Annotated in this window: 50 protein-coding genes (1 of these 50 running past the window's edge); 14 read left to right on the top strand and 36 right to left on the bottom strand. The window is 71.6% G+C overall.

The annotated features are described in order from the left end of the window. On the bottom strand, positions 1-398 hold the 5' end (the start) of the coding sequence (locus ACF089_RS00740; protein WP_392019939.1) for a sensor histidine kinase. The gene continues 1087 nt to the left of window position 1, outside the view; the window shows 398 of its 1485 coding nt (coding positions 1-398); its start codon is at positions 396-398; its stop codon lies off the left edge, out of view. Further along, complete coding sequence (locus tag ACF089_RS00735) at positions 395-1060, bottom strand: response regulator transcription factor (RefSeq protein ID WP_392019937.1); 666 nt, start codon at positions 1058-1060, stop codon at positions 395-397. The genes ACF089_RS00740 and ACF089_RS00735 overlap by 4 nt, the downstream gene beginning before the upstream one ends. 132 nt (positions 1061-1192) lie before the next feature. Between ACF089_RS00735 and ACF089_RS00730 the strand changes: the two genes are divergently transcribed. Further along, on the top strand, positions 1193-1948 hold the full coding sequence (locus ACF089_RS00730) for a PepSY domain-containing protein (RefSeq protein WP_392019935.1): 756 nt from the start codon (positions 1193-1195) through the stop codon (positions 1946-1948). A 127-nt stretch (positions 1949-2075) separates the two neighbouring features. On the opposite strand, the gene meaB is transcribed toward ACF089_RS00730, so the two are convergent. Together meaB and ACF089_RS00720 are read right to left on the bottom strand one after the other, a co-directional pair. Next, positions 2076-3032, bottom strand: a complete 957-nt coding sequence (gene meaB, locus ACF089_RS00725) for a methylmalonyl Co-A mutase-associated GTPase MeaB (protein ID WP_392019932.1) — start codon at positions 3030-3032, stop codon at positions 2076-2078. Between the two features lie 51 nt (positions 3033-3083). After that, positions 3084-4289 (bottom strand): acetyl-CoA C-acetyltransferase, encoded by a 1206-nt coding sequence (locus ACF089_RS00720; RefSeq protein ID WP_392019929.1) that lies wholly within the window; start codon positions 4287-4289, stop codon positions 3084-3086. A 158-nt stretch (positions 4290-4447) separates the two neighbouring features. Between ACF089_RS00720 and mce the strand changes: the two genes are divergently transcribed. The 7 genes from mce (at position 4448) to ACF089_RS00685 (ending at position 14415) form a co-directional block, all read left to right on the top strand. After that, the gene (gene mce / locus ACF089_RS00715) at positions 4448-4876 is read left to right on the top strand and encodes a methylmalonyl-CoA epimerase (RefSeq protein ID WP_392019928.1); all 429 of its coding nucleotides are present in this window, start codon (positions 4448-4450) and stop codon (positions 4874-4876) included. A gap of 167 nt (positions 4877-5043) precedes the next feature. Then, on the top strand, positions 5044-9210 hold the full coding sequence (scy, locus tag ACF089_RS00710; RefSeq protein ID WP_392019925.1) for a polarized growth protein Scy: 4167 nt from the start codon (positions 5044-5046) through the stop codon (positions 9208-9210). 114 nt (positions 9211-9324) lie between these two features. Next, positions 9325-10263: a cellulose-binding protein gene (locus ACF089_RS00705; protein ID WP_392019923.1), complete on the top strand. Its 939-nt coding sequence runs from the start codon at positions 9325-9327 to the stop codon at positions 10261-10263. Positions 10264-10394: 131 nt separating this feature from the next. Beyond that, complete coding sequence (locus ACF089_RS00700) at positions 10395-11414, top strand: ABC transporter ATP-binding protein (RefSeq protein WP_392019920.1); 1020 nt, start codon at positions 10395-10397, stop codon at positions 11412-11414. 3 nt (positions 11415-11417) lie between these two features. Further along, a complete protein-coding gene (locus ACF089_RS00695) occupies positions 11418-12197 on the top strand; it encodes an ABC transporter permease (RefSeq protein WP_392019917.1) in 780 nt (259 codons plus the stop codon). Positions 12198-12454: 257 nt separating this feature from the next. After that, positions 12455-13585 (top strand): ABC transporter ATP-binding protein, encoded by a 1131-nt coding sequence (locus ACF089_RS00690; RefSeq protein ID WP_392019914.1) that lies wholly within the window; start codon positions 12455-12457, stop codon positions 13583-13585. Next, positions 13582-14415, top strand: a complete 834-nt coding sequence (locus tag ACF089_RS00685; protein WP_392019911.1) for an ABC transporter permease — start codon at positions 13582-13584, stop codon at positions 14413-14415. Before ACF089_RS00690 ends, ACF089_RS00685 begins: the two co-directional genes overlap by 4 nt. Positions 14416-14442: 27 nt before the next feature. Here ACF089_RS00685 and ACF089_RS00680 read toward each other — a convergent pair whose 3' ends face one another. Continuing rightward, entirely contained in the window at positions 14443-14772 is a 330-nt protein-coding gene (locus ACF089_RS00680; protein WP_392019907.1) for an ATP/GTP-binding protein, read from the bottom strand. Between the two features lie 219 nt (positions 14773-14991). Here ACF089_RS00680 and ACF089_RS00675 point away from each other — a divergent pair, with 219 nt between their 5' ends. After that, positions 14992-16020, top strand: a complete 1029-nt coding sequence (locus ACF089_RS00675) for an LLM class flavin-dependent oxidoreductase (RefSeq protein WP_392019905.1) — start codon at positions 14992-14994, stop codon at positions 16018-16020. A 201-nt stretch (positions 16021-16221) separates the two neighbouring features. Here ACF089_RS00675 and ACF089_RS00670 read toward each other — a convergent pair whose 3' ends face one another. Continuing rightward, positions 16222-16614 carry an SCO5389 family protein gene (locus ACF089_RS00670; RefSeq protein ID WP_392019902.1) on the bottom strand — a complete coding sequence of 131 codons (393 nt, stop codon included), beginning with the start codon at positions 16612-16614 and terminating at the stop codon, positions 16222-16224. A 294-nt stretch (positions 16615-16908) separates the two neighbouring features. On the opposite strand from ACF089_RS00670, the gene nucS reads away from it, so the two are divergent. Further along, positions 16909-17571: an endonuclease NucS gene (gene nucS, locus ACF089_RS00665; RefSeq protein ID WP_392019901.1), complete on the top strand. Its 663-nt coding sequence runs from the start codon at positions 16909-16911 to the stop codon at positions 17569-17571. A gap of 76 nt (positions 17572-17647) precedes the next feature. Here nucS and ACF089_RS00660 read toward each other — a convergent pair whose 3' ends face one another. The 3 genes from ACF089_RS00660 to ACF089_RS00650 all read right to left on the bottom strand — a co-directional run bounded on the left by ACF089_RS00660 (position 17648) and on the right by ACF089_RS00650 (position 21902). Beyond that, on the bottom strand, positions 17648-20200 hold the full coding sequence (locus ACF089_RS00660) for an ATP-binding protein (RefSeq protein WP_392019898.1): 2553 nt from the start codon (positions 20198-20200) through the stop codon (positions 17648-17650). 328 nt (positions 20201-20528) lie between these two features. Beyond that, on the bottom strand, positions 20529-20852 hold the full coding sequence (locus ACF089_RS00655) for an STAS domain-containing protein (RefSeq protein WP_392019895.1): 324 nt from the start codon (positions 20850-20852) through the stop codon (positions 20529-20531). Positions 20853-21053: 201 nt separating this feature from the next. Continuing rightward, positions 21054-21902 carry a 3-hydroxyacyl-CoA dehydrogenase family protein gene (locus ACF089_RS00650; RefSeq protein ID WP_392019892.1) on the bottom strand — a complete coding sequence of 283 codons (849 nt, stop codon included), beginning with the start codon at positions 21900-21902 and terminating at the stop codon, positions 21054-21056. Between the two features lie 198 nt (positions 21903-22100). Here ACF089_RS00650 and ACF089_RS00645 point away from each other — a divergent pair, with 198 nt between their 5' ends. Continuing rightward, complete coding sequence (locus tag ACF089_RS00645; protein ID WP_392019889.1) at positions 22101-22673, top strand: cob(I)yrinic acid a,c-diamide adenosyltransferase; 573 nt, start codon at positions 22101-22103, stop codon at positions 22671-22673. A 109-nt stretch (positions 22674-22782) separates the two neighbouring features. Here the strand turns inward: ACF089_RS00645 and ACF089_RS00640 are convergent, their stop codons facing one another. Further along, complete coding sequence (locus tag ACF089_RS00640) at positions 22783-23361, bottom strand: hypothetical protein (protein ID WP_392019887.1); 579 nt, start codon at positions 23359-23361, stop codon at positions 22783-22785. A 149-nt stretch (positions 23362-23510) separates the two neighbouring features. On the opposite strand from ACF089_RS00640, the gene ACF089_RS00635 reads away from it, so the two are divergent. From ACF089_RS00635 to ACF089_RS00625, 3 genes are all read left to right on the top strand, one after another. After that, positions 23511-24719 carry a sensor histidine kinase gene (locus ACF089_RS00635; RefSeq protein ID WP_392019884.1) on the top strand — a complete coding sequence of 403 codons (1209 nt, stop codon included), beginning with the start codon at positions 23511-23513 and terminating at the stop codon, positions 24717-24719. Further along, positions 24716-25507, top strand: coding sequence for a response regulator (locus tag ACF089_RS00630; RefSeq protein ID WP_392019883.1), 792 nt, complete (start codon positions 24716-24718; stop codon positions 25505-25507). Before ACF089_RS00635 ends, ACF089_RS00630 begins: the two co-directional genes overlap by 4 nt. Positions 25508-25677: 170 nt before the next feature. Next, positions 25678-27555 carry a glycosyl hydrolase family 18 protein gene (locus ACF089_RS00625; RefSeq protein WP_392019881.1) on the top strand — a complete coding sequence of 626 codons (1878 nt, stop codon included), beginning with the start codon at positions 25678-25680 and terminating at the stop codon, positions 27553-27555. A gap of 181 nt (positions 27556-27736) precedes the next feature. Here the strand turns inward: ACF089_RS00625 and ACF089_RS00620 are convergent, their stop codons facing one another. The 26 genes from ACF089_RS00620 to ACF089_RS00495 form a co-directional block, all read right to left on the bottom strand. Next, the gene (locus tag ACF089_RS00620; protein ID WP_392021530.1) at positions 27737-28213 is read right to left on the bottom strand and encodes a DUF2550 domain-containing protein; all 477 of its coding nucleotides are present in this window, start codon (positions 28211-28213) and stop codon (positions 27737-27739) included. Positions 28214-28345: 132 nt separating this feature from the next. Then, positions 28346-28729, bottom strand: coding sequence for a F0F1 ATP synthase subunit epsilon (locus ACF089_RS00615; protein WP_392019879.1), 384 nt, complete (start codon positions 28727-28729; stop codon positions 28346-28348). A gap of 224 nt (positions 28730-28953) precedes the next feature. Further along, positions 28954-30396, bottom strand: a complete 1443-nt coding sequence (atpD, locus tag ACF089_RS00610; RefSeq protein WP_392019877.1) for a F0F1 ATP synthase subunit beta — start codon at positions 30394-30396, stop codon at positions 28954-28956. Further along, positions 30396-31313, bottom strand: a complete 918-nt coding sequence (locus ACF089_RS00605) for a F0F1 ATP synthase subunit gamma (RefSeq protein WP_392019874.1) — start codon at positions 31311-31313, stop codon at positions 30396-30398. Before ACF089_RS00605 ends, atpD begins: the two co-directional genes overlap by 1 nt. 20 nt (positions 31314-31333) lie before the next feature. After that, positions 31334-32926 carry a F0F1 ATP synthase subunit alpha gene (atpA, locus tag ACF089_RS00600; RefSeq protein WP_392019872.1) on the bottom strand — a complete coding sequence of 531 codons (1593 nt, stop codon included), beginning with the start codon at positions 32924-32926 and terminating at the stop codon, positions 31334-31336. Between the two features lie 144 nt (positions 32927-33070). After that, complete coding sequence (locus tag ACF089_RS00595; RefSeq protein ID WP_392019870.1) at positions 33071-33886, bottom strand: F0F1 ATP synthase subunit delta; 816 nt, start codon at positions 33884-33886, stop codon at positions 33071-33073. Continuing rightward, on the bottom strand, positions 33883-34425 hold the full coding sequence (locus ACF089_RS00590) for a F0F1 ATP synthase subunit B (protein WP_392019867.1): 543 nt from the start codon (positions 34423-34425) through the stop codon (positions 33883-33885). Before ACF089_RS00590 ends, ACF089_RS00595 begins: the two co-directional genes overlap by 4 nt. 41 nt (positions 34426-34466) lie before the next feature. Next, positions 34467-34709, bottom strand: coding sequence for an ATP synthase F0 subunit C (gene atpE / locus ACF089_RS00585; RefSeq protein ID WP_003952438.1), 243 nt, complete (start codon positions 34707-34709; stop codon positions 34467-34469). Between the two features lie 79 nt (positions 34710-34788). Beyond that, the gene (atpB, locus tag ACF089_RS00580) at positions 34789-35601 is read right to left on the bottom strand and encodes a F0F1 ATP synthase subunit A (protein WP_392019865.1); all 813 of its coding nucleotides are present in this window, start codon (positions 35599-35601) and stop codon (positions 34789-34791) included. A 228-nt stretch (positions 35602-35829) separates the two neighbouring features. Continuing rightward, positions 35830-36267, bottom strand: a complete 438-nt coding sequence (locus tag ACF089_RS00575) for a hypothetical protein (protein ID WP_392019862.1) — start codon at positions 36265-36267, stop codon at positions 35830-35832. A 266-nt stretch (positions 36268-36533) separates the two neighbouring features. Further along, positions 36534-37928, bottom strand: coding sequence for an MraY family glycosyltransferase (locus ACF089_RS00570; protein ID WP_392019859.1), 1395 nt, complete (start codon positions 37926-37928; stop codon positions 36534-36536). A 106-nt stretch (positions 37929-38034) separates the two neighbouring features. After that, positions 38035-39297 (bottom strand): serine hydroxymethyltransferase, encoded by a 1263-nt coding sequence (gene glyA / locus ACF089_RS00565; protein ID WP_392019857.1) that lies wholly within the window; start codon positions 39295-39297, stop codon positions 38035-38037. Positions 39298-39874: 577 nt separating this feature from the next. Further along, positions 39875-40519: a protein-tyrosine-phosphatase gene (locus ACF089_RS00560; RefSeq protein WP_392019855.1), complete on the bottom strand. Its 645-nt coding sequence runs from the start codon at positions 40517-40519 to the stop codon at positions 39875-39877. After that, positions 40516-41163, bottom strand: a complete 648-nt coding sequence (locus tag ACF089_RS00555; RefSeq protein WP_392019853.1) for an L-threonylcarbamoyladenylate synthase — start codon at positions 41161-41163, stop codon at positions 40516-40518. Before ACF089_RS00555 ends, ACF089_RS00560 begins: the two co-directional genes overlap by 4 nt. Before the next feature lie 34 nt (positions 41164-41197). Further along, positions 41198-42043 (bottom strand): peptide chain release factor N(5)-glutamine methyltransferase, encoded by an 846-nt coding sequence (gene prmC / locus ACF089_RS00550; RefSeq protein ID WP_392019850.1) that lies wholly within the window; start codon positions 42041-42043, stop codon positions 41198-41200. A gap of 59 nt (positions 42044-42102) precedes the next feature. After that, positions 42103-43182 carry a peptide chain release factor 1 gene (prfA, locus tag ACF089_RS00545; protein ID WP_392019848.1) on the bottom strand — a complete coding sequence of 360 codons (1080 nt, stop codon included), beginning with the start codon at positions 43180-43182 and terminating at the stop codon, positions 42103-42105. 222 nt (positions 43183-43404) lie between these two features. Continuing rightward, positions 43405-43620: a 50S ribosomal protein L31 gene (gene rpmE / locus ACF089_RS00540; RefSeq protein ID WP_392019846.1), complete on the bottom strand. Its 216-nt coding sequence runs from the start codon at positions 43618-43620 to the stop codon at positions 43405-43407. A gap of 190 nt (positions 43621-43810) precedes the next feature. Then, positions 43811-44944, bottom strand: coding sequence for an LCP family protein (locus tag ACF089_RS00535; protein WP_392019843.1), 1134 nt, complete (start codon positions 44942-44944; stop codon positions 43811-43813). 220 nt (positions 44945-45164) lie between these two features. Then, positions 45165-46961 (bottom strand): trypsin-like serine protease, encoded by a 1797-nt coding sequence (locus ACF089_RS00530; protein ID WP_392019840.1) that lies wholly within the window; start codon positions 46959-46961, stop codon positions 45165-45167. A 372-nt stretch (positions 46962-47333) separates the two neighbouring features. Further along, complete coding sequence (rho, locus tag ACF089_RS00525; RefSeq protein WP_392019837.1) at positions 47334-49400, bottom strand: transcription termination factor Rho; 2067 nt, start codon at positions 49398-49400, stop codon at positions 47334-47336. A 580-nt stretch (positions 49401-49980) separates the two neighbouring features. Continuing rightward, positions 49981-50934, bottom strand: coding sequence for a homoserine kinase (gene thrB / locus ACF089_RS00520; protein WP_392019835.1), 954 nt, complete (start codon positions 50932-50934; stop codon positions 49981-49983). Positions 50935-51443: 509 nt separating this feature from the next. Beyond that, positions 51444-52514, bottom strand: a complete 1071-nt coding sequence (gene thrC / locus ACF089_RS00515) for a threonine synthase (protein ID WP_392019832.1) — start codon at positions 52512-52514, stop codon at positions 51444-51446. A gap of 7 nt (positions 52515-52521) precedes the next feature. Beyond that, positions 52522-53823 (bottom strand): homoserine dehydrogenase, encoded by a 1302-nt coding sequence (locus ACF089_RS00510; protein ID WP_392019830.1) that lies wholly within the window; start codon positions 53821-53823, stop codon positions 52522-52524. 96 nt (positions 53824-53919) lie between these two features. Then, a complete protein-coding gene (gene lysA / locus ACF089_RS00505) occupies positions 53920-55311 on the bottom strand; it encodes a diaminopimelate decarboxylase (protein WP_392019827.1) in 1392 nt (463 codons plus the stop codon). Positions 55312-55321: 10 nt separating this feature from the next. Continuing rightward, entirely contained in the window at positions 55322-56464 is a 1143-nt protein-coding gene (gene nrtL / locus ACF089_RS00500; protein ID WP_392019826.1) for an ArgS-related anticodon-binding protein NrtL, read from the bottom strand. Between the two features lie 55 nt (positions 56465-56519). After that, complete coding sequence (locus ACF089_RS00495) at positions 56520-56954, bottom strand: response regulator (protein WP_392019825.1); 435 nt, start codon at positions 56952-56954, stop codon at positions 56520-56522. Between the last annotated feature and the right edge of the window lie 52 nt (positions 56955-57006).

The raw sequence follows: 57006 nt of genomic DNA, 5'->3' as shown, positions 1-57006 counted from the left end.
TCGGGCTCCTCGTCGGAGCCCTCGTCGCCGTCCCGCTCGCCGTCCCGCTCGTCGTCCTGGTCTCCGTCGCCCGGGTCCTCGCCCTCGCCGCAGCCCGGCTCCGGGACGACCTTGTCGCTGCCGGTGCCGGAGATCTTCTCCAGGCCCTCGCTGACGGCGATCACACAGCCGTTCTCGGCCACGATCTGGAGGGGGCGCTCGTCGCCGTCGGAGAGGTCGGGGGCGCGGTCGAGGGCGAAGCGGGAGGCGGTCTCCCGGGCGGTGACCTCGGCCTGGAGGTCGGCCGCGTCGGTGAGGTGATTGCGCAGCAGCAGCAGGACGGAGAGGCCGGCGGCGATCAGCGCGACGGCGACGACGACGGTCGCGCCGAGGGCGGCCCTGGCCCGTACGGATCTCATCGGGCGGCCACCAGCCGGTAGCCCGCGCCGCGGACGGTCTGGATGCGCGGGGCGCCGAGCTTGCGGCGCAGGGCGCTGATGTAGACCTCGATGATGTTGGGGTCGCCCTCGTAGGCGAAGTCCCAGACGTGTTCGAGGATCTGGGCCTTGCTGACGACGTCGCCCGCGCGTACGGCGAGCTGTTCGAGGACGGCGAACTCCTTGGCGGTGAGGGCGACCTCGTCCTCGCCGCGGAAGACCCGCCGGGCGGCGGTCTCGACGCGCAGATCGCCGACGGTGAGCACGGGCGAGGCCCCGGCGCGGCCGCGGCGGCGCAGCAGCGCCTTGATCCTGGCGACGAGGACGACGTACGAGAAGGGCTTGGTGAGATAGTCGTCGGCGCCGGTGTCGAGTCCCTCGGCCTCGTCGTACTCGCCGTCCTTGGCGGTGAGCATCAGGATGGGGACGTCGTCGCCGGCCGCGCGCAGGGCGGCGCAGACCCGGTAGCCGTTCATGCCCGGGAGCATGATGTCGAGGACGACGAGGTCGTAGGAGCCCTGGGAGGCCATATGGAGCCCTTCGAGCCCGTCGTGGACCACGTCCACGGCATAGCCCTCGGCCGTCAGTCCCCTGGCGAGGGAGACTGCCAGCCGCTTCTCGTCCTCCACGATCAACAAGCGCATGTGCTCAGGGTCGCAAATCGAAGCTGAAGATCCCTTCAGGTGGCTTCAGGTTGTGTTCAGCATCGCCGCGCCAGATTGGTCCTCGTCGAACCGCGCCGAACCGCGAACCGCACCGAACCGGAGGAACTCCTCATGAAGCGCAAGATCGCCGTAGCCATAGCCGCCCTCGCCCTGGTCGGCGGTGGCGCCTTCACCGCCGTGGCCGCTTCGGGCGACGACTCGTCGCCGGCCCCCGCCGCCTCGAAGATCTCGCTGAACGACGCGGTGAGCGCGGCCCTGGCGAAGCAGTCCGGCTCGGTGGCGTCGGTCGGCCGGGACGACGACGGCGAGGGCGAGTGGGAGGTCGAGGTCGTGGACGCCAAGGGTCTCGGGTACGAGGTCCGGGTGGACGCGCAGACCGGCAAGGCGTCGGCTCCCGTCAAGGACTCCGACGACGACGGGGACGACGGGGACGACGACCGGGGCGGCCGGGACGGCGACAGCGCGGTCTCCAGTGCCACGGTGAGCGCCGAGCAGGCCGCGAAGGCGGCGCTCTCCTTCCGGCCGGGCACGGTGACGGAGGTCGAGTTCGACGACGGCCAGTGGGAGATCGAGGTCCGCGCCGAGGACGGCGGCGAGCACGATGTCCGGGTGGACGCGAAGACGGCGAAGGCCTCGGTGTCCGGGGACGACGACCGCAATGACGCGAGCGGCGCCGCCGGGGCCCGTGACGACGCGGCGGACGACCGGGACGACGCGGCCGACGACCGGCACGACGACCGTGACGGCGCGGACGACCGCGATGACCGTGACGACCGTGACGACCGCGACGACCGGAATGACTCCGCCGACGAGGCGGACGACCGCGACGGGCGCGACGACGACGGCGACGACCGCTCCGACAGCTGACCGCCTCGCCGCGAGCCGTGACCGGCCCGGTCCGGGACCCCGTGTCCCGGACCGGGCCGATGCCGTGGCCGCCGTCGCCGGCGCGGGAAGGGCCGGTCACGCGCGGACCGGCGGACCGGCCGCCGGATCAGGCCCCGGTCACCCCGGCCACCAGTTCGTCGGCGGCGCGGTACGGATCCAGTTCGCCCGCGACGATGCGCTCGGCCAGCGCGCCGAGTCTGCGGTCGCCGTGGAGGTCCCCGATGCGCTCGCGGAGCGCGGTGACGGCGATGGTCTCCACCTCGCCCGAGGCCCGGCGGACCCGGCGCTCCTGGAGGGCGCCGTGCTCCTCCATCCAGGCGCGGTGCTTCTCCAGGGCCTCGACCAGCTCGTCCGTGCCCTCGCCGCGCGAGGCCACCGTCCGCACGATCGGCGGACGCCAGTCGCCGGGCGCGCGGGCCTCGCCCAGGCCGAGCATGTGGTTCAGCTCACGGGCGGTGGCGTCCGCGCCGTCGCGGTCCGCCTTGTTGACGACATAGACGTCGCCGATCTCCAGAATGCCCGCCTTCGCCGCCTGGATGCCGTCGCCCATCCCGGGCGCGAGCAGAACCACCGAGGTGTCCGCCTGGGCGGCGATCTCCACCTCCGACTGCCCCACGCCCACCGTCTCCACGAGGATCACCTCGCACCCGGCCGCGTCCAGCACCCGGATCGCCTGGGGGGCGGCCTGGGCGAGCCCGCCCAGATGCCCCCGGGTGGCCATCGAGCGGATGTAGACGCCCGGGTCGGAGGCGTGGTCCGACATCCGGACCCGGTCGCCGAGCAGCGCCCCGCCGGAGAACGGCGACGACGGGTCGACGGCCAGCACCCCGACCCGCCGGCCGGCCCGCCGGTACGCGCTCACCAGCGCCGAGGTGGAGGTGGACTTGCCGACGCCCGGCGAGCCGGTCAGGCCCACCACGTACGCCCCGCCGGTCAGCGGGGCGAGCGCGGCCATCACCTCGCGCAGCTGCGGGGACGCCCCCTCCACCAGGGAGATCAGCCGGGCCACCGCCCGCGGCCGGCCCTCCCTGGCCTGGGCGACCAGCTGGGGGACGTCTGCCATCACACCGCTCCTTCAACCGTTCGCCGGAGGTCTCGCCGCTCGCGGGGGACGTCAGTCCCGGGCCGGGACACGGAGGATCAGCGCGTCGCCCTGGCCCCCGCCGCCGCAGAGCGCGGCCGCGCCCAGTCCGCCGCCCCGGCGCCTCAGCTCCAGGGCCAAGTGCAGCACGAGCCGGGCGCCGGACATGCCGATCGGATGGCCGAGAGCGATGGCCCCACCGTTGACGTTCACCCTTTCGGGTGACACTCCAAGATCTTTCATTGACTGCACGGCGACCGCGGCGAAGGCCTCGTTGATCTCGATGAGATCGAGGTCCCCGACCTCGGCCCCCTCCTTGGCGAGGGCGTGCCGGATCGCGTTGGACGGCTGCGACTGGAGCGAGTTGTCCGGTCCCGCCACATTGCCGTGCGCGCCGATCTCCGCGATCCACTCCAGGCCCAGCTCCTCGGCCCTGGCCCGGCTCATCACCACGACCGCGGCCGCGCCGTCGGAGATCTGCGAGGAGGTGCCCGCGGTGATCGTGCCGTCCTTCGCGAACGCGGGGCGCAGCCGGCCCAGCGACTCGACGGTGGTGTCGGGCCGGATGCCCTCGTCCTCGGCGACCGCGACCGGCTCGCCCCGGCGCTGCGGGATCTCCACCGGAACGATCTCCTCCGCGAAGATCCCGTTCTTCCGGGCGGCGGCGGCCCGCTGGTGGGAGAGGGCGGCGATCTCGTCCTGCTCGGGGCGGCCGATGCCGAGCCGCGCGTTGTGCCGCTCCGTCGACTCGCCCATGGCGATGCCCTCGAAGGCGTCGGTGAGCCCGTCGTACGCCATGGAGTCGAGCATCTCGACCGCCCCGTACTTGTAGCCCGAGCGCGACTTCGGCAGCAGATGCGGCGCGTTCGTCATCGACTCCTGGCCGCCCGCGACGATCACGTCGAACTCGCCGGCCCGGATCAGCTGGTCCGCCAGCGCGATCGCGTCCAGACCGGAGAGACAGACCTTGTTGACGGTGAGCGCGGGGACGGACATCGGGATGCCCGCCCTGACCGCGGCCTGGCGGGCCGGGATCTGCCCGGCGCCGGCCTGGAGCACCTGGCCCATGATCACGTACTGCACCTGGCCGGGGGCGACGCCCGCCCGTTCCAGCGCCGCCGCGATGGCGAATCCGCCCAGGTCGGAACCGGAGAAGGAGCCGAGCGAGCCGAGGAGCCGACCCATGGGCGTCCTGGCGCCCGCGACGATCACTGAGGTGGTGCCGGTCGTTCCTGACATGAGACACGATCCCCTTCCAGCCCGGAGGCCGAGGAGTGAACGATGGTTTACCTCAAATGTACTGAGGGCCGCCGCCGGGGGTCATCGGGCTGCGGGTGTGATCGCGCGCACGTCGCGCACACGTTGCGTCACCGGCCGATGAACGCTGGACTGAGTCCATGCTGACGCGAATCGACCACATCGGGATCGCCTGTCACGACCTTGACACAACTGTCGAGTTCTACCGGACCACCTACGGCTTCGAGGTCTTCCACACCGAGGTCAACGAGGAGCAGGGGGTGCGCGAGGCCATGCTGAGGATCAACGGGACCTCCGACGGCGGCGCCTCCTACATCCAGCTCCTCCAGCCCGTGCGGGAGGACTCGCCGGTGGGGAAGTGGCTGGCCAAGAACGGGGAGGGAGTCCATCACATCGCCTTCGGCACCGCGGACGTGGACGCGGACGCGGAGGCCGTCCGGGAGAAGGGCGTCAGGGTGCTCTACGACCGGCCGAGGACCGGTTCCATGGGATCCCGGATCACCTTCCTGCACCCCAAGGACTGCCACGGCGTCCTCACCGAACTCGTCACCTCGGCAACGGAGCACTGACCTGAGGATTCCCGGCCCGGTAGAGTGGGCGATTCCGGGCCGGGGCCGGGTCGGGGTCGCACCGCGGCCTCTCATGTTGATCTGTCACCATTCCCCGGGGGGCCGTTCGCGGGCGAACGGTGCTTGTGTGGAGTCAGTTGCGACCAGGGGACGGATGGGACCGCGCAGTGCGGGGCTACGAACGCCAGGAGAGCCACCGAGCTGACGACGACCACCTCTCGCGGTTCGAAGCCGAGATGGACCGGCTGAAGACCGAGCGGGAGAAGGCCGTCCAGCATGCCGAGGACCTCGGCTACCAGGTCGAGGTATTGCGCGCCAAGCTCCATGAGGCGCGCCGCAACCTCGCCGCCCGTCCCGCGTACGACAGCGCCGATCTCGGGTACCAGGCCGAGCAGCTGCTCCGTAACGCCCAGGCGCAGGCCGACCAGATGCGCCAGGACGCGGAACGCGAGCTGCGCGAGGCCCGCGCCCAGACCCAGCGCATCCTCCAGGAGCACGCCGAGCACCAGGCGCGGCTCCAGGCCGAGCTGCACACCGAGGCCAATCAGCGGCGCCAGCGGCTCGACCAGGAGCTGGCCGAGCGCCGCCACACGGTCGAGGCGCACGTCAACGAGAACGTCGCCTGGGCCGAGCAGCTGCGCGCCCGCACCGAGTCCCAGGCCCGACGGCTCCTCGACGAGTCCCGCGCCGAGGCCGAGCAGGCGCTCGCCCAGGCCCGCGGCGAGGCCAAGCGCGCCGCCGAGGAGACCCGCCGCCGGGTCTCCTCCGAGACCGAGGCCGCCCGCGCCGAGGCCGAGTCCATCCTGCTGCGCGCCCGCAAGGACGCCGAACGGATGCTCAACGCCGCCTCCAGCCAGGCGCAGGAGGCCGCCTCCCACGCCGAGCAGCTGCGCTCGTCGACCACCGCCGAGTCCGAGGCGGCCCGTCAGCAGGCCACCGAGCTGAGCCGGTCCGCCGAAGCGCGGATGGCCGAGGCCGAGGAGCGGCTGCGCGAGGCGCGCGCGGAGGCCGAGAAGGTCCTCGGCGACGCCAAGGACTCCGCCGCCCGCCGGCTCGCCTCCGCCGAGTCGGACAACGAGCAGCGCACCCGTACCGCCAAGGCCGAGATCGCCCGGCTGGTCGCCGAGGCCACCACCGACGCCGAGGCGCTGAAGGCCGAGGCCGAACAACTCCGCGAGGACGCGCGGGCCGAGGCCGAGAAGCAGCTCGCGACCGCCACCGAGAACGCCCGCACCGCCGCGGCCGAGGACTCCGCCGCCCAGCTCGCGAAGGCGGCCAGGGCCGCCGAGGAGATCCTCACCAAGGCGTCCGAGGACGCCCGGGAGACCACCCGCAAGGCGGGCGAGGAGGCCGAGCGGATCCGCGGCGAGGCCGACGCCGAGGCGGACCGGCTGCGCGGCGAGGCCGCCGAACAGGCCGACCAGCTCAAGGGCGCGGCCAAGGACGACACCAAGGAGTACCGCGCCAAGACCGTCGAACTCCAGGAGGAGGCGCGGCGGCTGCGCGGCGAGGCGGAGCAGCTGCGCTCCGAGGCGGTCGCCGAGGGCGAGCGGCTGCGCTCCGAGGCCCGCCGGGAGGCCGTCCAGCAGATCGAGGAGGCGGCCAGCACCGCCGAGGAGCTGCTCACCCGGGCCCGGACCGACGCCGACGAGCTGCGCTCCTCCGCGGGCGCGGACAGCGAGCGGGTGCGCACCGAGGCGATCGACCGCGCCACCGCGCTGCGCCGCCAGGCCGAGGAGACCCTGGAGCGCACCCGCGCCGAGGCCGACCGGCTGGGCGAGGAGGCCCAGGAGCAGGCCGACGAGGTCCGCACCGCCGCCGAGGCCGCCGCGGCCGAGCTGCGCGAGGAGACCCGTCGGTCCCTGGCAGCCCGTCAGGAGGAGGCCGCCCAGGAGCTGTCCCGGCTCCAGACCGAGGCCGAGTCCCGGCTGGAGGCCGCCGAGCGGAGCCTCGCCGAGGCGCGCGCCGAGGGCGAGCGGATCCGCCGGGAGGCCGCCGAGGAGACCGAGCGGCTGCGCACCGAGACCGGTGAGCGGATCCGCGCGCTCCAGGACCAGGCCGACCAGGAGGCGGACCGGCTGCGCATCGAGGCCGCGGCCGACGCGTCCACCGCCCGCGCGGAGGCCGAGAACGTCGCCGTACGGCTGCGCAGCGAGGCGGCGAACGAGGCCGAGCGGCTCAAGAGCGAGGCTCAGGAGACCGCCGACCGGCTGCGCGCGGAGGCCGCGGCCGCCGCCGACCGGGTGGGCGCGGAGGCCGCCGAGGCGCTCGCCGCCGCGCAGGAGGAGGCGCTCCGGCGCCGCCGGGAGGCCGAGGGGATCCTCGAATCGGCGCGCGCGGAGGCCGACCAGGAGCGGGAGCGGGCCCGGGAGCAGAGCGAGGAGCTGCTCGCGTCCGCCCGCCGGCGGGTCGACGAGGCCCAGACCGAGGCCCATCGGCTGGTGGAGGAGGCCGACGGCCGGGCCGCCGAGATGGTGTCCGCCGCCGAGCAGAACGCCCGGCAGGTACGGGAGTCGGTCGCCGGGCTGCACGAGCAGGCCGAGCAGGAGATCGCCGGACTGCGCTCCGCCGCCGAGCACGCGGCCGAGCGCACCCGGGGCGAGGCGCAGGACGAGGCGGACCGGGTCCGCTCCGACGCGCACGCCGAGCGGGAGCGGGCGGCCGAGGACGCGGCGAGCCTGCGGGCCCGCGCCCAGGAGGAGACCGAGGCGGCGAACGCGCTCGCCGAGCGGACCGTCGCCGAGGCCATCGCGGAGACGGACCGGCTGCGCGCGGACACCGCCGAGTACGCCCAGCGGATGCGTACGGAGGCGTCCGACGCGGTCGCCTCCGCCGAGCAGGACGCCTCGCGCACCCGGGCGGACGCCCGGGACGACGCCAACCGGATCCGTTCGGAGGCGGCGGCCCAGGCGGACCGGCTCGTCGGCGAGGCGACGAACGAGGGCGAGCGGCTGCGCGCCGAGGCCCAGCAGGTGCTGGACGAGGCGCGGCAGGCGGCCGACAAGCGGCGCTCCGACGCAGCCGAACAGGCCGACCAGCTCATCGGCGAGGTGACCGCCGAGGCCGAACGCCTCGCGACCGAGGCCCGTACCGAGGCCGACCGGCTGGTCACGGACGCGACGGCCGAGGCCGAGCGGCTGGCGGCGGAAGCGGCCGCCGAGGCCGAGCGGAGCCGTGCCGAGAGCGAGCGGACGCTCGACGAGGCGCGGAAGGCCGCCGACAAGCGGCGCTCCGACGCCGCCGAACAGGCCGACCAGCTCATCGGCGAGGCGAGCGCCGAGGCCGAACGCCTCGCGACCGAGGCCCGCGCCGAGGCGGAGCGCCTGGTCGCCGACGCCACCGCCGAGGCGGGCCGGCTCATGGCCGACGCCACCGCCGACGCCGAGCGGCTGCGCGCGGAGGCGACCGAGGCGGTCGCCTCGGCGCAGCAGGCGGCCGAGCGGATCAGGACCGAGGCGCGCAAGGTCGAGGCGGACGCGGCGGCGGCCGCCGAGCGGCTGGGCGCCGACGCGCGCGGTGCGGCGGACCGGCTGGTGGACGAGGCGCGGGAGGCCGCGTCGAAGAGCCGTCAGGACGCCGCCGAGCAGGCCGATCAGCTGGTGAACAAGGCTCAGGAGGAGGCGCTGCGCTCGGCCCTGGAGGCGGAGGAGCAGGCCGACGCCATGGTGGGCGCGGCGCGCCAGGAGGCCGAGCGGCTGGTCGCCGAGGCGACGGTCGAGGGCAACTCGCTGGTGGAGAAGGCGCGTACGGACGCCGACGAGCTGCTGGTGGGCGCGCGCCGGGACGCCGCCGCCATAAGGGAGCGGAGCGACGAGACGCGGGCCCGGGTCGCGAGCGAGGTCGAGGAGCTGCACGAGCGCGCCCGCCGGGAGACCTCGGAGCAGATGAAGACGACCGGCGAGCGGGTCGACCATCTGATGAAGGCGGCGACCGAGCGGCACGAGGAGGCCGAGGAGAAGGCCAAGGAGCTGCTCGCCAACGCGAATTCCGAGGCGAGCCGGGTGCGGATCTCCGCGGTCAAGAGAGCGGAGGGTCTCCTGAAGGAGGCCGAGCAGAAGAAGGCCGGTCTGACGCGCGAGGGCGAGCAGATCAAGGCGGAGGCCGAGGCGGAGGCGACGCGTCTGGTCACGGACGGAAAGCGGGAGTTGGACGTTCTGGTGCGGCGGCGTGAGGACATTCAGGCGGAGATTTCCCGGGTCCAGGACGTGCTGGAGGCGCTCGGCTTTGAGGCTCCGCCGGTCGGCGGCAAGCCTTCGGGCGGCTCATCGGGCGGCGTCAAAGCCGGTGCGGCAGCTGGGGTTACACGTTCCAGCGGCAAGTCCTCCGACGGCTAGCCACTCAAAAGGCTGGACATTCTCCAGATCAAACCCGCATCCGCTCGATGACACGCCGCTTAGGCCCCTAGGATTCCCTCTATCACCTCACCGGTCTCATTCGACAGGAACCCCATGAGCGACACATCCTCCCCCTTCGGCTTCGAGCTCGTGCGGCGTGGTTACGACCGCGGCCAGGTGGACGACCGCATTACCAAGCTCGTCGCCGACCGTGATAGTGCTCTGGCCCGAATCACCTCTCTGGAAAAGCGCATCGAGGAACTCCACCTCGAGACGCAGAACGCCCAGGCCCAGGTGTCCGACGCCGAGCCGTCGTACGCCGGTCTCGGCGCACGCGTCGAGAAGATCCTCCGGCTCGCCGAGGAGGAGGCGAAGGACCTGCGCGAGGAGGCCCGTCGCGCCGCCGAGCAGCACCGCGAGCTGGCCGAGTCGGCCGCCCAGCAGGTCCGCAACGACGCCGAGTCGTTCGCCGCCGACCGCAAGGCGAAGGCGGAGGACGAGGGCGTCCGGATCGTCGACAAGGCGAAGGGAGAGGCCCAGCAGCTGCGCAGCGAGGCGCAGAAGGACGCGCAGTCCAAGCGCGAGGAGGCCGACGCGCTCTTCGAGGAGACGCGCGCCAAGGCGGCCCAGGCCGCGGCCGACTTCGAGACCAACCTCGCCAAGCGGCGCGAGCAGTCCGAGCGCGACCTGGCCTCGCGTCAGGCGAAGGCCGAGAAGCGGCTGGCGGAGATCGAGCACCGCGCCGAGCAGCTGCGGCTGGAGGCCGAGAAGCTGCGTACGGACGCGGAGCGCCGGGCCCGTCAGACGGTGGAGACGGCCCAGCGTCAGTCCGAGGACATCGTGGCGGACGCCAATGCCAAGGCCGACCGGATCCGCAGCGAATCGGAGCGCGAGCTGGCGGCGCTCACCAACCGCCGCGACTCGATCAACGCGCAGCTGACCAATGTCCGCGAGATGCTGGCCACGCTGACGGGTGCGGCGGTCGCCGCCGCCGGTACGCCCGCCGACGACGAGCCGATCTCCCGCGGGGTCCCGGCCCAGCAGTCGCGCTGAAGCTCTCGTACCGCCGGAACTCTCGTCCGGGTGTGCGACTCTCCCCCCGGGGGAGCGCGCGGATCAAAGATTGCGTCAAGCCCCCCGCCGTTCAAGTGGCGGGGGGCTTTGCGCGCCCTTAGCGTGGCCGCATGATCGAGCTGGAGGGCCTCACCAAGCGATTCGGCGCCAAGGTCGCCGTCGACCATCTGTCGTTCCAGGTCCGGCCCGGGGTGGTGACCGGGTTCCTCGGCCCGAACGGCGCGGGCAAGTCCACCACCATGCGGATGATGCTCGATCTGGACAATCCGACCAGCGGCAGCGTACGGATCGACGGCCGGCACTACCGGGAGCTGGCGGAGCCGCTCAAGTACATCGGCGCGCTGCTCGACGCCAAGGCCATGCACGGCGGGCGGAGCGCGTACAACAATCTGCTCTGTCTGGCCCAGGCCAATCGCATCCCGGCCGCCCGGGTCTCGGAAGTGCTGGACGTCGTCGGGCTGACGGCGGTGGCGCGGAAGAAATCGAAGGGATTTTCGCTCGGCATGGGCCAGCGGCTGGGAATCGCCTCGGCGCTGCTCGGCGATCCGGAGATCCTGATGTTCGACGAGCCGGTGAACGGTCTGGACCCCGAGGGAATTCACTGGATCCGCAATCTGATGAAGCAGCTGGCGTCCGAGGGACGGACGATCTTCGTTTCCTCGCATCTGATGAGTGAAATGGCCCTCACGGCCGACCACTTGATCGTGATCGGGCAGGGGCGGCTGCTGGCGGACACCTCGATGGCGGCCTTCATCCAGGAGAACTCGCGCAGCTACGCGCGGCTGCGCTCGCCCCAGCCGGAGCGGCTGCGGGACGTTCTGGCCCTGGCGGGCTTCGCGCCCGTGGCGGCGGCGGACGGCGCGCTGGAGATCGACGGCGCGACCACCGAGCGGCTGGGCGAGCTGGCGGCGGAGCACGGTGTCGTCCTGCATGAGCTGAGCGCCCAGCGCGCCTCGCTGGAGGAGGCCTTCATGCAGATGACGGCCGGTTCGGTGGAGTACCACGCGCACGGTACGAGCGAGGGGGCGCGGCCGCCCGCCCCGCCGGGCCCGAGGTGGGGCAGCGAGCGGGAGCCGGCCCGGGCCCCGAGGTGGGGCGCCGGCCCGCGGAACGACAAGGAGGGGAGCTGACCCATGGCCTCGGTACCCGCGGTGCTCCAGTCGGAGTGGACCAAGATCCGTTCGGTGTCGTCCACGACCTGGACGCTGGCCTCGGCCTTTCTGGTGACGGTCGCCCTGAGCGCCGCGCTCTGCGCGCTCTTCCGCTCCACCTTCGACAATCTCTCCGTGCGCGAGCGGCTCACCTTCGACCCGACGCTGGTGAGCTTCTCGGGGATGACCCTCGGGCAGCTGGCGATGGTGGTCTTCGGCGTGCTGGTGGTGGGCACGGAGTACAGCTCCGGGATGATCCGCACCTCGCTCGCGGCGGTGCCGCAGCGGGGGACGTTCCTCTTCGGCAAGCTGACGGTGGCGACGGTGCTGGCGCTGGGGGTGGGGATGGCGACGAGCTTCGCCTCCTTCTTCGTCGGCCAGGCGCTGCTGGGCGAGCACGGGACGACGATCGGCGCGGAGAACGTGCTGCGCGCGGTGATCGGCGGCGGGCTCTACATGGGGCTGATCGCGCTGTTCTCGATGGCGGTGGCCACGATGCTGCGCAGTTCGATGCTGTCGCTCGGGATTCTGATGCCGTTCTTCTTCCTGGTGTCGCAGATCCTGGCGTCGGTGCCGAAGGCGAAGACGGTCGCCCGCTACTTCCCCGACCAGGCCGGGGCCAAGATCATGCAGGTGGTGCCGGACGCCCTGGGCGGGACGAGCGCGCCGTACGGGCCCTGGGAGGGGCTCGGGATCATGCTGCTCTGGGTGCTCGCGGCCCTGGTCGGGGCGTACGCGGTGCTGAAGACGCGCGACGCGTAGGCGCGGGCCGCGTCCGGTCCTGGTCGGTCCGGACCTAGTAGGTCCGGTCCGGACCGGACCGGGCCTCATCAGTCTGGTCGCTCCGGACCGGGCCGTGCCCGCGGGGGCCGGCCCGCCGACCGCCCCACCGGGATCGTCACCGGAAAGTTACCCCTTGGCCGGAACCAGGTGAAGGTCGATATCCTCCTAGCTCTTACGGGGGCGTGCGGCCGGTAGGCCTGTGCCCCGATGACCGAAAGTCGATGGGGCTCTGGAGAATGATCGAGGCAGTCGGCCTGACGAAGCGCTACGGCGCCAAGACGGCCGTGTACAACCTTTCCTTTCAGGTGAGGCCCGGCACGGTGACCGGATTCCTCGGCCCCAACGGTGCCGGCAAGTCCACCACCATGCGGATGATCCTCGGGCTCGACACCCCGACCGAGGGCAAGGTGACGATCGGCGGCCTCCCCTTCCGGCAGACGCCGAACGCGCCCCGCCAGGTCGGCGCGCTGCTCGACGCCAAGGCCGTCCACGGCGGCCGCAGCGCCCGCAACCACCTGCTCTCGCTGGCGCAGCTCTCCGGGATCCCGGCCCGCCGGGTGGACGAGGTGCTCGGCGTCGTCGGCCTCCAGGACGTGGCGCGCAAGCGCTCCAAGGGCTTCTCGCTCGGCATGGGCCAGCGGCTCGGCATAGCGGCGGCGCTCCTGGGCGACCCGCAGGTGCTGCTCTTCGACGAACCCGTCAACGGGCTCGACCCCGAGGGCATCCTCTGGGTCCGCAATCTGATGAAGCTGCTCGCCTCCGAGGGCCGTACGGTCTTCGTCTCCTCGCACCTGATGAGCGAGATGGCGCTGACCGCCGACCATCTGATCGTGATCGGCCGCGGTCAGCTGCTCGCGGACATGAGCGTCACGGACTTCATCTCGGCGAACTCCGCCGACTTCGCCCGGGTGCGCACCCCGGACGCCGAACCGCAGCTGAGGGAGAAGCTCTCCTCGGAGCTGACCGGCGCCGGCGGCCAGGTGATGACCGAGCCCGACGGCGCGCTGCGGGTCATGGGTCTGCCGCTGCCGCGGATCAGCGAGCTGGCGCACGGGGCGGACGTCCGGCTGTGGGAGCTGTCCCCGCACCGGGCCTCGCTGGAGGAGGCGTACATGCGGATGACGCAGGGCGCGGTCGACTACCGCTCCACCAGCGACCAGAAGGCGGGGCTGATGCAGCAGCCGCAGCCCGGGTACGGAGCGCCGCAGCAGCAGATCCCCGAGGTGCCGCAGCAGGGCTTCTACGCCCCGCCGCCGCCCCGCCCGGAGGACAATCCGTACGCCGCCGGTCCGGACCGGGCCGCGCCGCCCGCCGCGGCCCCGGCCGCCGCCCCCGCCGAACCGACAAAGCCCGAGGACCGCCGATGACCACCCCCTACCAGCAGCAGGGCGCGCCCACCGCCACCTCGTACTCCTCGCCGATCCCGGTCCGCAAGGCCCATCTCGGCGACGCGCTCGCCTCCGAGTGGACCAAGATCCGGTCGGTGCGGTCCACGGTCTGGACGCTGAGCGTCATGGCCTTCCTGATCCTCGGCATCGGGCTGCTGGTCGCGCTCACGATCGGCGCGGCCGACGCGGATCTCGACGGTCAGCCGGTGCTGGCGTTCGGCTTCTTCGGCGTGCTGCTCGGCACCGTCTGTGTGATCACGCTCGGCGTGCTCACCATCGCGTCCGAGTACGGCACCGGGATGATCCGGACCACGCTGACCGCCTGCCCCTCGCGGAACCGGGTGCTGACCGCGAAGGCGATCGTCTACTTCCTGGTCGTCTTCGTCTTCACCCTGGTGCTCACCCTGGTGGTGGGCGCCCTCCAGGTGGCGATCATCGACACGGCCGACGCGCCCTCGAACGACGAGTGGTTCCGCGCGACCTTCGGCGTGAGCGTCTTCCTCGCCGCTCTCGGTCTGCTCTCGCTCGCCGTCGGCGTGCTGATCCGGCACTCGGCGGGCGCGATCACGCTGATGATCGGCGTGGTGCTGCTCCCGATCGTGCTGGCGATGTTCATGTACGCGGAGTCGCTGTCGGGCCTGCGGGACGGCCTGTTCGAGTACTCGATACCGAATCAGCTGATCGTGCTCTACAACAACACCGCCACCGAGTCGGGTCCGCAGGGCTGGGAGCCGGTGTGGATCATCCTCGGCGTCTCCGCCGTCGCGCTGGCCGGCGCGTACGCGTCGCTGAACAGCCGCGACGTCTGACCCCGCCGGACGATGTCCGGCCCCGGCTCAGTGCCTGGGCGCGTTACGGGACCGCTGCACCCGCGTGGTGCGGCGGTCCTTCGCGTTCCAGCACGCCTTGTGCCAGTGCCGCCGGTCGTCCACTCCCCCGTGCTCCGGCCAGGCCACCACGTGCGGGACGGCGGACGGGATCTCCTGGTCGCAGCCGGGGCAGCGATAGCGCTTGCCCTGGGAGCCGGCCCCGGCCACCAGACGGACCGACCATTCCTCGCCCTGCCAGGACTCGGTACGGCCGAAACCGCCGTACCGGTCGCCCGGTTCACCGGTCTGCGGGGGGAGTTTCTCGCCGCCCTTGGGGCGGTTGCGGCGCGGGGACACGTGTACACCTCACGGGGCAAGTGGGGACGATTCCTTTCAGGCCCAGCCTACGGGCCGCGGTACGGGGTACACGCCCCTGTGTGACAGGGGACGGGCCCGTCCGGCGGGGCGGTTACCGGAAAATCGCAAGAACTTCACGGGAGGCCGTGCCTCTGGCACGTGTCGGGCGTTGATGCCGGTGGGGGGAGTGACGCGTCGGCCGCAAGGAGGCAGAAGGCGATGCGCGTGGGTACGTTCGTCCTGGCCGCCCAGTTCCCGGGCCAGGGGCAGGGTGAGGCGCTGCACCGGGCGGTGCGCTCCGCGGAGGTGGCGGAGGAGTCGGGGCTCGACTCGGTGTGGCTGGCGGAGCACCACTTCGTGCCGTACGGCGTATGCCCGTCGGCGGTGACGCTCGCGGCGCTGCTGCTCGGCCGCACCCGGCGGATCAGGGTCGGCACGGCGGTGAGCGTGCTGCCGACCGTCCATCCGGTCGCGCTCGGCGAGCAGGCCGCGCTGCTCCATCTGACCAGCGGGGGCAGGTTCTCGCTCGGGGTGGGCCGGGGCGGGCCCTGGGTCGATCTGGAGGTCTTCGGGGCCGGACTGCCGGCCTATGAGACCGGTTTCACGGACTCGCTGGATCTGCTGCTGGCCTGGCTGCGCGAGCCCGCCGTCGCGGGCCGGTCGAAGCGGTACGCCTTCCGTGAGGTCCCCGTCGTGCCCCGGCCCGACGAGCTGATCGGCGGGCCCGCGCGGCCCGAGGTGATCGTGGCGTGCACCTCGCCGGCGAGTGTGCGGCTGGCCGCCGGGCGCGGGCTGCCGATGCTGCTGGGCATGCACTGCGGGGACGAGGAGAAGGCGGAGATGGTCGCCCTGTGGCGGCGGAGCGCCCTGGAGGCGGGCCGGCCGCCCGAGGAGGTCGCGGACGCCGGTCATGTGTCGGCGGGAGTGGCGCAGATAGGCCCGAGCGCGGCGGAGGCGGGCGAGACGCTGATGAAGTCGATGCCCGGCTGGTTCAAGCAGGGGCTGGACGCCCATATGACGGTCGACGGCCGGGAGCGGGCGATGCGCGATCCCGTGGCCTATACGGAACTGCTCTGCCGGCTCCATCCGGTGGGCCCGCCGAGGCTGGCCGCGGACCGGCTGGCGGCGACGGCGGAGCGCACCGGAATCACGCGGTTCGCCCTGCTCACCGAGGGCTCCGGCGATCTGGCGGCCACCGAGGAGAATGTGCGCCGGCTGGGCGAGGACGTCCTCCCGCTGCTGGGCTGAGCCGCGTACGAAGGGGCCGTACACGAAGGAGCGCCGCCGGGCCGGTCGGCTCCGGGCCGGTCGGCTCCGGCGCGGAGCCCGCGGGCCGGACCGGGCGCGGATCCGGCCGGTTCCCGCCCCGCCCCGCTCACCCCGGACCCGGCCCGCTGCCGCCCCGGCGTCAGTCGTAGCTCGCGCGACGCGGAGCGGCAGCACACGATCTCAGCAGTCGCGCAGTTCGGGCGACTGATTGAGCAGCTGCCCCCGCACGGAGGTGAAGCGGGCCAGCCGCTCGTCCACCGAGGAGTCCAGCGGGAACACCGCCACACGGTGGCAGTTCTGGAACGCCAGACGTACTCCGAAATGCCGTTGCAGCGCACCGCGAATCGCGTCACTCGCGAGCGCGCGCAGCAGCTGGCCACGTGCCTGCTCATCCGGCGGAGGCGTCAGGTTGTCGGCGAAGTCGCCGCCGTCGACCTTCAGCTGTGCCACCAGCGAACTGATCATCTCCCATGCGTAGGGCAGGGAGGTCCGGACGCAGTCGACGAAGTCTGCTTCGTCGACCTCGCCTCGCTCGGCCTGTTCCAACAGCGCCGGTGAGACGTCGAGCGACATGGGTTCTCCTCTCGCGACCCCGGTGACGGGGCCTTACGGGCACGGAAAGGCGCGCCGGGAACATCGTCATGCGCATGACGCATGACGACGCAGAGTGCGCATCCGACGACCTCCTGCATCCACGGTAAGTGCGCGGTCCAGACCGCACCAGGAGAATGGGAGGACAACCGGCCAGAAACGAACCGGAGCACCGAGGGGACCCAGAGGCTCTCCGCCAGGCGCAGTGCTGCCCGGGCTCGGGTGTGCGTAGGGAGAATCGCGCGCGGGGGTGTACGTCGAGTAGCGTTGCCGACCATGCGTCTTGTCATCGCCCGTTGCTCCGTGGACTACGCGGGCCGGCTCACCGCCCATCTGCCCTCCGCCCTCCGTCTGATCCTCGTCAAGGCCGACGGGAGCGTCTCCATCCACGCGGACGACCGGGCGTACAAACCACTGAACTGGATGTCCCCGCCCTGCACCCTGAAGGTGGGGGACGACGACGTCTGGACGGTCGTCAACAAGGCGGGCGAGAAGCTGATCATCACCATGGAGGAGGTCGTCCACGACTCCTCGCACGAGCTGGGGGTGGACCCCGGCCTCATCAAGGACGGCGTGGAGGCGCATCTCCAGGAACTGCTCGCGGACCGGATCGAGACACTCGGCCAGGGCTACAGCCTGATCCGCCGTGAGTACCCGACCGCGATCGGCCCGGTGGACATCCTCTGCCGGGACTCCGACGGCGGCACGGTCGCGGTGGAGATCAAGCGCCGGGGCGAGATCGACGGGGTGGAGCAGCTGACCCGCTATCTGGAGCTGCTGAACCGCGATCCCCATCTCGCGCCGGTGAAGGGCGTGTTCGCGGCCCAGGAGATCAAGCCGCAGGCGCGGGTGCTGGCGACGGACCGGGGCATCGGCTGCGTGGTGCTGGACTACAACGCGATGCGCGGCATCGAGGACGACAAGCTCAGGCTGTTCTGACGCGGCCGGAGCACGGCGGAGCCGACACGGCCCCGGAGGCGATGCCTCCGGGGCCGTACGCGTGCCGTGACGCCGCTCAGGCGACCGGTGCGCCCGACGGCGACGGGGCCCCGCCGGGGGAGATCGGCGCGCTCCCGGTGGTCTGGACGTCGCCGCCGCCGGTGGCCGTGGGCGTTCCGGTGGGAGTCGTCGGCCTGGTCGTCGGCGTCGGCTTCGTCGGCCCGGTCGGCTTCGTGGTCGGGCCGCCGGAGGTCGAGGGGACCATGGTCGGCCGGGTCGGCGCGGTCGGGCTGCCGGTGCCCGCGGTCCCGGTCGGGGAGCTGGGGCGCTGCGAGGGGACGGTGGACGTCGGGACGCCCGTCGACGGCCGGGAGGAGCCGGTCGACGGGGTGCCGGCGGCCGTGGCCGGGGCGGTCGTCGCGGGGCCTGCGCCCGTGCCCGCGGTGACGGGGACGGAGGAGGTGGCCGCGGGCACGGCGGCGGGCGTGCTGGAGGCCCGCTCCGTCGGGGCCTCGGTCGGTGCGTCCGACTCCGGTCCCTCGCGGTTCGCCTCCTCCGTCGCCGAGGCGCCGTTCCCGGCCTTGCCGCCGCCCGGCGCGTCCCGGCCGTCCGAGGCCGCGCCGATGGTGACCACGGCGCCCAGGACGACGGCGAGCAGCGCGCCCGTGCCGACGGCGATGAGATTGCGGCGGGTGCCGAGCAGCGCGCGGCGCCGGCGGGTCCAGGCGCTCTCGGCGCGCGGCGGCTGGTACGAGACCAGCGTCTGCGGCACCGTCACGGTCCCGGAGACCACCGGCAGCTGACGGGTGCCCGGTTCGTCGTCGCGGAGCGCGGCGGCGGCCGCGGCGCCCGGCGGCAGGGCGGCCGGGACCGGCGGCGGGGGCAGCTCGCGGCGTCCGGCGGGGGCGGCGGGCGCCGCGTCGGCGGCGGAGGGCACCCGGCCGTTCTCGCGGTCGTCGACGAGAGTGAGGGCGCGGCGGCCCGCGACCGTGCCCCGCTTGTCGGCGAGCGCCCCGCGCATGCCGATCGAGGCCTCCAGCTCGGCGCGGGCCCGGTCCAGACGGTCGGTGCAGAGCGCCAGGATGCCCAGCTCGTGGTGGAAGTAGGCCTCCTCGGCGACCTCGCCGGCCTTGCGGGCGGCTTCGGAGCCGGTCCGCAGGGTGCGCTCCCACGCGCCCCAGTGGAGCCCGGCCGCGAAGGCGGGGGCGGCGCCCCGGGCGAGCAGCACGGCGGCGCTGGGGTGTCCGCTCGCGGTGCTCGCGACCAGGGCGGTGAGGGCGGCGACGACGGAGTCCGCCTCGGCGGCGGCGCGCTCGGGGGTGACGGAGGGGTGTCCGATCCACCAGGTGTAGTGCTGGGCGGCGGTGTGGGCGTGGGCGGCGGAGTCGTCCGCGTACCCCTTCTCGGCCAGTTGCGCGCGGACGCCGGCCGCGAGCCGGAAGCGGCCGCCGACCGGGGAGAGCAGGCCGCAGCCCATCAGTTCGCCGATGGCCGTGTCGGCGTGGGTGTCGCCGATGAGCGCGGGCAGATGCGCCTGGTGGGGCACCTCGCCGCCGAGCGCGACGGCGAAGCGGAGCGTCTGGCGGGCGGCCTCGCCGAGCCGGGAGGCGAGCAGCGGGGCGGGGGCCGCGCCCTGTCCGAGGGTGGGCAGCGCGACCTCGGCGCCGTCGACGCCCTCGGGGGGTGCGAACGCCTCGAAGGCCTCGGGGTCCTCGCGGAGCCGTTCGCGGAGTTCGTCGCACTGCCTGAGCAGCGCGCCCGCCTGGACGAAGCGCAGCGGCAGGCCCTCGGACTCGAACCAGAGGTCTCCGGCCCAGTTGGTCTCGTCCTCGGCGAGCGGGCGGTCCACGGAGCGGCGCAGCAGTTCCAGGGAGGCGGGGCGGCCGAGTCCGGGGAGGGCGATCTCCTCGAGGTGGGCCTCGGGGGCCGGTTCGGGCGCGTCGGGGAGGGCGGCGAGCAGGAAGGCGCACTCGGGCGCCGCGTCGAGGAGTTCGCCGAGGGCCGCGCCGCCGAATTCCAGATCGTCCAGGACGACGATCGCGCCGATGTCCGCTACGCGTTCGAGGAGTTGGGCGCGGCTCGGGCGGCGGCGGGGGGCGCGGTGGACGGCGGCGAAGAGTTCGTACAGCAGATCGGTGGGGGTGCGGTGGCAGCCGTTGAGCCGGACGACTCCGTCGGGGGCGAGGTCGGCGCACTCCTCGGCGACGGCGTCGAGGAGGGTGGTGCGTCCGGAGCCGGCCGGTCCGGTGACGCGCAGGGAGCGGCCCCGGCCGAGGAGGCGGATGATCTGCTCGCGCTGCTCGTCGCGCTCCAGGAGCGGCAGCCGGGGGGCGGCGGGCCCGGCGGGTGCGGGCGGGCGGGCCGCGCGCCGGTGTTCGGCCCGCTCGGCGGCGTTGGCGCGCCGGACGGGGTGGTCGTCGTCGTCGGCGGTCGCGCCCGCGTCCGGGGCGCGGGGCGGGCAGGGTTCTATCTCGCTGCCGTCCACCGGATTGACGGTGAGCAGGAAGTCGCCTGCGGCGATCCGCACGGTGCGGGCGTGTGCCGGCGCGGACTGTCCGAAGTCGGGCGTGCCGGGCTCGCGCGACGGCCGCTTCGGCCCCGCGCCCTCGCCGAAACTGTCGTGGTCCATGGTCCAAGCCCCCAGATGCGCTTCGCATAGGTTCGTCCCCGCCGGGGCTCCGTGCGGAGTCCGTGGCGGAGCCGCGCGCGAAGGCCCCTCCCGGTCTCTCCGCGCGCCCGGACGCCGCTTCGGTCCGGTGCTCCTGCCGCGTGGGTCGCCCGAAGCGGCGTGTCGCTGTGGCTCGTCGGAGCGGTTCCGCACGTCGGCAGACGAACGAAACCCTAGACGCTGGCAGGGTATCCCTCATCCGGCGGGGTGCCGCCCCGTCCGCGACGTCACAGCTTCATGAGAATTGTGAGGTCACGGACGGTTCGGTCCGTCGCGGCGGGCCGGGCGGTCAGGCGCGGGGCAGTGATTCGGCGGCGAGTCCGCCCTCGATGGCGAGGATGCGGTGCAGCCGGGTGGCCACCAACAGCCGCTGCATCTGGGGCGGCACCCCGCGCAGGACGAGCCGTCTGCCGCAGCGGCCGGCCCGGCGGTGGGCGCCCATGATGACGCCGAGCCCGGTGGCGTCCCAGGAGTCGAGACCGGTCAGATCGAGCACCAGGTCGCCGTCGCCGTCGTCGACCGCCGAGTGCAGGACCGTACGGGCGTCCGCCGCGCTGCGGACGTCGAGGCGGCCCCCGACGACCAGCTCGACGTGGTCGCCCCTGATGTGCATATGCGCTCCCCGAGAGTGCTTCAGTGCCCTGTGGTTGTGTGCTGGGCCGCTCTGGGGCCCCAGCCCGCGCAGGCTGTTCCACTACTTCTTGCCTCAACTGACGGCCCGGAGGGCACAGCAGTTGCTGTTTGTGAGCGAACCGATACCGAAATCACTCCGTAGGGTGATACCGGCGGGCGTCGCGGCGGCGCCGGCGGCCGTTCAGTGGGTGTAGAAGCCCTGCCCGCTCTTGCGGCCGATGTCACCCGCGTCCACCATCCGGCGCATCAGCTCCGGCGGGGCGAACTTCTCGTCCTGGGACTCGGTGTAGATGTTCTCGGCGGCGTGGAGCAGGATGTCCACGCCGGTGAGGTCGGCGGTGGCGAGCGGGCCCATGGCGTGCCCGAAGCCGAGCCGGCAGGCGGTGTCGATGTCCTCGGCGGAGGCGACGCCCGATTCGTACAGCTTCGCGGCCTCCACCACCAGCGCCGAGATCAGCCGGGTGGTGACGAAGCCCGCCACGTCGCGGTTGACGACGACGACGGTCTTGCCGACGGACTCGGCGAACGACCGGGCGACCGCCAGGGTTTCGTCGCTGGTCTTGTGGCCGCGGACGAGTTCGCACAGCTGCATCATGGGCACCGGCGAGAAGAAGTGCGCGCCGACGACCCGCTCCGGACGGTCCGTCACCGCCGCGATCTTGGTGATGGGGATGGCGGAGGTGTTGGAGGCGAGTACGGCGTCGTCCTTGGCGATGCGGTCGAGCGCGCGGAAGATCTCGTGCTTGACCTCCAGCTTCTCGAACACCGCCTCGACCACGACGTCCGCGTCGGCGACCGCGTCCAGATCGGTGGTGGTGGTGATCCGGGCCAACGCGGTCTCGGCGTCGGCGGCTTCCATTCTGCCCTTGGCGACGAATCGGTCCCACGAGTTCTTGATGGTGTCGGTGCCTCGGGTCAGGGCCTCGTCGGTGATGTCGCGCAGCACGACGTCCCAGCCCGCCTGGGCGGAGACCTGAGCGATTCCGGAACCCATGAGTCCGGCTCCGATGACGGCGAGCTTCCTGGCCACTGAGACACCCCTTAACGACTGTTTACATTTCGCCTCTCGGCCGGAGGTTAGCGCTCGCGGGGGGCCGAGTGGCCGCTAAGAGATGCGCGTCACGTCTCACATGACGGACATCACACCGGGACGGGCGCGGAGCGGCCGCGCCGGGCCGCCGGGCCGGGGGTGTCCCGCGCCGGGGCGGCGGCTAACTACGCTGGGCCCATGGTCAATCTGACGCGCATCTACACCCGTACCGGCGACCGGGGCACCACGGCGCTCGGCGACATGAGCCGGACCGCCAAGACCGATCTGCGGATCTCCGCGTACGCCGACGCCAATGAGGCCAACGCCGTCATCGGCACCGCCGTCGCGCTGGGCGGGCTGACCGACGACGTCGTCCAGGTCCTGGTCCGGATCCAGAACGATCTCTTCGACGTGGGGGCGGACCTCTCGACCCCGGTGGCGGAGAATCCGGAGTACCCGCCGCTGCGGGTGGAGCAGTTCTACATCGACCGGCTGGAGGCGGACTGCGACCGCTTCCTGGAGGAGCTGGAGAAGCTCCGCAGCTTCATCCTCCCCGGCGGCACCCCCGGCGCGGCCCTGCTCCACCAGGCGTGCACGGTGGTGCGGCGGGCGGAGCGCTCGACCTGGGCGGCGTTCGAGGTCCACGGCGAGACGATGAACCCGCTGACGGCGACCTATCTCAACCGCCTCTCCGACCTGCTGTTCATCCTCGCGCGGGTCGCGAACAAGGAGACCGGGGACGTGCTCTGGGTCCCGGGCGGCGAACGCTGAGGTCAGGGTCCCGGGCGGCGGGGGTACGAGGACCCGGGCCGCGGGGCCGGGTCCGCGGACCCGGCCCGGGCGGAAGGGCAGCGGACCCGGGCGAGGGGCCGCGGACCGGCTAGCGGCGCTCCACCCGGACCGGCTCGCGGTCCTTCGCCGCGGGCCCCGGGCCCCGGCGCGGAAAGACCAGATAGGTCAGCGCGATCACCCCGTGGATGCCGGCCACCCGCCACGCCTGATACATCCAGGACTCCAGCGAACCCGTCCGGCCGGGGTCCCCCACGTACCAGATCGCGAGCTGGAGCAGCGCCGACGCCACCGCCGCGCCGACCAGCGTGCCGAACCAGATCTTCCCCTCGTGGGCGGCGCGCGCCATGCCGTACCGGGGCGGCTTCGGCGGGGGCGGCGCGCCGCCGAAGCGGTGGGCCGCGTGGCCGTCGAGCCACTTGACGGTGCGGTGGCCGTGGCCCACGGTGTAGCCGATGTAGAGCGCGGCCAGACCGTGCTTCCAGCTGGGCTCCGCGCCGTTCTTCAGATCGATCGCCGTGACGACCAGCAGCAGGACCTCCAGCAGCGGCTCGCACAGCAGAAGGGCCATGCCCAGCCTGGGTCTGCGCAGCACATAGCGGGCTCCGAGCCCGGCGGCCAGCAGCACCCAGAAGCCGACCTCACAGACGATGATCAGCGTGACGATCACGGTGCTCTCCCTTCCTCACCTCCAGACTTCCGTCGAAACGGGCCCCGATCGTCGTCGGCAGGCAGGAACCGGGACTGCATCCTTCGATGTACTGGCGGATCGCCCCCGCCGGGGACGCCGCCGGGCCGCTCGCCGTGTTTGATGGGAGGGTGACCCTTCCCCGCCCGCACCGCGACGACGTCCTGATGGGCGTCTGCTCGTTCCTCGGCGGTGTGCTGCTGTGGTCGCTGGGGCTCTACACCCAGCCCGACCGCACCCTGCTCCCGGCCTGGGCCGCCCTGGTGCCGCTGGCGGTGCTCAGCGTCCAGGAGATGTACCGCAGATCGACTCCGCTCCTCACGCTGCTGGTCGGCACGGCGGCGCTCGTCGCCGACCAGCTCACGGTCGGCAATCTCTTCACCGTGCTGCTCTTCACCGACACGGTGTACGTCGCGACGGTGTACGGTCCCCCGGCCGCCGTCCGCCGGGTGCCGATCGCCGCCGGAGTGGTCACGGTCGCCTGTGTGATCGGTCTGCCGGCCCTGCTCCAGGACCCGTTCGGGCTCTTCCTCGGCGTGGTCGTGGGCATGATCATCCTCACCCCCGCCCTCACCGGTGTGATCATCCGCAACCACCGGGCCGCCGCCGACGCGGCGCTGCTGCGGGCGGAGCAGACCGCTCTGCTCGCGGAGATGGACCGGGTGCAGGCGGTGACCGCCGAGCGCGGGCGGATGGCCCGTGAGCTGCACGACATGGTCGCCAACCATCTCTCCGCGATCGCCATCCACTCCACGGCCGCGCTCTCCCTGGACAATCCGCAGACCTCCCGGGACGCCCTCGGGGTGATCCGGGAGAACAGCGTCGCCGGTCTGGCCGAGATGCGGCGGCTGATCGGGCTGCTGCGGGACAGCGGCCACGACGACCAGCCCGCCGCCGCGCCCACGCTCGCCGGGGTGGAGTCGCTGATCGCCCAGTGCCGTACCCATGGCGCGGCCAGCGGACTGACCTTCACCCTCGACGACCGGCGCGGGGAGGGGCCGCCGCTGCCCACGCCGGTGGATCTGGCGGCCTACCGGATCGTGCAGGAGTCCCTGACCAACGCGCTCAAGCACGCGGAGCGGGGCGAGGTGCGCGTCGTCCTCGCCCGGACGGAGGGCCGGGCCCTGACGGTCACGGTCACCAGCGCCTTCGGCCGCCGCCCGGGCCCCCGCGCGCCGGGCTCGGGGGCCGGTCTGGTCGGCATGCGGGAGCGGGTGGCGCTGCTGTCGGGCGAGATCGAGGCGGGCCCGGTCGAGGGTCCGGCGGACGGGCCCGGGAAGATCTGGCTCGTACGGGCGACCCTGCCGGTGCATGACGAAGACGAGGAGCCCTCAGCATGACGAGGGAAGCGCACCCCGAGCACCCCGAGCAGCCCGAGCAGCCCGAGCAGCCCGAGCACCCGGAGCGCCCCGAGCGGCCCCGGCAGCCCGCGCCGGCGGAGGGCCCCGGGGTCCCCGGGCCCGGCGCGCCGCGTTCGGGGCGGGTGCGCGTCCTGGTCGCGGAGGACCAGAGCGCGGTCCGCGCGGGCCTGGTGCTCATCCTCGGCAGCGACCCCGGGATCGAGGTCGTCGGCGAGGCGGCGGACGGCGAGGCGGCGGTGCGCCTCGCCCGGGAACTCCGCCCCGATCTGGTACTGATGGACATTCAGATGCCACGGCTCGACGGGGTGTCGGCGACCGGACAGATCGTCGGCGAACGGCTCGCGGACGTCCTCGTACTGACCACATTCGATCTGGACGAGTACATCTTCGGCGCGCTACGCGCGGGCGCGTCGGGATTTCTGCTGAAGAACACCGAGGCGCGGGAGCTGCTGGAGGCGGTGCACACGGTGGCGCGCGGCGAGGGGCTGATCGCTCCGGCCGTCACCCGCCGGCTGATCGCGGAGTTCGCCTCCCCGCACCCCGTACGCTCCCCCGACGCCCCCGACCCGGCGGTTCTCGACGCGCTGACCCGGCGCGAGCGCGAGGTGCTCTGCTGTCTGGGCGAGGGTCTGTCGAACGCCGAGATCGCGGTACGGCTGCGGATGGCGGAGGCCACGGTGAAGACGCACGTCAGCAGGCTGCTGGGGAAGCTGGGGCTGCGCAGCCGGGTGCAAGCGGCCGTACTGGCGCAGGAGTTGGGGATCTGACGGGCTGATTCCCGCCACTCCTCCCCCATCGCTCCACCTTTGGTCTGGACCTATTGACGATTGGTACAGACCTTCCTACTCTCACCGAACACACGCTGCGGTGAGCCACGCAGAGTGCACAGTGCACGCACGGTCCCACCCCACTGTCCGGACCTTCACGAGGAGCACCCGTGAGCACTCATCCCCCACGACTGCACGGTCTCAGACGGCGTCTCGCACCACCGGGCGCGCGGTTCTCCACCCGATCGAAGATCGTCGCGATACTGACCGCGCTGATCCTCCCGATGGCCGCGCTGGTCGGCCTCGCCACCCCGGCCCAGGCTGCCACGTCCGCCACCGCGACGTACACCAAAGGCTCCGACTGGGGTCAGGGCTTCGAAGGCAAGTGGACCATCAAGAACACCGGTACCACGGCCATCAGCGCCTGGACCGTCGAGTGGGACTTTCCCACCGGCACCCGCGTGACCTCCGCCTGGGACGCCGACGTCACCAACGTCGGCAACCGCTGGACCGCCAAGAGCAAGTCCTGGGCCGGTTCGCTGGCGCCCGGCGCCTCGGCCACCTTCGGCTTCAACGGCACCGGCACGGGCTCCCCGTCGAACTGTAAGCTCAACGGCGGCTCCTGTGACGGCGGCACGGTCCCCGGTGACGACCCGCCGTCCGCCCCCGGAACCCCCACCTCCAGCAACATCACCGAGACCTCGGCGACGCTGAGCTGGGCCGCGGCCACGGACGACAAGGGCGTCAAGAACTACGACGTCTTCCGTGACGGCACCAAGGTCACCACGACCACGGCCCTCACCTTCACCGACACCGGGCTGACCAAGGCCACCGACTACTCCTACACGGTGCAGGCCAGGGACAACGCGGACCAGCTCGGCCCGCTCAGCGGCGCGCTCGCGGTCCGCACCAGCGGCACCGTCACCCCCGGCTCCAAGATCAAGATGGGGTACTTCACCCAGTGGGGCGTCTACGGGCGCAACTTCCACGTGAAGAACCTGGACACCTCCGGCACCGCCGCGAAGATCACCCACATCAACTACGCCTTCGGCAACGTCCAGAACGGCCGCTGCACCATCGGCGACTCGTACGCCGACTACGAGAAGGCGTACACCGCGGACCAGTCCGTGGACGGCGTGGCGGACACCTGGGACCAGCCGCTGCGGGGCAATTTCAACCAGCTCCGCGAGCTGAAGAAGAAGCACCCGCACATCAAGGTGCTGTTCTCGTTCGGCGGCTGGACCTGGTCCGGCGGCTTCGGCCAGGCCATGGCCAACCCCGCCGCCTTCGCGGAGTCCTGCCACCAGCTCGTCGAGGACCCGCGGTGGGCCGACGTGTTCGACGGCATCGACCTGGACTGGGAGTACCCGAACGCCTGCGGCCTCACCTGCGACACCAGCGGGCCCGCGGTCATGAAGACCATGATGCAGGCGTTCCGTGCCAAGTTCGGCGCGAACTACCTGCTCACCGCTGCCATCACCGCCGACGCTTCCAACGGCGGGAAAATTGACAAGGCGGACTACGCCGGCGCGGCACAGTACATCGACTGGTACAACGTCATGACGTACGACTTCTTCGGCGCCTGGGCGGCCCAGGGTCCGACGGCCCCGCACTCGCCGCTGACCTCGTACCCCGGCATTCCGCAGGACGGCTACAACTCGGCCGCGGCGATCAACAAGCTCAAGGCCAAGGGCGTGCCGGCCGAGAAGCTCCTGCTCGGCGTCGGCTTCTACGGCCGGGGCTGGACGGGCGTCACCCAGGCGACCCCGGGCGGCACCGCGACCGGCGCGGCCACCGGCACCTACGAGCCCGGCTACGAGGACTACAAGGTCCTCAAGAACACCTGCCCGGCCACCGGGACCGTCGGCGGCACCGCCTACGCCAAGTGCGGCAACAACTGGTGGAGCTACGACACCCCGGCCACGCTCGGCACCAAGATGAGCTGGGTCAAGAGCCAGGGCCTCGGCGGAAGCTTCGCCTGGGATTTCAGCGGCGACACCAGCAACGGTGAGCTGATCACCGCGATCGACTCGGGGCTCAGGCCCTAACACCCCACAGCACCGCACCGGGCTTCACCAGAGCCGGTGAGCACAGAGAAGGGGCCGGGGAGAACCCCCGGCCCCTTCGTATGCCGTTCACGCCGTACGCAGCGCAGCGCGCGGGTCCCGGCGCTGACGCCCGCAGCGCCGAGCCGGCCGGTCCGTACATCCGTACAGCCGGCGCGCGGCCTCAGGCCACATTCACCCGCTGGCCGGGGGGCGCCGCCTCCAGCCAGGCCAGAAAACCGGTCAGGGCGTCCTCGCTCATCGCCAGCTCCAGCCGGACGCCCCGGTGCAGACAGCCGAGCACCACCGCGTCGGAGAGCAGCGCCAGCTCCTCCTCCCCCTCGGGGGTGCGGCGGGCGACGACCTCGATCGCGGAGCGCTCCAGGACCCGGCGCGGCCGGGGGGCGTAGGAGAAGACGCGGAACCACATGATGCGGTCGCCGCTGTAACGCGCCACGCCGTACACCCAGCCCTTGCCGCTGGGGGGCTCGGCCGCGGAGCCGTCCGGGAGGACGGGGTCCTCCGGGATGTTCCACCGCAGGGAGCAGTCGAAGGTGCCGCCCGACCGCTGGATCAGACGTCTGCGCAGCCCGAAGACGAACAGCGCGATCCCCACCAGGGCGACCAGCGCCAGGACGCTCACCAGCACCGCGAGGAACATGTCCACCGACCTCCTCGCATCGTCCTCGTCCTCAAACGCCATCCCATCCGCACCCGCATCGCCTCAGCCGCGGTCCGGTCTGGAGGAGTCCAGTCCGGGCCGCGGCTGAGGGTGAGACTGTCGGCGGGGTGCTCAGCGCACCGCCACCGCGCGCAGTCGGACATCGGCGCGACGCTCGGCGGCGGCGTCCGAATCCGACTTGGCACGCTCCAGCGCACGCTCGGCGCGCTGGGCATCGATCTCGTCGGCCAGCTCGGCGATCTCCGCCACCAGCGACAGCTTGTTGTCGGCGAAGGAGATGAAACCGCCGTGCACGGCCACGACGACCGTCCCGGCTCCTTCGGGGGAGCTGGTACGGATGGTCACCGGGCCCGATTCCAGCACACCCAGAAGCGGCTGGTGACCGGGCATGACGCCGATGTCGCCGGATGCGGTGCGCGCGACGACCAGGGTGGCCTCACCGGACCAGACCTGCCGGTCCGCTGCGACCAGCTCGACATGCAGCTCAGCAGCCAAGGGTGGCTCCTCGGGTCACCACCCGGCGATGATGCCGGGTGTTGGGTCAAAGTCTAATGGGGCTCCGGACGCCGAAGCGCCGGGGCCCGTCCTCCGGCATTTCGCTGCCGGAGATCCAGGGCCGGACCACCGCCGGGGAGGCGGTCGTCCGGACTCCCGGATTCACAGGGAGGGGCGTACGCGGGGGGCGGGGCGGGCCCCGCCCCCCACGCGAGTCCTACGACTCAGGAGACGCCCAGCTCCTTGGCGTTGGCCTTGAGGTCCTCAATGCCACCGCACATGAAGAACGCCTGCTCGGGGAAGTGGTCGTACTCTCCGTCGCAGATCGCGTTGAACGCGGCGATCGACTCGTCGAGCGGCACGTCCGAGCCGTCCACACCGGTGAACTGCTTGGCGACGTGGGTGTTCTGCGACAGGAATCGCTCCACCCGGCGAGCGCGGAGGACGGCGATCTTGTCCTCCTCGCTCAGCTCGTCGATACCGAGGATCGCGATGATGTCCTGGAGGTCCTTGTACTTCTGCAGGATCCCCTTGACGCGCGTGGCGGCGTCGTAGTGCTCCTGCGTGATGTAGCGCGGGTCCAGGATGCGGGACGTGGAGTCCAGCGGGTCCACGGCCGGGTAGATGCCCTTCTCCGAGATCGGACGGGAGAGCACCGTCGTCGCGTCGAGGTGGGCGAAGGTGGTGGCCGGGGCCGGGTCGGTCAGGTCGTCCGCGGGGACGTAGATCGCCTGCATCGAGGTGATCGAGTGACCGCGGGTCGACGTGATGCGCTCCTGCAGCAGACCCATCTCGTCGGCCAGGTTCGGCTGGTAACCCACCGCGGACGGCATACGGCCGAGCAGGGTGGACACCTCGGAGCCGGCCTGGGTGTACCGGAAGATGTTGTCGATGAAGAAGAGCACGTCCTGCTTCTGCACATCGCGGAAGTACTCCGCCATGGTCAGACCGGCCAGGGCGACCCGCAGACGGGTGCCCGGGGGCTCGTCCATCTGGCCGAAGACGAGCGCCGTCTTGTCGATGACGCCCGACTCGCTCATCTCGTCGATGAGGTCGTTGCCCTCACGGGTGCGCTCACCGACGCCCGCGAACACCGACACACCGTCGTGGTTGTTGGCGACGCGGTAGATCATCTCCTGGATCAGCACGGTCTTGCCGACGCCGGCTCCACCGAACAGACCGATCTTTCCACCCTTGACGTACGGGGTGAGCAGGTCGATGACCTTGATGCCCGTCTCGAACATCTCGGTCTTGGACTCGAGCTGGTCGAAGCTGGGCGCCTTGCGGTGGATGGGCCACCGCTCGGTGATGTCCTTGTTCGCCTCGGGGACGTTCAGCACCTCACCGAGGGTGTTGAACACCTTGCCCTTGGTGAAGTCACCGACGGGCACGGTGATGCCGTTGCCCGAGTCGGTCACCGGGGCCTGGCGGACCAGACCGTCGGTGGGCTGCATCGAGATCGCGCGGACCACGCCCTCGCCGAGGTGCTGGGCGACCTCGAGCGTCAGCGTCTTGAGCTTGCCGTCCTCGGCCGGGTCGGCCACCTCGACGGTCAGAGCGTTGTAGATCTCCGGCATCGCGTCGACGGGGAATTCCACGTCGACGACCGGGCCGATGACCCGGGCGACGCGGCCCGTGGCAACGGCCGTCTCAACTGTCGTCGTCATTACTTGTCACTCCCCGCGGTCGCGTCGGCCAGGGCACTGGCTCCACCGACGATCTCGCTGATTTCCTGGGTGATTTCGGCCTGGCGGGCCGCGTTGGCAAGCCGGGAGAGGCTCTTGATCAGCTCCCCGGCGTTGTCGGTCGCCGACTTCATCGCGCGGCGGGTGGCGGCGTGCTTGGAGGCAGCCGCCTGGAGCAGCGCGTTGTAGATCCGGCTCTCGACATAGCGCGGCAGAAGGGCGTCGAGGACGTCCTCCGCCGACGGCTCGAAGTCGAACAGCGGCAGGATCTCGCCCTTGGTCGCGCTGTCCTCGGCGGCCTTCTCCAGGCTGAGCGGCAGCAGCCGGTTCTGCACCGGCGTCTGCGTCAGCATCGAGACGAACTCGGTGAAGACGATGTGGAGCTCGTCCACGCCGCCCTCGGCCGTGTCCTTCTGGACCGCCGCGATCAGCGGACCCGCGACCTTCTTGGCGTCCGCGTAGGTCGGGTTGTCGGTGAACCCGGACCACGACTCCACGACCTTGCGCTCGCGGAAGTTGTAGTACGAGACACCCTTGCGGCCGACGATGTAGCTGTCGACCTCCTTGCCCTCGCTCCGGAGCCGCTCATTGAGCTGCTCCGCCGCCTTGATGGCGTTGGCCGAGTAGCCTCCGGCCAGACCGCGGTCGCTCGTGATGAGCAGGACCGCGGCGCGGACCGGAGTCTCCGCCTCGGTGGTGAGCGGGTGCTTGGTGTTCGACCCCGTGGCCACCGCGGTCACCGCTCGGGTGAGCTCGGCCGCGTACGGAGTGGAGGCCACCACCTGGCGCTGCGCCTTGACGATGCGCGAGGCGGCGATCATCTCCATCGCCTTGGTGATCTTCTTGGTCGCGGTGACGGATTTGATGCGACGCTTGTAGACCCGGAGCTGGGCTCCCATGAGTCAGGTCCCTTCCGTCGTCACTTGGCGGTGCTGACCGGCGCGTCTTCGCCCAGAAGCTTGCCGTCCGAGGTCTCGAACTGACGCTTGAAGGCGGCGATCACGTCGGCGATGGCCGTCAGGGTGTCGTCCGACATCTTCGCGCCCTCGGCGATGCTGGTCAGGAGCTCCTTGCGCTCGCGGCGCATGTGCTCCAGCAGCTCGGTCTCGAAGCGGCGGATGTCCTCGACCGGGACGTCGTCCATCTTGCCGGTGGTACCGGCCCAGACGGAGACGACCTGCTCCTCGACGGGCATCGGCTGGTACTGGGCCTGCTTCAGCAGCTCGACCATGCGCTTACCGCGCTCCATCTGCGCCTTCGAGGCCGCGTCCAGGTCGGAACCGAAGGCGGCGAACGCCTCCAGCTCGCGGTACTGGGCGAGGTCCACACGCAGTCGGCCGGAGACCTGCCTCATGGCCTTGTGCTGGGCGGAGCCGCCGACGCGGGAGACTGAGATACCGACGTTCAGGGCCGGACGCTGGCCGGCGTTGAACAGGTCGGACTCCAGGAAGCACTGGCCGTCGGTGATGGAGATGACGTTGGTCGGGATGAACGCCGAGACGTCGTTGGCCTTGGTCTCGACGATCGGCAGACCGGTCATCGAGCCCGCGCCCATGTCGTCGGAGAGCTTGGCGCAGCGCTCCAGCAGACGCGAGTGCAGGTAGAAGACGTCGCCCGGGTAGGCCTCACGGCCCGGCGGACGGCGCAGCAGCAGCGACACGGCGCGGTAGGCGTCGGCCTGCTTCGACAGGTCGTCGAAGATGATCAGGACGTGCTTGCCCTGGTACATCCAGTGCTGGCCGATGGCCGAACCGGTGTAGGGCGCCAGGTACTTGAAGCCCGCCGGGTCGGACGCCGGAGCGGCGACGATGGTCGTGTACTCCAGCGCGCCGGCCTCCTCCAGCGCACCGCGCACGGACGCGATGGTGGAGCCCTTCTGGCCGATGGCGACGTAGATGCAGCGCACCTGCTTGTTCACGTCGCCCGAGCGCCAGTTGTCGCGCTGGTTGATGATCGTGTCGACGGCCAGGGCGGTCTTGCCGGTCTGGCGGTCGCCGATGATCAGCTGACGCTGACCGCGGCCGATCGGCACCATGGCGTCGACGGCCTTGTAGCCGGTCTGCATCGGCTCGTGGACCGACTTACGGACCATGACGCCGGGGGCCTGCAGTTCGAGGGCGCGGCGTCCCTCGGTCTCGATCTCGCCGAGGCCGTCGATCGGGTTGCCGAGCGGGTCGACGACGCGACCCAGGTAGCCCTCGCCGACGGCTACGGACAGGACCTCGCCGGTACGCGTGACCGGCTGACCCTCTTCGATACCGCTGAACTCGCCGAGGACGATCGCACCGATCTCCCGCTCCTCGAGGTTCAGGGCGAGACCCAGGGTCCCGTCCTCGAACTTCAGCAGCTCGTTCGCCATGGCCGAGGGCAGTCCCTCGACCTTGGCGATACCGTCGCCGGCCACGCTGACCGTACCGACCTCCTCGCGCGAGGCCGCGTCCGGCTTGTACGACTGGACAAAGTTCTCCAGCGCGTCCCGGATCTCCTCCGGCCGGATCGTGAGCTCCGCCATCTGGGTTCCCTGCTCTCCTTGTTGGGCCCGAAGTTTCTTAAGGGGGTCTGGGGGCCGACCCCCAGGAATCTTCTGCAATCTCTGCACGGCCCAACCGGGCCGCTGGTACTGCTCGTATGCCGTGATGTTCAGTTGGTGGCGGCGTCAGCCGGCCATGCGGCGGGTCGCCTCTTCGAGACGCTCCGCGATCGTGCCGTCGATCAGCTCGTCGCCGACCCGCACCGAGATCCCGCCGAGGACCTCGGGGTCCACGTCGAGGTTCAGATGCATCTGCCGGCCGTACACCGTGGCCAGCACGGCGCCGAGGCGCTGCTTCTGCCGGTCGGTGAGCGGCACCGCAGAGGTGACGACAGCGACCATCCGGTCCCTGCGCGCCGCGGCGAGCTTGGACAGGGAGTCGAGTCCCGCTTCCAGGCTACGTCCCCGGGGCGCGGTGACGAGACGGACGACCAGACGCTCGGTGACGGGGTTGGCCCTGCCGCCCAGCAGTGTGCGCAGCAGCTCCGCCTTGGCGGCCTTGACGGCCGACCGGTCGGTGAGCGCCGAGCGCAGTGCCTGGTCGGAGTCGACGATGCGGCCGAACCGGAACAGCTCGTCCTCGACGTCGTCCAGCGCGCCCGCCTTCTGGGCGGCGGTGAGGTCGGCGGTGGCCGCCAGCTCCTCGAGACCGTCGACCAGGTCGCGCGAGCGCGACCAGCGGGCACGGACCATGCCGGAGACCAGATCGGCGGTCTCGCCGCCCACCTGCCCGCCCAGCAGCCGGCCGACCAGCTCGGCCTTGGCCTCGCCGGACTGCGCCGGGTCGGTCAGGACCCGACGCAGCGAGACCTCGCGGTCCAGCAGCGCGGTGACGCCGGCCAGCTCCTCGGCGAGCTTCGCCGCGTCGACGGAGGTGTTGTCCGTCAGCGCGTCGAGGGACTCGCGTGCGGCGGCCAGTGCCTCACGGCTCGCGCCGTTCATCGGGTCGCCTCGGCCTTCTCCTCGAGCTCGTCGAGGAAGCGGTCGATGGTACGGCTCTGCCGGGCGTGGTCCTCGAGGGACTCGCCGACCAGCTTGCCGGCCAGGTCGGTGGCGAGCTTGCCGACGTCCTGGCGGAGCGCGGCGGACGCAGCCTTGCGGTCGGCCTCGATCTGGGCGTGACCGGCCGCGATGATCTCCTCACGCTGCCGCTGGCCCTCGGCCTTCATCTCCGCGATGATCGCGGTGCCCTGCTCGGTCGCCTCCTGGCGCAGTCGAGCGGCCTCGTGACGGGCCTCGGCGAGCTGGGCCTTGTACTGCTCCAGTACGCTCTCGGCCTCGGTCTTCGCCTCGTCGGCCTTCTCGATGCCGCCTTCGATGGCTTCCCGACGCTCTTCCAGAACCTTGTTGATGTTCGGGAGGAGCTTCTTGGCGAGGAAGAAGAAGACGATGGCGAACGCGATCAGGCCGATGATGAGCTCGTCGAGATGCGGGATGAGCGGAGGCTGCTCCTCCACCGCCGCAAGGTTGAACGGGATCACATCAGTGCCTTCCGTGAAAAGAGTTTGGGCTGTCGGTCGGCTTACTTGAAGACGAAGCCCATGACGATGCCGATGAGGGCAAGCGCCTCACAGAAGGCGAAACCCATGATCTGGTTGGTACGGATCAGACCGGCCGCCTCGGGCTGGCGGGCGAGGGCCTGGGTGCCGTTACCGAAGATGATGCCGACGCCGATGCCGGGGCCGATCGCGGCGAGGCCGTAGCCGACAGCGTTGACGTTGCCGGAGACGGTGTCGGCGGCGGCGAGGGTCTGGAGAGCGGACATGCCGGTTCTTCCTTCTCTTTCAATGTCCCGGTGGGGGTTGGCCACCGGACGACTGCGGGTCTTGAGGGGTGAGGCTGGCTCAGTGGTGCTCGGAGAGCGCGCCCTGGATGTAGCTGGAGGCCAGGAGCACGAAGACGTACGCCTGAACGGCCTGGATGAAGAGCTCGAAAACGATCATCGCCAGGACCATGACGAAGGAGGCGCCGGCGTAGACGAAGCCGAAGCCGTTCATCAGGTAATAGGTCGCCAGGGTGAACATCACGATCAGCATGTGTCCGGCGAACATGTTCGCGAAGAGCCGGACCGCGTGCGTGAACGGGCGAATGATCAGGTTGGAGAAGAACTCCAGGACCATCACCAGGGGAAGAATCGCGCCCAGGTTCTTGTCATAACCGAGAATGTTCTTCCAGCCGCCCGCGAAGCCGTGCTTCTTGAAGGTCAGGCTGATCCACAGCACATACACGATCAGCGCGAGACCGGCCGGGAAGGCGATCAGCGAGGTGACCGGGAACTGGGCGAGCGGAATGATGGACCAGAGATTCATGATCCATACGACGAAGAACAGCGACACCATCAGCGGGACGTACTTCTCGCCGTCCTTCTTGCCGATGATCTCGTAGACGACGCCGCGGCGGACGAAGTCGTACCCGGCCTCACCGATCATCTGGAGCTTTCCGGGCACGAGCTTCGGCTTGCTGAAAGCGGCCCAGAAAAAGCCGACGATCAGGAAAGAGCCGATAAACGCGAGCAGCATCGGCTTGGTGAACTCAAAGCCCGCCACCGTGACGATGGGCTCGTACATGAACGTGTGCAGGCCCGGAGCTGGGAACCCGCACCCGGTGAAGATCTGACAGTTCGGGTCGAAGGCGAGCATCTGGGGGTCAGCACTCACCGCGGGCTCCTTCAGCGTGGCGCATGGGTACGGCAACCTCGTTGTGTCGGCGCGGCGCGCAGCCGCGGTTCGGCACTGGACTGGTGAATCGGATGTGAGGGCGGCTGGCGGGCATGGAGCCTCGCGAATGAGCAGGCGTCAGCTCAGATGCCCGCGCCCGCTGTGCCGCAGTAGTTGGCACCGGACGATAGCAGGATCGCGAACGGCTCTTTATACCGGCCCTACCCTTCACGACGGCGAGCCCGTCTTCTGAGCCGTCTCGGCCTTTGAAGACTCGGGTTCGACATACATGATCTTGGCCTTCATGAAGTACCTGGCCTGGGCCGCGACCCAGACGATGGTCGCCGCGAGCAGCGAGAAGGCGAAGGCCTTGAAGTCGAACGCGGTGGTGTCCTTGAACACGGCCATCAGCATGAAGAGCAGCAGCAGCTGCGCCATGTAGAGCATCAGCCCCATGGCCTGGAACAGGTGCGGGAGGGACTTGGCGGTCCGCTGGAGGACCACCATGCCGATTCCCATGAAGCCGATGACCACCAGCGTGCCGATGATCGCGCCGAGCGCTCCCTTGCCGCCGGCGACCACAGCGCTGACCACGGCGGCGATAACGCCGGTGGCGGCCGGGGGTAGGGCGATCTGAAGGAATGTGCGGGCGTCGTTGGACGGCATGGCGGCAGCTCCGCTTCCTGGAGGAATGGCAGTGGTGTGTCGTCATGGACGAGCGTAATCCGGATCCGAGTCGGGTCCTCGGGGCCAACAGACCGTCGCACCACGGTCTTTCGGCGCTGTCGCCGGTTCTCGTGAACCGTATCACAAACTATTTGATGAGGTCTTTACCCGACGTGTGCCACCTATCACACATGAGAGCTAACGCGCCCGTGTGTGCAGGGAATCGACATTGATGCATGTGGTAATACACACAAACGCCGGATACGTCAGCCGCGCGTTCCGGCCTTCCTCCGGTCGGCAGCGTCGGAAGCGCGGGAACGGGCTCCGAGGGCGGTCGCCCCGTTGACGCCCGCCGGGAGCGGGGCCGGGGCGGGCGGCTCGGCGGCGCCGGACGCGGGGCCCGGCGCACCGTCGGCGGCGTCGGCGCTCTCCGCGGCGCTCCCGCTCTCCCCGCTCTCCGCTCCCGTGTGGTCCTCGGGACGGACCGCCGGCTTTCGGCGGCGGTAGCGGGGCGGGACGAAGGACTCCGCCCAGCGCGGGGCGCGCGGGGTGAAGCGCGGCAGCAGAAGCAGCACCAGGCCCACCGCGCTCAGACCGACGATCACGATCACGATCCACGGCGAGGTGGAGTGCACGGAGTACCCGACCACTCCGAAGGCGATCAGCGTGGACCAGAAGTACATGATCAGCACGGCGCGGCTGTGGGAGTGGCCGATCTGGAGCAGCCGGTGGTGCAGATGGCCCCGGTCGGCGGCGAACGGCGACTTGCCGTTCCAGGTGCGGCGCACGATCGCGAGCACCAGGTCCGCGAGGGGGATGGCGATGATCGTCAGGGGCAGCAGCAGCGGGATGAAGACCGGCAGGGCCGCGTGGGTGCCCTCGCGGTCGCCGCCCTCGAACAGCTTCAGCACGTCCATGTCGACCTGGCCGGTGATCGAGATCGCCGCGGCGGCGAGTACCAGGCCGATCAGCATCGAGCCGGAGTCGCCCATGAAGATCCGCGCGGGGTGCATGTTGTGCGGCAGGAAGCCCAGGCACATGCCCAGCAGGATCGCGGTGAACAGGGTCGAGGGGGCGGCCGCCTCGATGCCGTGGCTGACCGAGAGGCGGTAGGCGTAGAGGAAGAACGCGGCGGCGGCGATGCAGACCATGCCCGCGGCGAGGCCGTCCAGGCCGTCCACGAAGTTCACCGCGTTGATGGTGATCACCACCAGGGCGACGGTGAGCAGGGTGCCCTGCCCGTCGCTCAGCGAGACCATGCCGACGCCCGGGACCGGGATCCACAGGATCGTCAGACCCTGCATGACCATCACGCCGGCGGCGATCATCTGGCCGCCGAGTTTGATCAGGGCGTCGATCTCGAACTTGTCGTCCAGGACGCCGATGATCCAGATCAGGGCCGCGCCGGAGAGCAGCGCGCGCGGCTCGCTCGACACCTCGAAGACGCCGTTCAGATTCTGCAGATGGTCTGCGACCAGGAGCCCCGCGCAGAGCCCGAAGAACATGGCGATGCCACCGAGTCGCGGAGTCGGTTCTCGGTGCACGTCGCGGGCGCGGATCTCCGGCATCGCCCCGGTCGCGATGGCGAACTTCCGCACCGGACCGGTCAGCAGATAGGTCACCGCAGCCGTGACACAGAGCGTCAGCAGATAATCACGCACGGGCTGCCCCACAGGAATCGCTGGCCATCTCAGCCCCACACCCTAGCTGTGGTGGCCACATGGTTGAGGACAAACGGGTGCCGCGGAACGGTTCCACTGATTCCGGCTACCCCTGATAGGGCGGAAATCTACCGGCAAGCTCGTGGACTTCCGCACGTACCCTCCGTGAGGGTCCGTCCGGCTCGCGGACCGCGCGGGTGAAGAGGGCGGCGATTTCGGCCATCTCCCGCTCCCCCATGCCCTGGGTGGTGAGCGCGGCGGTGCCCAGCCGGATGCCCCGGCCTCCCGCCTGGGGCAGCGCGCAGGTGTCCAGGACCAGACCGGCCGACGCGAGCCGGCCCCGGGCGGTCCTGGCGTCCGGGCCGAGCGGGAAGGGGTCCGCGACGATCAGATGGGTGTCGGTGCCGCCGGTGAGCACCGCGAAGCCCTCGGCGTCGAGCGCGGCGGCGAGGACCCGGGCGTTCGCGACGACCTGATGGGCGTACGCGGCGAAGGCGGGGGCGGCCGCCTCGCCGAAGGCGACCGCCTTGGCGGCGATGGTGTTCATCTGGGCGCCGCCCTGGGTGAAGGGGAAGACCGCCCGGTCGACGCGGTCGGCGAGCCGCTCCCCGCAGAGGATCAGCCCGCCGCGCGGTCCGCGCAGCACCTTGTGGGTGGTCGCGCAGACCACGTCCGCGTACGGGACGGGGCTGGGGGCCGCGCCGCCCGCGATCAGTCCCATCGGGTGGGCGGCGTCCGCGATCAGATACGCGCCGACCTCGTCCGCGACCTCCCGGAAGAGGGCGTAGTCGGGGTGGCGGGGGTATGAGATCGAGCCACAGACGATCGCCCGGGGGCGGTGCTCGCGGGCGAGGGCGCGGACCTGGGCGTAGTCGATCAGTCCGGTACGGGGGTCGAGGCCGTAGCCGACGAAGTCGAACCAGCGGCCGGAGAAGTTCGCGGGCGATCCGTGGGTGAGGTGGCCGCCGTGGGCGAGGCCCTGGGCGAGGACCGTGTCACCCGGCCTGAGAAGGGCCGCGTACGCCGCCAGGACGGCGGAGGAGCCGGAGTGCGGCTGGACGTTCGCGTGGTCCGCTCCGAAGAGCGCGGTGGCCCTCTCACGGGCGATGCGCTCGGCGGCGTCGACCAGCTCGCAGCCGCCGTGGTGGCGGGCGCCGGGGTAGCCCTCGGCGTACTTGTTGGCCAGGGGGGAGCCGAGGGCGGCGAGGACCGCGGGGGAGGTGAAGTTCTCCGCGGCGATCAGCTGGAGGGTGTCGCTCTGGCGGGCGGACTCGCCGAGGAGGACCTCGGCGATCTCGGGGTCCTGGCGGAGGAGGGCGGGGAGGTCGGCGTAGGTGGGGGTGAGAGGGGGTGCGGTGCTGACGGGCATGGCGGGCTCCGTGCCTCGCGGAAGGGCGCTGCCCCTCCAATGTAGGCCGCCCCCCACCCCTCCGCCCGCGAAGCCCGCACCTCCATCGCATCCCCGCGCCGCCCGGCGCGAACATGTGTACGACCCCGGACCAAGGGCGGGGCTCGCCCCAGCGAATCCCAGCCCGCCCGGCACCGAGAACGAGGCCCGGCCACCGGAAACCCAGCCCGTCCCGCACCGAGGACGGGGCTCGCCCCAGCGAAACCCAGCCGGCCCCGCACCGACAACAAGGCCCGACCCAGCGAATCCCAGCCCGTCCGGCGATTGAGGACGGACCCGCAGCCCAGGCACGCGCACAAGAACAGACCCAGCGCGGGCCTACAGCGGGGCTCCGCCCCGAACCCCGCGCCTCAAACGCCGGCGAGGCTGAAAACACGAAACCAACCCGCCCCACAACAAGGGCACGCGAAACCCAGCCGGCCCCGCACCGACAACAAAGCCCGCCCCAGCAAAACCCAGCCCGTCCGGCGATTGAGGACGAACCCGCGGCACAGCAAAACCCAGCCCGTCCGGCGACTGAGGACCGGTGCGGGCGTGGTCAGTGGCAGGTGGTGGCCGGGGTGCCGGTGAGGGCGGTGAGGACGGGGTCGAGGGCTTGGTTGATCTCGTCGCCGATGGAGCGGAAGAAGGTGATGGGGGCGCCGTACGGGTCGTAGACCTCGTCCGCGTCGGGGCTGGGGGCGAGAAGCCAGCCGCGAAGGGCTGCGGCGGCGCGGACCAGGGCGCGGGCGCGCTCGACGACGCCCTCGTCGCTGGGATCGGGCAGGGTCGCCGGGTCGATCGCGCGGACGAGCCGGGTGAACTCCTTCAGCGTGAAGGTCCGCAGCCCCGCCGAATGCCCCATGGAGATCACCTGAGCCCGGTGATCACGCGTCGCCGTCAGCACCAGATCCGCCCGGATCACATGCTCGTCCAGCAGCTCGCGCCCCACGAACCCGCTCGCGTCCGCGCCGAAGTCCGCCAGGACCAGTTCCGCGTTGGCCTCCATCGGAGCGCCCTCGTGCCCCCAGGTCCCGGCGCTCTCCACGACCAGTCCGCTGGTCACCAGGTCGCCGAGCCGGTGCTGAAGGGCATGGCGGGTCAGCCGCTCGGTGATCGGCGAGCGGCAGACGTTGCCGGTGCTGACGTGGAGGATCCGGAAGCAGTCGTCCGTGCCTATGCCACGCCCCTCGGGGACGATCAAGGGGCCACCTCGAGGTCGGGTACGACCTTGCGCAGCTCGTCCGCGTCGAGCGCGCCCGCTCGCAGCAGGACCGGGACCGGGCCGGTGACGTCGACGATCGAGGAGGGCACGATGCCCGGGGTCGGCCCGCCGTCGAGGTAGACGGAGACGGAGTCGCCGAGCATCTCCTGCGCGGCGTCGCAGTCCTCGGGGGCGCGGTGCCCGGTGAGGTTGGCGGAGGAGACGGCCATCGGCCCGGTCTCGGTGAGCAGCTCGATCGCGACGGGGTGCAGGGGCATCCGGATCGCGACGGTCCCCCGGGTGTCGCCCAGGTCCCACTGGAGGGACGGCTGGTGCCGGGCGACCAGGGTGAGCGCGCCCGGCCAGAAGGCGTCCACCAGCTCCCAGGCCTGTTCGGAGAAGTCGGTGACGAGTCCGTGGAGGGTGTTCGGGGAGCCGATGAGGACGGGGGTGGGCATGTCCCGGCCACGGCCCTTGGCGGCGAGCAGATCGGCCACGGCCTCGGAGCCGAAGGCGTCCGCCCCGACCCCGTAGACGGTGTCGGTGGGCAGCACGACCAGCTCGCCGCGGCGTACCGCCGACACGGCCTCGCGCAGGCCGGTCGCCCGGTCGGTCGCGTCGTTGCAGTCGTATCGCCGAGCCATCAGGGGGCCTCCTCGTACACGTACACGGTCGTCGTCACGGCATCGCCTTGCGGGCGGTGGCGAAGCGCGGGCGCTTGTTGAGATCGGGGTGGTCGGCCGCGTCCGCCCAGCCGGACTCCTCGCTGAAGATCCAGGGGACCTGGCCGCCCTGGGTGTCGGCGTGCTCGATGACGACGAGTCCGCCGGGGCGCAGCAGCCGGTGGGCGGTGCGCTCGATGCCGCGGATGGTGTCGAGGCCGTCCTCGCCGGAGAAGAGGGCCATCTCGGGGTCGTGGTCGCGGGCCTCGGGGGCGACGTACTCCCACTCGGTGAGCGGGATGTACGGCGGGTTGGAGATCACCAGGTCGACCTGGCCGTCCAGTTCGGGCAGGGCGGTGAGCGCGTCGCCCTGGTGGACGGTGACGCGGGAGCCGTCGGCGTTCTTGCGGGCCCAGCCGAGCGCGTCGTCGGAGAGTTCGACGGCGTGCACCCGGGAGCGCGGGACCTCCTGGGCCATGGCGAGGGCGATGGCGCCCGATCCCGTGCAGAGGTCGACGATGAGCGGTTCGACGACGTCCATGGCGCGTACGGCGTCTATGGCCCAGCCGACGACCGACTCGGTCTCGGGGCGGGGCACGAAGACGCCGGGGCCGACCTGGAGTTCCAGATAGCGGAAGAAGGCGCGTCCGGTGATGTGCTGGAGCGGTTCGCGCGCCTCGCGGCGGGCGATGGCCTCCCAGTAGCGGGCGTCGAAGTCGGCGTCCTTGACGGTGTGGAGCGCGCCCCGCTTCACACCGTGGACGAACGCGGCCAGTTCCTCCGCGTCGAAACGCGGTGACGGCACGCCGGCGTCGGCCAGCCGCTGGGTGGCCTGGGCCACCTCGGCAAGCAGCAGATTCACTGGTCCTCCACCCGGTTCGTACGGGAGCTAGCTGGGGGGCTACTGCCCGGTGCTGACGGTTACTGCGCGGCGGCCAGCTTGGCGGCGGAGTCCGCGTCCACGCAGGCCTGGATGACGGCGTCGAGGTCGCCGTCGAGCACCTGGTCCAAGTTGTACGCCTTGAAGCCGACGCGGTGGTCCGAAATGCGGTTCTCCGGGAAGTTGTACGTGCGGATCTTCTCGGACCGGTCGACGGTGCGGACCTGGCTGCGGCGCGCGTCCGCGGCCTTGCTCTCGGCCTCTTCCTGGGCCGCGGCGAGCAGCCGGGACCGCAGGATGCGCATGGCCTGCTCCTTGTTCTGGAGCTGGCTCTTCTCGTTCTGGCAGGAGGCGACGACGCCGGTGGGCAGGTGGGTGATGCGCACGGCGGAGTCGGTGGTGTTGACGGACTGGCCGCCGGGTCCGGAGGAGCGGTAGACGTCGATGCGGAGATCGTTGGCGTTGATCTCCACGTCGATCTCCTCGGCCTCGGGGGTGACGAGCACGCCGGCGGCGGAGGTGTGGATACGGCCCTGGGACTCGGTGGCGGGCACGCGCTGGACGCGGTGCACCCCGCCCTCGTACTTCAGCCGGGCCCAGACGCCCTGTCCCGGCTCGGTGGCGCCCTGGCCGCCCTTGGTCTTCACGGCGACCTGGACGTCCTTGTAGCCGCCCAGCTCGGACTCGGTGGCGTCGATGATCTCGGTCTTCCAGCCGACGCGCTCGGCGTAGCGCAGATACATCCGCAGCAGGTCGCCGGCGAAGAGGGCGGACTCGTCGCCGCCCGCGCCGGCCTTGACCTCGAGGATGACGTCCTTGTCGTCGCTGGGGTCGCGCGGCACGAGGAGGAGCCGCAGCTTCTCGGTCAGCTCCTCGCGCTGCTTCTCCAGCTCCTTGACCTCGGCGGCGAAGTCCGGGTCGGCGGCGGCGAACTCACGCGCGGTCCCGATGTCCTCGCCGGTCTGCTTCCAGGAGCGGTAGGCGCCCACGATGGGGGTCAGCTCCGCGTAGCGCTTGTTGAGCTTGCGCGCGTTCGCCTGGTCGGCGTGGACGGAAGGGTCGGCGAGCTTCTTCTCAAGGTCGGCGTGCTCGCCGATCAGTTCCTCGACCGCCTCGAACATCGGTGCTCCTGGTGTCGTGCGAGGTTTCTGCGGGACGGCGGTGTGCTTACCCGGGCTGTCAGCGGCTGGCGCCGCGCGGCCCCGGACCCCGGCGACAAGTGCACCGTGTGCGGGACGGATGTGGGTGGCTGCGGAGGGGGCGGCTGTGAGGTCCCCGGCGACAAAAACACCGGTCCCGGCCGCCCGTGCAGTGGGCGGCCGAGGACCGGTGCGGTTGGCTCGCTACTTCTTGGCGGCCTTGCCGAAGCGGGCCTCGAAGCGGGCCACGCGGCCACCGGTGTCGAGGATCTTCTGCTTGCCCGTGTAGAACGGGTGGCACTCGGAGCAGACCTCGGCGCGGATGGCGCCGGAGTCGATGGTGCTGCGAGTGGTGAACGACGCGCCACAGGTGCAGCTCACCTGGGTCTCGACGTACTCGGGGTGGATGTCGCGCTTCAAGGTGTCTCCTAGTTTCGGGAGGGCTCCGGGTCGCTCGGGCGGATTGCACGCGCGTGAACCGGGGCCGACGTACCAGTCTGCCAGGACTGGCCGTATCTCCCAAAACCGGGGTGATGAGCCAGGTATTCCCGGGCCGCCCGAAGCGTCCCGGGCGGGGGCCGGGCGCCGCGGGGCGCCCGGGGCGCGGGCGTCAGCCCGCCGCCTCGCGGGTGCCGGGCGGGTCGGTGCCGCGTACGAGGGAGCCCGCCTCGCCCTTGTCGCCCGCGGAGTCCTCGAGCGCTTCGGCGGGGATGGGCCGGTCCTGTCCGATGGCGGTCCAGACCTGCTGGGCCGCGCCCCGGAGCGGGATCACCCGATTGGGGTTGACCGGGTCGTACTCCACCGGCATGGTCACCATCCGCACATCGGCGGGGTCGAGCTTGGTGAGGCCCTCGGCGAAGCTCATCAGCTCCGGCACCGAGTCCAGCTCGGAGTCGGGGGTGATCGCCTTGGTGGCGGTGTCGGCGATGCCCAGGAGCTTGGTGGGGTTGGTGAGGACGCCGACGTCCTTGACCTGGGCGATGAAGGCCTTCATGAAGGCCTGCTGGAGCTGGATCCGGCCGAGGTCGCTGCCGTCGCCCACGCTCTTGCGGGTCCGTACGAGGCCGAGGGACTGCTCTCCGTCGAGGGTGTGGGTGCCCCGGGCGAGGTCGAGCCGGCTCTTCTCGTCCTTGATCGGCTTGTCGGTGGTGATCTCCACTCCGCCGAGTTCGTCGATGACCTTCTTGAAGCCGGTGAAATCCACCTCGATGTAGTGGTCCATCCGGATTCCGGACATACGTTCGACGGTCTTCACGGCGCAGGCGGGGCCGCCGACCTCGTACGCGGTGTTGAACATGGCGCGGGTCTCGGCGGGGACGGTCCGGCCGTCGCCGTCGACGCACGGGGGCCGGGTGATGAGGGTGTCGCGCGGCACGGAGACCACGGAGGCCTTCTCGCGGCCCTCGTAGAGGTGGACGATCATCGCGGTGTCGGCGCGGGCGCCGCCCTCGTCGCCGCCGTAGCGGGCATTGGCGCCGGAGCGGGTGTCGGAGCCGAGGAGGAGGATGTCGAGGGAGCCGTTGTCGACGTCGCGGGGGCGGTCGGTGCCGAGCTGGGCGTTGATGTCGACGCCCTCCAGATTGCCGTTGAGCTGGAGATAGACGTAGCCGGCGCCGGAGCCGCCGACGAGGAGCAGGCCGGCGAGGGTCCAGCCGGTGATCCGGCCGGCCCTGCGGCCGGTGGACGGAGGTTTCCGCCGTCTGCCGCGGCTGCCGCCTATTCGGCCGCTGCTCTGATCGCCCATGGTCTCCTCGGTTCCTGCGCTCTCCGCTTCCCTTGGACGGACGGGACGGACGGGACGGGCGCGGAGGTCCGTCCTGTCAATTCTTGCTCCGCCACTGGGGAGACCGCTCGGGGAGCGAAAGGGTTGCACGCGCGGCTGAGAACGGGCTGAGAAAACGCCGGCGCCCACCGCGCGCTCGGGCGCGGTGGGCACGGGCCGGGCCCCGGCCGGGGTCGGGCGGTCAGCCGAAGAGGTTGTATCCGCCGAGGCCACTGGCGTACTGGGCGCGCTTGCCCAGGATCCCCGAGGACTTTCCGGTGCCCGGGTAGAGCCAGAGCTTGCCCTTCATGTCACGGGCGAGCAGGTCCGGGTTTCCGTCGCCGTTGACGTCGCCGGTGGTGGCCAGCGCGTTGAGGCCACTGTGGGTGCCGATCTGGACACGGGCCGCGAACGGCTTCCGGGCGTCGCCGGTGCCCTTGTGCAGGTACATCTTTCCGCCGAAGACATGGCCGAGCACATCGGCCTTGCCGTCGCCGGTGAAGTCGCCGTGGCCGCGGACCATGGTGTAGTCGCGCCAGCCCGCGCCGACCTTCACGGAGGGCGCGAGGGAGCCGTCGCCCTTGCCCGGGTAGAGGTAGCCGTTCCCGCCGGAGGTGACGACCATCACATCGGGAAGGTCGTCGCCGGTGAGGTCGCCGGGCGCGAGGATCTGCTTGTGGGAGCGCCAGCCGGTGGAGAGCGGCCGGGGCGCGGCGCTGCCCTGGCTCCAGTACGCCTCGCCGGCGGCCGTACGGCGGATCAGGTCCTGGCGTCCGTCGCGGTTCAGGTCGGACTGGACCAGCAGATTGACTCCGGCGAAGCCGGGCAGTTCCTTGCCGCGGGTGAGGGCCTTGCCCTTGGCGGTCCAGGGGTAGAGCTTGTCGCCGCTGCGGGCGAGGAGATCGGCGTACTGGTCGCCGTTCCAGCTGGTGTCGTGGACCCGGGCCCGAAGGGCGGACTGGAAGGCGCTGACCTTGGCGTAGACGCCGTACTTGCCCTTGGCCGAGCAGTTGGCGTCGCCCCAGGAGACGACGCCGACGAGCCTGCCGCCGGCCACCAGCGGGCCGCCGGAGTCGCCGTTGCAGGTGGTCTCGCTGGTGCTGTCCTTGCCGGTCGGCGCGCGGCCGGCGCAGTACATGGTGCCCGCGATGAACTCCCAGCCGTACGCCTTCTTGCAGTTGGCGTCGGACTGGGCGTCGGCGTCGGCGACCTTCAGCCGGTCGGAGCCCGAGGCGTCGGGGCGGGTGCTGGTGAGGCCCCAGCCGTACACCTTGCCGTCGGTGCCGGCCTTGTAGAGCCCGGTGTCGCCCGACTTCATGATCTGGAGCGGCTTGGCCTTGACCGGGGAGGTGAGGGTCAGGACGGCGACGTCGTTGTCGAGCGTGTAGTCGTCGTACTTGGGGTGCTGCCACTGGCGGACCGCGCCGCGGGCCTCTCCGCCGTACACGTTCATGATCGGCTTGCCCGCCGAGTCCTTGCGGCCGGTGTCGGTGGCCGCCCGGTCGGCGCCGGTGACGATCACGCCGGTGCGCTTGAAGTCGATGCCGTCGACGCAGTGGGCGGCCGTCACGATCTTGGTGGGGGCGACGACCGAGCCGCCGCAGAAGTAGCCGTTGCCGCGATTGTCCTTGAAGTAGAGCTGGGCCATCCACGGGGCCGAGGTGATCGCCGCGGGCTTGCCGCCGATGATGCGGGCGCTCGGGCCGGACGAGGGCTTGGCGGAGGACGCGGCGGAGGACTTCGCCGAGGGCTTCGGGGAGGGCTTGGCGGAGTGCTTCGGGGAGGGGCTCGTCCGGGTCCCCGGGCCGTCCGCCGCCGCCCTCAGCGCGCCGGCGAGCCGGTCGTGCAGCTCCCGCTCGGTCGGCTGGTCCGCGGGCGCCGGCGCGGCGGCCGGCCGGGGCTGCTCGGCGGTCCGGTCCGCGGCCTGCGCTCCGGTGGCCAGCAGACCGGTGCCTGCCAGGGCCAGCACGATCGCGACAGCGGGTATGTCATGACTCATCCGGCGTACGCGCCGGCCACCACGGGTGCGCTGGGGCACTCGGTAACCACCTCGGGCTGTCGTGCCGGCGGAGCGCGAGTGCCCCACCGGGAAAGGGTGTTGGCGGGGCGTTCAGCGTGTACGGGCGGTCCCGGGCCGGGAATCGTCGGCCGACTGCGGCCGGCTCTCCCGGCGCCGCGCGGCATTCCCCCCGGGAACTCCCCCTGGATCCCCCGTCTGAGGTGATCGATCGTATGTGCCCATCCACCGCGCTGACCAGCGGGGGGACGCTCCCGGCGGGAAATGAGACCGCCCCGTCACCTGAGAGGTGACGGGGCGGTGCCGCTGCGCGGCCCTGTGCTCAGCCGGCGAAGCGCCGGTGATGACAGAGCGTCAGTCGTTGGATCCGGAAGGCGTGGTCTTCTGGATCTGCAGCAGGAACTCGGCGTTCGACTTCGTCTGCTTCATCTTGTCGAGCAGCAGCTCGATCGCCTGCTGCTGGTCGAGCGCGTGCAGCACCCGGCGCAGCTTCCAGACGATGGCCAGCTCGTCGCTGCCGAGCAGGATCTCCTCCTTGCGGGTGCTGGACGCGTCGACGTCCACCGCGGGGAAGATGCGCTTGTCGGAGAGCTTCCGGTCGAGCTTGAGCTCCATGTTGCCGGTGCCCTTGAACTCCTCGAAGATCACCTCGTCCATGCGCGAGCCGGTGTCGACCAGCGCGGTGGCCAGGATGGTCAGCGAGCCGCCGTCCTCGATGTTGCGCGCGGCGCCGAAGAAGCGCTTCGGCGGGTAGAGCGCGGTCGAGTCGACACCACCGGACAGGATGCGTCCGGAGGCGGGGGCCGCGAGGTTGTACGCACGGCCCAGACGGGTGATCGAGTCCAGCAGGACGACCACGTCGTGGCCCAGCTCCACCAGGCGCTTGGCGCGCTCGATGGCCAGTTCCGCGACGGTGGTGTGGTCCTCGGCCGGGCGGTCGAAGGTCGAGGAGATGACCTCGCCCTTCACCGACCGCTGCATGTCGGTGACCTCTTCCGGACGCTCGTCGACGAGGACGACCATCAGGTGGCACTCGGGGCTGTTGACCGTGATCGCGTTGGCGATCGCCTGGAGGATCATGGTCTTGCCGGTCTTCGGCGGGGCCACGATCAGACCGCGCTGGCCCTTGCCGATCGGCGACACGAGGTCGATGATCCGCGTGGTCAGCACGCCCGGGTCGGTCTCCAGCCGGAGCCGGTCCTGCGGGTAGAGCGGGGTGAGCTTGTTGAACTCCGGGCGGCCGCGGCCCGATTCGGCTGCCATGCCGTTCGCGGAGTCCAGACGCACCAGCGCGTTGAACTTCTCGCGGCGCTCGCCGTCCTTGGGCTGGCGGACCGCGCCGGTGACGTGGTCGCCCTTGCGCAGGCCGTTCTTGCGGACCTGGGCGAGGGAGACGTACACGTCGTTGGGGCCCGGGAGGTAGCCCGAGGTGCGGATGAACGCGTAGTTGTCGAGGATGTCCAGGATGCCCGCGACGGGGATCAGAACGTCGTCCTCGGAGACCTGCGGCTCGCTGGTGGTGAACTCGTCACGGCCACGACGGCCGCGGCGGTCGCGGTAGCGGCCGCGACGGCCCCGGCGGCCGCCGTCGAAGTCGTCGTCGTCCTGCTGCTGCTGGCTGCCGCCGCCCTGCTGCTGACGCTGGCCGCCCTGCTGCTGACGCTGACCGCTCGGCTGGTCGTCGCCCTTGCCCCGGCGGTCCCGGTCGCGGTCGCCGCGCTCACGCTCACCGCGCTCGCCCCCGCGCTCACGGTCGCCGCGCTCGCCGCGGTCGCGCTGGCGCTCCCGGCGGTCGCCGCGCTGACCGCGCTCGCGGCGGCCCTCGCCGTCCTGCGCGGAGGCGGAGACGGCGGCCTCGGCCTTGGCGTCCGGCTGGGCCTCGGCCTTCTCCTTGACGTCGACGGACGCCTCGGTCCTGGCCTCGGCCTGGACCTCGGGGCTGCCCGCCTGCGCGGTGGCGCGGCGACGGCGGCGCTCTCCGGCCGGCTGGTCGTCGCTGGCCGGCTGCCCGGGGATGTCGATCTGCTGCTGGGCGGCGGCCTTCTCGGCGGCCGGGGCGGGCTCGGCGGCGGCCGGCTCGCTCGTCCGCGCCTTGGCGGCGGTGCGGCGCTTGGGCTTGGTCTCGGCCTCGGCGGTCTTGGCGGCGGCTCCCGCCGTCGCGGCCTTGGCGGGGGCGGCGGCTCCGCCGCCGGCCTGCGCCTCCTTGATGACCTCGATCAGCTGGCTCTTGCGCATCCGCGCGGTGCCCCTGATGCCGAGGCCGGACGCGACCTGCTGCAGCTCGGCCAGGACCATGCCGTCGAGGCCGGTGCCGGAACGGCGGCGCCGTGAGGTGGTGCCGGAGGCAGCACCTGCGGCGGGCGCGGAGGTGTCGACGCTGTTGTCGGCGCTCACGCCCATCAGATCGGTGGTGTCGCTCACGAAGGGTCCTTCCCTGGAGCGGACGTCGGCCTTCTGGCTCGGCGACCGGTTGTGCTGTCCGACGGCGGTCTCTCTGTGACGGACCGTGTCGGGGCGGTGGTCCCCGCCGGATGTGGTGCGGCGGAGAGTCAGATACATGCAAGTCCGGCCCGAGGTCCCCCTGCTCGGCCCGCTTGTGTGGCGGAGCGGGAGGTGTCGTGCCGGTTCCGGAGCGTGCTCGAAACTGCTCAGGCAGGCTGCTCAGGCAGTTGGGGAGGCTCCCGGAAGAATTGGTGGTCCCGAATCGGGACACGAAGCGCCGAGCCGTAAAGGCTTGGGCTGCAACTTGAGGTTAACACTACCGGCTCCAACAAACATTCCCCCTCTCCATCACCGGCAATCTCGTGTCACTGCGAATCACCGCGCATCGCTGCGCATCGGTACGTATCACCGGGTCGCGCCGGGCGCCGGAAGGAGTGCGTCCGACCGGGTCGCCCCGTTACCGCGCATACGTGCGGCCCGGTTCTCGCGCATACGTGCCGTTCTCTCCCCGCGCATATCCGTCTCCCCGCGCGAATGTCTCCCTCCGCGCATATTCCGTCTACCGGGCGGGCGCGTCGCCGTACGGCGCGGTACCGGCCGGGGCGAGCGGCAGTACGCTCGCGCCGCGGGTGTCGAAGGCGAGCCGGTTGGCCGCCCATCCCTCGCCGGCCAGCCGCGCGACCTTGTCGGCCGCGCTCTCCTCCGCCAGGGCGAGCACGGTGGGGCCCGCGCCGGAGATGACCGCCGGGACGCCGTCGGCGCGCAGTCGATGGACAAGGTCGACGCTCTGCGGCATCGCCGGGGCGCGGTACTCCTGGTGGAGCCGGTCCTCCGTGGCGGGCAGCAGCAGCTCGGGACGCCTGGTCAGAGCCTCGACGAGCAAGGCGGCGCGACCGGCGTTCGCGGCGGCGTCCACATGGGGGACGGTACGCGGCAGCAGTCCGCGGGCCGTCTCCGTGAGCACCGGCTTCTCGGGTACGAAAACCACTGGAACGACGGATTCGGCGGGCTCCATCCTGATGGCGCGCGCGGCTCCCGAATCGGTCCAGGCGAGGGTGAATCCGCCCAGCAGACAGGCGGCGACATTGTCGGGGTGTCCCTCGATCTCGGTGGCCAGCTCCAGCAGGGCCGTGTCGTCCAGCCGGGCGTCGCCCCCTATGGTCACCGCGCGGGCGGCGACGATTCCGGCGCAGATGGCCGCCGACGACGAGCCGAGGCCCCGGCCGTGCGGGATGCGGTTGGCGCAGACGACCTCCAGCCCGCGCGGCTGCCCGCCGAGCAGGTCGAAGGCGGTACGGAGGGACCGTACGAGCAGGTGGTTCTCGTCGCGGGGCAGCGTGGACGCGCCCTCACCGGCGATGTCGATGTGCAGACCGGAGTCCGCGACCCGGACGACGACGTCGTCGTAGAGCCCCAGCGACAGCCCGAGGGCGTCGAAGCCCGGGCCGAGATTGGCGCTGGTGGCGGGCACGCGCACTCGGACGGCGGCGGCGCGGAACGCTGGACCGGCCATCGCTCGAAGACACTCCTTGGTTCTGACTGCGCTTGATGCCGTGGGTACTGGTGGGTACTGGCTGCGCTGGTGCTGGGCGTTCTGACGAAGACGTTCTGATGCTGATGTTCTGCGGGTCGGCGTTCGACGGCGAGACGTTGACGACTGCGGAGGGTTCCGGCTGCGGGAGGTTCCGGCTCTGTGGACGCGGGATCTGGGGGTTTTCGAGGGGAACGCACACCCGGGGGCCATCACGGCGGCCGCGCCGCGGCATATGCGGCGGGGCGGTTCGGGTACAGCCTATCGAAGGAAGGTTCTGCGGCGACATAGGGCGCACAGGAGGCGCACGATGCGTGTCGCGAGCCTCCTGTGCCTCGACGTGCGCCGTTGCCCCGCTTGGCGCGGTTTTCACCGGGGTAGGGGCCCTCGGCCCCGGCGGGCGGGGCCGAACGCGGGGGCGGGGGCACTCCGCGCGGAACGCGGCGTACCCCCGGTCCGGCCCGCTCCGGGGCGCGGCCCCGGGACGGCCGTTACGCCAGGCCCAGCCGCTCGGCCGCCGAGACCGCGTCCACCGGGACGGTGACCGGCTGCGGGGCGCCCGCGACGGCCCAGTCCGGGTCCTTCAGGCCGTTTCCGGTGACCGTGCAGACGATCCGCTGGCCCGGGTCCACCTTGCCCGCCTCGGCGGCCTTGAGCAGACCGGCGACGGAGGCGGCGGAGGCGGGCTCCACGAAGACGCCCTCCTGGGAGGCCAACAGCCGGTAGGCGCGCAGGATCTCACGGTCCGTCACCTCGTCGATGAAGCCGCCCGACTCGTCCCGCGCGGCCAGCGCCTGCTGCCAGGAGGCCGGATTGCCGATCCGGATGGCGGTCGCGATGGTCGAGGGGTCCTTGACCACCTCGCCGCGGACGATCGGCGCGGAGCCGGAGGCCTGGAAGCCCCACATCCGCGGGGTGCGGGTGGCGAGGCCGTCGGCCGCGTACTCCCGGTACCCCCTCCAGTACGCCGTGATATTGCCGGCGTTGCCGACCGGCAGCACATGAATGTCGGGGGCGTCGCCGAGGGCGTCGACGATTTCGAAGGAGGCGGTCTTCTGGCCTTCGATCCGGTAGGGATTCACCGAATTGACCAGGGCGACCGGATAGTTCTCGGACAGACTTCTGGCCAGATTCAGACAGTCGTCGAAATTGCCGTCGACCTGGAGAATCTTCGATCCGTAGACCAGCGCCTGGCCCATCTTGCCCAGCGCGATCTTGCCCTGCGGCACCAGGACCGCGCAGACCATCCCGGCCCGCACCGCGTAGGCGGCGGCCGAGGCGGAGGTGTTGCCGGTGGAGGCGCAGATGACGGCCTGCGCGCCCTCCTCCTTGGCCCGGGTGATCGCCATGGTCATGCCGCGGTCCTTGAAGGACCCGGTGGGGTTGGCGCCCTCGACCTTGAGATGCACCTCACAGCCCGTGCGCTCGGAGAGGACCTGAGCGGGGACGAGGGGCGTACCGCCCTCGCCGAGGGTGACGACGGGCGTCGTCTCCGTGACCGGCAGACGGTCCCGGTACTCCTCGATGATGCCGCGCCACTGATGGGTGCCCTGGCTGGTCATGGGTCCTTTACTCCCCTTCAACACGCATGATGCTGGCGACACCGCGCACGGTGTCGAGCTCGCGCAGCGCCTCGACGGTCCCGGAGAGGGCCGCGTCGAGCGCGCGGTGGGTGACGACCACGAGCGATGCCTCGCCGTCGCCATCTGGTCGACCTTGCTGGCGCACCGTGTCGATCGATACGCCGTGCTCGGCGAAGACCGTCGCGACCTGGGCGAGTACGCCAGGCTTGTCGGCCACGTCGAGACTGATGTGGTACCGCGTGACCACGTCGCCCATGGGGCTCACGGGCAACCGGCTGTACGCGGACTCGCCCGGCCCGGTGGACCCGGCGAGCTTGTTCCGGCAGACGGCGACGAGGTCGCCGAGGACCGCGGACGCGGTGGGCGAGCCGCCCGCGCCGGGGCCGTAGAACATCAGCTGTCCGGCGGCCTCGGCCTCCACGAAGACGGCGTTGTACGCCTCGCGGACGGAGGCCAGCGGGTGGCTGAGCGGGATCATCGCGGGGTGCACCCTGGCCGTGACGGACTTGCCGTCGGCGGCGCGCTCGCAGATCGCGAGCAGCTTGACGGTGCAGCCCATGCGGCGGGCGGAGGCCATGTCGGCGGCGGTGACCTCGGTGAGGCCCTCGCGGTGGACGTCGTCGAGGCGGACCCGGGTGTGGAAGGCGATCCCGGCCAGGATGGCGGCCTTGGCGGCGGCGTCGAAGCCCTCGACGTCGGCGGTGGGGTCGGCCTCCGCGTAGCCGAGCGCGGTCGCCTCGTCCAGCGCCTCGGAGTAGCCGGCGCCGGAGTTGTCCATCCGGTCGAGGATGAAGTTCGTGGTGCCGTTGACGATGCCGAGGACCCGGTTGACCTTGTCGCCGGCGAGGGACTCCCGCAGCGGCCTGATCAGCGGGATCGCCCCGGCGACGGCGGCCTCGAAGTAGAGGTCGCGGCCGTGCTGCTCGGCGGCGGCGTAGAGGGTCGTGCCGTCCTCGGCGAGCAGCGCCTTGTTGGCGGAGACCACGGACGCGCCGTGCTCGAAGGCGGTGGTGATGAGGGTGCGGGCGGGCTCGATGCCGCCGATGACCTCGATGACGACGTCGATGTCGCCGCGTTTGACGAGCGCGGTGGCGTCGGTGGTGATGAGCGCCGGATCGATCCCCTCGCGGACCTTGGAGGGCCGCCGTACGGCCACTCCCGCCAGCTCCACGGGCGCGCCGATGCGGGCGGCGAGGTCGTCGGCGTGCGTCGTCATGATGCGCGCCACCTCTGAGCCGACCACTCCACAGCCCAGCAGCGCCACCTTCAGCGGACGCGTACGCATCATCCGACCTCGCTTCTCATGACTTCCAGGATGGGACCAGTCTCACCTACCGGACGAGAGTTTCTGTCCCCCGTCCGGCATGCGAGACATCTATCTCACTTAACCGACGTCCAGACGCAGGAGATCTTCCTCCGTCTCGCGTCGGACGATCACTCGCGCCGACCCGTCCGCCACGGCCACGACGGGCGGCCTCAGCGCGTGGTTGTAGTTGCTGGCCATGGAGCGGCAGTACGCGCCGGTCGCGGGCACGGCGATCAGGTCGCCGGGCGCGAGGTCGGCGGGGAGGAAGGCGTCCTTGACCACGATGTCGCCGCTCTCGCAGTGCTTGCCGACGACCCGGGAGAGCATGGGCTCGGCGTCGGAGACCCGGGAGACCAGGGCGACGCTGTACACGGCGTCGTACAGCGCGGTGCGGATGTTGTCGGACATGCCGCCGTCGACGCTGACGTAGGTGCGCAGCCCGTCCAGGGGCTTGATCGTGCCGACCTCGTAGAGCGTGAAGGCGCTGGGGCCGACGATGGCGCGGCCGGGCTCGACGGAGATGCGCGGCGTGCGCAGCCCCGCGGCGGAGCACTCCCGGGTGACGATCTCATTGAGCGCCTTGGCGATGTGATGCGCCTCACGCGGGTCGTCGTCGGGGGTGTACGCGATGCCGAGGCCGCCGCCGAGGTCGATCTCGGGCAGTTCGACGCCGTGCTCGTCGCGGATCTCCTTCAGCAGCCCTATGACGCGGTGGGCGGCGACTTCAAAGCCGGAGGTGTCGAAGATCTGGGAGCCGATGTGCGAGTGGACGCCGACGAGTTCCAGCGCGTCGAGGCCGAGGATGCGGCGCGCGGCCTCGGCGGCCTGCCCGCCGGCGAGCGGGATGCCGAACTTCTGGTCCTCGTGCGCGGTGGCGATGAACTCGTGGGTGTGGGCCTCCACGCCGACGGTGACGCGCAGCAGGACGCGCTGGCGGCGGCCGAGGCTCTGGGCGATGTGGGCGACGCGGGCGATCTCCAGGAAGGAGTCGAGCACGATCCGGCCGACACCGGCCCGGATCGCGCGCTCGATCTCCCCGGCGGACTTGTTGTTGCCGTGGTAGGCGATGTTCTCGGGCGGCATCCCGGCGTCGAGGGCGGTGGTCAGCTCGCCGCCGGAGCAGACGTCGAGATTGAGCCCCTCCTCGTGGAGCCAGCGGACCACGGCCCGGCTGAGGAACGCCTTTCCGGCGTAGAAGACGTCGGCCTCGGCGCCGAAGGCCTCGGCCCAGGAGCGGCAGCGGGACCGGAAGTCGGCCTCGTCCAGGAAGTAGGCGGGGGTGCCGAACTCCTCGGCCAGCCGGGTGACTTCCAGACCGCCGACGGTGGCGACCCCGGCCTCGTTCCGGGTCACGGTCCGCGCCCAGACCTTGCCGTCGAGGCGGTTGAGGTCGGCGGGCGGCGCCGAGTAGTGGCCCTCCTGGAGGACGTCGGCGTAGCGGGGCCCGGCGGGGTGGGCGGAACGGCTCATGGTGTCTCTCTCACAGATGTTCGGGTGCGCTGACGCCGAGCAGGGACAGGCCGCCGGCCAGCACCGTCCCGGCGGCTTCGGCGATCGCCAGCCGGGAGCGGTGGGCGGCCGTGGGTTTCTCGTCGCCGATGGGCAGCACGGTGTGCTGGAGGCCGAGCACGGCGTCGGCGGTGGATTCCAGGTGCCGGGCGAGCCGGTCGGGCGCGCGGAGGCGGGCCGCGGAGGCGAGAACGCCGGGGTAGTCCGCGATCAGGCCGGTCAGCGGGGTGTCGACGTACTCCCCGGGCTCGGCGGCGAAGCCGAGCAGCCGCGCGCCCCGGGTGAGGGCGCGGGTGCGGGAGTGGGCGTACCGGACCGTGAAGAGAGGATTGCTCTCGTGCTGGCGCAGCAGCTCCGGCCCGATCCGCGGGCGGTCGTGGGCCGCGACGGAGAGCATCGCCCAGCGGACGGCGTCGGCTCCGAGGGCGGGGTCGTACGGGGGGGCGGGGGCGGGGCGGGCGTCGGCGTGGGGATCGGCCTGGGGGTCGGCCGGGGCGGCGGCCCGGGCGTCGGCGTGCGCGGCGGTCCGGGCGGCGGCGGTCTGGGTGCGCCGCAGGCGGTCGACGGTGAGGTTCCAGAGGCGGGCGCGGGGTTCTTCGGCGCTGTCGGCGCCGGGTCCGGCTTCGGGTGCGCGTCGGGCCGCGGCTGCGGGTCCGACTTCGGGTCCGACTTCGGGTCCGGCCACGGCTTCCGGTCCGGCTGCGGCGTCCGGTCCGGCTTCGGGTCTGACTTCGGCTGCCCGGTGGGATTCGTGGGTCCGGTGGGCCGCGGCCGGCTGCCCGTATCCCGGTCCCTGCTCCAGCACCGTACGGATCAGGGCCCGCTGCGCGCCCTCCGCCAGGGTGATGTTGAGGAAGCCGGGTCCGGTGATCTCGACGGCGGCGATGGCCGGATTCCGTCCGATCCGCTCCTTCAGCGTCTCCGCGACCGCCCGGGGCGGCCGCCCGGCCGCTCCGGCGAGCCGGAGGGCGACATTGGTGGCGTAGTCCCCGCAGCCCCCGGGGCCGGGCCGCTCGACCGAGACGCTCTCGGGAGCGGGCGCCGGAAGCACACCGTCCTCCACCGCACGGCACACGGCGTGCAGCACGGTACGGGAGAGCTCTGCGGGCGTCACGGGACAAGCGTAGGCGAGGAGGGGGGGCGCTTCGCGAACCCGTTTCGCCATACGGTCAGCCGCGGGTGCTCCCCGCGCGTCCCGCACCGTGTCTGCCGTCCAGCGACGGCGGGCCCTCCCGGCTCATCAGCTGCGCCACCAGACGGACCAGCGCGGCCGGTTCGAAGGGCTTGCCCAGGAAGGCGTCGACCCCGGCGGCGAGGCCGCTCTCGACCTCGTGCTGCGTACAGGCGCTGATGATCGCCACCGGCAGATGGCACGTGTCCGGATCGGACCGCAGCCGGGCGGCGGTGCGTATCCCGTCGAGCCGGGGCATCACCACGTCCAGGGTGATCACATCGGGGCGCACCTGTCCGACGACCTCCAGGCACTCGACACCGTCAGCCGCGGTCACGACCTCGAAGCCCTCCAGCTCAAGGTTGACCCTGATCAATTGCCGGATGACTCGGTTGTCATCGACAACGAGCACCCGGCCGAGCGCGCCTGACACAACTCGAGAGTAGGTCCCTCGCCTCGGCCGCGTCCGGGTTTTGCCCACTTCC

Source organism: Streptomyces sp. NPDC014894, from assembly GCF_043080985.1.
Classification (GTDB): Bacteria; Actinomycetota; Actinomycetes; order Streptomycetales; family Streptomycetaceae; genus Streptomyces.
This window is presented reverse-complemented; position numbering and strand designations above follow the sequence as displayed.

What these genes read in the sequence shown, in the direction of transcription:
- nucS (WP_392019901.1), top strand. Translation starts at nt 16,909, where the DNA reads ATGCGTCTTGTCATCGCCCGTTGCTCCGTGGACTACGCGGGCCGGCTC.
- ACF089_RS00530 (WP_392019840.1), bottom strand. Translation starts at nt 46,961, where the DNA reads ATGAGTCATGACATACCCGCTGTCGCGATCGTGCTGGCCCTGGCAGGC.
- ACF089_RS00695 (WP_392019917.1), top strand. Translation starts at nt 11,418, where the DNA reads ATGGCCTCGGTACCCGCGGTGCTCCAGTCGGAGTGGACCAAGATCCGT.
- ACF089_RS00630 (WP_392019883.1), top strand. Translation starts at nt 24,716, where the DNA reads ATGACGAGGGAAGCGCACCCCGAGCACCCCGAGCAGCCCGAGCAGCCC.
- lysA (WP_392019827.1), bottom strand. Translation starts at nt 55,311, where the DNA reads ATGAGCCGTTCCGCCCACCCCGCCGGGCCCCGCTACGCCGACGTCCTC.
- ACF089_RS00510 (WP_392019830.1), bottom strand. Translation starts at nt 53,823, where the DNA reads ATGATGCGTACGCGTCCGCTGAAGGTGGCGCTGCTGGGCTGTGGAGTG.
- ACF089_RS00645 (WP_392019889.1), top strand. Translation starts at nt 22,101, where the DNA reads ATGGTCAATCTGACGCGCATCTACACCCGTACCGGCGACCGGGGCACC.
- thrC (WP_392019832.1), bottom strand. Translation starts at nt 52,514, where the DNA reads ATGACCAGCCAGGGCACCCATCAGTGGCGCGGCATCATCGAGGAGTAC.
- glyA (WP_392019857.1), bottom strand. Translation starts at nt 39,297, where the DNA reads ATGCCCGTCAGCACCGCACCCCCTCTCACCCCCACCTACGCCGACCTC.
- atpE (WP_003952438.1), bottom strand. Translation starts at nt 34,709, where the DNA reads ATGTCCGCTCTCCAGACCCTCGCCGCCGCCGACACCGTCTCCGGCAAC.
- atpA (WP_392019872.1), bottom strand. Translation starts at nt 32,926, where the DNA reads ATGGCGGAGCTCACGATCCGGCCGGAGGAGATCCGGGACGCGCTGGAG.
- ACF089_RS00730 (WP_392019935.1), top strand. Translation starts at nt 1,193, where the DNA reads ATGAAGCGCAAGATCGCCGTAGCCATAGCCGCCCTCGCCCTGGTCGGC.
- atpD (WP_392019877.1), bottom strand. Translation starts at nt 30,396, where the DNA reads ATGACGACGACAGTTGAGACGGCCGTTGCCACGGGCCGCGTCGCCCGG.
- ACF089_RS00670 (WP_392019902.1), bottom strand. Translation starts at nt 16,614, where the DNA reads ATGTCGCTCGACGTCTCACCGGCGCTGTTGGAACAGGCCGAGCGAGGC.
- ACF089_RS00735 (WP_392019937.1), bottom strand. Translation starts at nt 1,060, where the DNA reads ATGCGCTTGTTGATCGTGGAGGACGAGAAGCGGCTGGCAGTCTCCCTC.
- thrB (WP_392019835.1), bottom strand. Translation starts at nt 50,934, where the DNA reads ATGGCCGGTCCAGCGTTCCGCGCCGCCGCCGTCCGAGTGCGCGTGCCC.
- ACF089_RS00705 (WP_392019923.1), top strand. Translation starts at nt 9,325, where the DNA reads ATGAGCGACACATCCTCCCCCTTCGGCTTCGAGCTCGTGCGGCGTGGT.
- ACF089_RS00675 (WP_392019905.1), top strand. Translation starts at nt 14,992, where the DNA reads ATGCGCGTGGGTACGTTCGTCCTGGCCGCCCAGTTCCCGGGCCAGGGG.
- mce (WP_392019928.1), top strand. Translation starts at nt 4,448, where the DNA reads ATGCTGACGCGAATCGACCACATCGGGATCGCCTGTCACGACCTTGAC.
- ACF089_RS00555 (WP_392019853.1), bottom strand. Translation starts at nt 41,163, where the DNA reads ATGGCTCGGCGATACGACTGCAACGACGCGACCGACCGGGCGACCGGC.
- ACF089_RS00720 (WP_392019929.1), bottom strand. Translation starts at nt 4,289, where the DNA reads ATGTCAGGAACGACCGGCACCACCTCAGTGATCGTCGCGGGCGCCAGG.
- ACF089_RS00595 (WP_392019870.1), bottom strand. Translation starts at nt 33,886, where the DNA reads ATGAACGGCGCGAGCCGTGAGGCACTGGCCGCCGCACGCGAGTCCCTC.
- ACF089_RS00655 (WP_392019895.1), bottom strand. Translation starts at nt 20,852, where the DNA reads ATGCACATCAGGGGCGACCACGTCGAGCTGGTCGTCGGGGGCCGCCTC.
- ACF089_RS00575 (WP_392019862.1), bottom strand. Translation starts at nt 36,267, where the DNA reads ATGCCGTCCAACGACGCCCGCACATTCCTTCAGATCGCCCTACCCCCG.
- prfA (WP_392019848.1), bottom strand. Translation starts at nt 43,182, where the DNA reads ATGTTCGAGGCGGTCGAGGAACTGATCGGCGAGCACGCCGACCTTGAG.
- ACF089_RS00685 (WP_392019911.1), top strand. Translation starts at nt 13,582, where the DNA reads ATGACCACCCCCTACCAGCAGCAGGGCGCGCCCACCGCCACCTCGTAC.
- ACF089_RS00700 (WP_392019920.1), top strand. Translation starts at nt 10,395, where the DNA reads ATGATCGAGCTGGAGGGCCTCACCAAGCGATTCGGCGCCAAGGTCGCC.
- ACF089_RS00660 (WP_392019898.1), bottom strand. Translation starts at nt 20,200, where the DNA reads ATGGACCACGACAGTTTCGGCGAGGGCGCGGGGCCGAAGCGGCCGTCG.
- ACF089_RS00535 (WP_392019843.1), bottom strand. Translation starts at nt 44,944, where the DNA reads ATGGGCGATCAGAGCAGCGGCCGAATAGGCGGCAGCCGCGGCAGACGG.
- ACF089_RS00605 (WP_392019874.1), bottom strand. Translation starts at nt 31,313, where the DNA reads ATGGGAGCCCAGCTCCGGGTCTACAAGCGTCGCATCAAATCCGTCACC.
- ACF089_RS00690 (WP_392019914.1), top strand. Translation starts at nt 12,455, where the DNA reads ATGATCGAGGCAGTCGGCCTGACGAAGCGCTACGGCGCCAAGACGGCC.
- ACF089_RS00620 (WP_392021530.1), bottom strand. Translation starts at nt 28,213, where the DNA reads ATGTTCCTCGCGGTGCTGGTGAGCGTCCTGGCGCTGGTCGCCCTGGTG.
- meaB (WP_392019932.1), bottom strand. Translation starts at nt 3,032, where the DNA reads ATGGCAGACGTCCCCCAGCTGGTCGCCCAGGCCAGGGAGGGCCGGCCG.